Raw genomic sequence first — 57,671 nt, 5'->3', positions numbered from 1 at the left:
CCGGGTTCAGTCTTGGGACCACACCGACCGCGCCGGATGAGGCCGCCCCTGGCCGAAGGCTGAGGGAGGGCGGGAACGGGCCGCTCAGCAGGGCGCCCGGCGCCCGCTCACCCTTCCGCCGGCATCGGCCCAAGCGCCCCGATAGCCCCTCCGGTCCGATCCGCTCCGTGATCAGCTGGAAAGTGGCCTGATGGCCGTGGGCGTTCGGTAAGACGTGTGCGGCAACCCCGGACCGCCCTCTATCCCCCTCCGGCCGTCAGTCGCCCCGTCATGGGGAGGGGGCGGGGGAGGTGGGGGCACCCCCGGCCGAAGGCTGGGGGAGGGTGGATGTTCTGGACGCTGCGGGATATTTGTGTGCGGTATCCGGGGTTCCTACTTGGACCGCCCGTCATGCACGTAAATAACCCAGTCCAGGACGTGCAGCCCCGGAGGCCCCGCACCCGGCCCACCACGCACGCGCGAGGGCCGCACCAACCGCGCCGGGCAATCGGGCGGGAGGGCGGGGGATGCCCGCCGCAGGCGCAAACAACCCGCACACGAGAACCGGGCAGCCCGGGGCACCCGGACCGCAGGCGCAAACAACCCGCACGTGACAACCGGGCAGCCCGGGGCACCCGGCCCGCAGGCGCAAACAACCCGCACGTGACAACCGGGCAGCCCGGGGCACCCGGACCGCAGGCGCAAACAACCCGCACGTGACAACCGGGCAGCCCGGGGCACCCGGACCGCAGGCGCGAACGACCCGCACAAAACGACCGGGCCGCACACAACGCACCCCGGTCGAACTAAAGCCAGCTCGCGAACTCCAGGTGCAGTTCACCCGATTCGCGGTCGCCGACCGCCAACGCCCACACGCCCGCCTCGACCGCACGGAACAGGGCCCACCCGCGGACCCGGTCCCGGTCGACGTCGAGGGAGTCGGAGAGCTTGGCGACCCTGCGACGGGCCGCGGACTGCGACCCGGGCGTGGCGACCAGCGTCTCTAGGCGGTCGCGGACGAGCCACGCCAGGTCGTACGCGGGCTCGCCCGCGACCGGCTTGGGGTCGATGGCCAGCCACGGCACGCGGTCCGCGGCGAGTACGTTGCCGTGGTGGTAGTCGCCGTGCAGCAGCACGGCCTCGCCAGGGGCGGCCGCGCACAGCTCGTCGCGGACCGCGAGGGCCTCGTCGACCAGGGCCCGGGCCTCGTCCGGGACGTACGGCTGCCCGCGCCGTTCCCGCAGCGCCGCCGCCAGGCGCGCCGTGTGCTCGGCGACCGGCACGAACGGGTGCCCCTCGCCCGGGGGGACCCAGAGCCGCTGCAGGGTGGCGCACGCCTCGAGCATCGCCTTCTGCTCGGGCAGCGAGCGCAGCGACACGTCGCTGTGCAGGCGCTCCAACAGGAGCGCCCCCGCGTCGGGTTCGGCCCGCAGCAGGCGGACCGCGCCGCGGCCGTCCCAGTGGGCGAGCGCGGCGTGCTCGTGCCGGGTCTCGTCCGTGACGAGGCCGACCTTGAGGGTCGCGGGGGTGTCGTCGGCCTGCCGTACGAGGACGACCATGCTGATCTGCCCGCCGGGGGAGAGGACCCGCTCGGGCCGCAGCTCCCAGCGTGCGAGGAGGTCCGCGACGCGCTCGGGGAGACCGGCGAGCCAGGCGCGGCCCGCCTCGCCCTCCCAGGCGCTGACCGTGCGGACCAGCCGCTCGGGCGGTTCCAGGTGCTGGGGCTGTGGTGCCGAGGCCATGCGTGGGTACGTCCCTCCGAGTGCTAAACCTTCTCCGCGGCCGTCCGCGCGCGTTCGGCCAGCCCCGGGAAGGCTACGCTCCCCCCGCGCCAGCGCACGGCGCGGACCGCCGCCTCGCGCAGCGCGTCGGCCGCCTCGCGGCGCAGATCGGCGTCGGCGGCGCGCACGAGGTCCGCGTAGACCCCGGCGACCCGGTCCTCCAGTTCCGCGGCGAGCCGCACGGCCGCCGGACCGTCCGGCACCTCGAACGGCAGGGCGTACGCGGGCTCGGCAGCGACGGGTTCGTCGCCGAGGTCGCCGACGGTGCGGCGCAGCGCGTCGCGGCGGGCGCGGTGCGCGTCGTACGCCTGCTGGGCCTGGCCGCCCAGTTCGCCGCCGACGCGGGCGCCGACGATGCCGTAGCCGTACACCGCGGCGTGCTCGGCGGAGAGTGCGGCCTGGACGGCCTTGAGCAGCGCTTGCTGTGCCATGGGTCGGGTCAGTGCTCCTTGAGCAGCAGGACGTGGCCGGCGCCGCAGGCGGCCACCGAGGCGAGCAGGCGGGCGAGTTCGGGCGGCGCGTCCAGGAGCGCGGCGGCCCGGGCGTCGGCGAGCGTGCGCTCGGCCGCCGCCAGCGTGGACAGCGCGTCCCCGGCCCGCGCCGGGACGAACGGCGGGGCGGACGGCGACGGGGAGAGCGACGGCGAAGGCGCCGCGGACGGCGACGCGGCCCGGGCGGACGTGGCGAACGCCTCCGCGTGGTCTGCCACTTCGGCCCGCAGCGGCCTCAGCCGCGCACCCAGGTCCGGGTGCGCCGCGAGCGTGGCGTCGTACCGCGCGAGCAGTGCCGCGCTGTCCCGGGCGGCCCGCCTGCGCAGCGCCACCCTCGCGTCGGCGGACGGCGAGCCCTTCGCGGAAGTCCCCTCCGGCCGTGTCCCGTCGGAACATCCGCCGAGCAGTCCGGCCGCGGCCGGCAGGACGAGGGCGGCGCGGACCGCGCGCCGGCGGGGAATGTTGCTGAGCGGCACAGTGCCCCTTCCCGTGATCACCTGACGTGAGGGTACCCGCGCGGCGCCCGACGGCCGTGACGGCGCCCTCCGCAGCGCCGAATCGTCGTTCCGGTACCTGAACCGATAGGCTTTGGCCCGACACACGACCTTCCATCACAACAGCACACGCGGCCGAGGAGTCACCCGGATGAGCACCACCCAGAGCGAGAGGCTGCGCGCGCTGCTCGAGCCGCTCGTCGTGAAGACGGGGCTCGAACTGGAAGAGGTCAAGGTGACGGCCGCGGGCAGCCGCCGGCAGCTCCAGGTGATCGTGGACTCCGACGAGGGTGTTCCGCTGGACACGATCGCCGAGCTGAGCCGGGAGATCTCGCAGGTACTCGACGACGCCGACGCCATGGGCGGGGCGGCGTACCTGCTGGAGGTCTCCTCGCCGGGTCTGGACCGCCCGCTCACCGAGCCGCGCCACTTCCGGCGCAACGAGGGCCGGCTGGTCAAGCTGACGACGGCCGGCGGCGAGCAGTTGGTCGCGCGGATCCTCGCGGTCGACGAGGAAGGGCTCGACCTGGAGGTCCCGGGTGTCAAGGGACGCAAGCCCAAGCCCGCCCGTGTCGCGTTCGGCGAGATCGCCAAGGCACGGGTGGAGATCGAATTCAGTCGCAAGGACCCGGCCGGTGCCGATACTGACGGCGACGACAGCACTGAGGAGGCGTAGCCGTGGACATCGACATGAGTGCCCTGCGGGGTCTGGTCCGGGAGAAGGAGATCTCCTTCGACCTGCTGGTCGAGGCGATCGAGTCGGCGCTCCTCATCGCGTACCACCGCGAGCCGGGCAGCCGCCGCAACGCGCGTGTGCAGCTTGACCGTACGAACGGTCACGTCACCGTGTGGGCCAAGGAGGACCCGTCGGAGACCCCCGAGGGCTCCGAGCCCCGGGAGTTCGACGACACGCCCAGCGGCTTCGGGCGGATCGCCGCGACCACGGCCAAGCAGGTCATCCTGCAGCGGCTGCGGGACGCGGAGGAGGAGATCACCTTCGGCGAGTACGCCGGCCGCGAGGGCGACATCGTCACCGGTGTGGTCCAGCAGGGCAAGGACCCCAAGAACGTGCTGGTGGACATCGGCAAGCTCGAGGCGATCCTGCCCGTGCAGGAGCAGGTGCCGGGCGAGGACTACAAGCACGGCACGCGCCTGCGCTCGTACGTCGTCCGGGTGGCCAAGGGTGTGCGCGGTCCGTCCGTGACGCTCTCGCGCACCCACCCCAACCTGGTGAAGAAGCTCTTCGCGCTGGAGGTCCCGGAGATCGCCGACGGTTCCGTCGAGATCTCCGCGATCGCCCGCGAGGCCGGCCACCGCACGAAGATCGCCGTCCGTTCCGGCCGCTCGGGGCTGAACGCCAAGGGCGCCTGCATCGGCCCGATGGGCGCCCGGGTGCGCGCCGTGATGGCCGAGCTGAACGGCGAGAAGATCGACATCGTCGACTGGTCGGACGACCCGGCGGACATGGTCGCCAACGCCCTGTCACCCGCTCGGGTGAGCAAGGTGGAGATCGTCGACATGGCCGCCCGCTCCGCGCGGGTGACCGTGCCGGACTACCAGCTCTCGCTGGCGATCGGCAAGGAAGGGCAGAACGCCCGCCTGGCTGCACGGCTCACGGGCTGGCGGATCGACATCCGGCCCGACACCGAGCAGGTGGAGCAGTAGCACCCGCGGGTGGCCGAGGAACAACCGTGCGTCGAATAACCCGGAGGGGTGAGGTCGGCGCGGGGAGGTAGACTAAGGATGTCTGGCCGGACGCATGGCCCAGCACGCCCGGAGCGCACGTGCATCGGGTGCAGGGAGCGAGCGGCCAAGCGCGATCTGCTGCGTGTGGCGGTGGTCGGGGAGTCATGTGTTCCCGATCTTCGCGGTACGCTGCCCGGTCGGGGTGCCTATGTGCACCCCGACACCGTCTGTCTCGACCTGGCGGTCCGCCGCCGGGCGTTCCCGCGGGCCTTCCGGGCCCGGGAAACGCTGGACACCGCGGATCTTCGCGGTTACGTCGAGCAGGCACACCGTGAGTAGGCAGGAAGACCGTACGGGCGACCGTGCGGTCAGTACCCCGCGAGTTGGAAGTAGGTCGAGATTGCGATGAGCACTCGATGAGCACGCGATGAGTACGCCCATGAAGTAGCGACGGTCCGGCGGACGACCACCCCGGACCTCATGAAGGAGCGAAGTGGCTAAGGTCCGGGTATACGAACTCGCCAAGGAGTTCGGAGTTGAGAGCAAGGTCGTCATGGCCAAGCTCCAAGAACTTGGTGAATTCGTCCGTTCGGCGTCCTCGACGATCGAGGCGCCGGTTGTTCGCAAGCTGACTGACGCACTGCAGGGTTCCGGCGGCGGTTCCGCCTCGAAGCCCTCGGCTGCCAGGCCCGCGGCGCCGCGCAAGGCTGCGCCCGCAATGCCGGCCACCCCCACTCCGGGTGCGCCGGCCCGTCCCGCTGCCCCGGCCCCGAAGCCGGCCGCGGGACCTGCCCCCACTCCCAAGCCCGCCGGTGGCGCGCCCTCGCCGGGCCCGCGCCCGACCCCGGGTCCCAAGCCGGCCCCGGCCAAGCCCGCGCCGGTCACCCCGGTGCCGCAGGCGGAGTTCTCCGCCCCGCCGGCCGCCGCCCCGGCTCAGGAGCGTCCGGCCCAGGAGCGTCCGGCCCAGGCCGAGCGTCCCGCCGGCGGTCGTCCCGGTGCCCCGGGCCCGCGTCCCGGCGCGCGTCCGGCCGGTTCCGGCCAGCGCGACGGCGGCCGTGGCCAGGGCGGCCCCGGTGCCCCGCGCCCCGGCGGCGAGCGTGCGCCCCGTCCGGGTGGTGACCGCGCGGCCCGTCCGGCCGGTCCCCGTCCGGGCAACAACCCCTTCACCTCCGGTTCCACCGGCATGCCGCGCCCGCAGGCGCCGCGTCCCGCCGGCGGTCCCGGTCAGTCCGGCCCGCGCCCCGGTGGCGCTCCGGGTGCGGCCGGTCCGCGTCCCGGCGGCGCTCCCCGTCCCGGCGGCGGCGCTCCCGGTGGTCCGCGTCCGACCCCGGGCGGCATGCCCCGCCCGCAGGGCGGCGGCCCCCGTCCGAACCCCGGCATGATGCCGCAGCGTCCCGCTGCCGGCGGTGCCCCGGGTCGTCCGGGCGGTCCCGGTCGTCCCGGCGGCGGCCCCGGCGCGCGTCCCGGCGGCGGTGCAGGCCGTCCCGGCGGCGGCGGCGGCTTCGCCGGTCGTCCCGGCGGCGGTGGCGGTGCAGGCCGTCCCGGTGGTGGCGGCGGCTTCGGCGGCCCGCGTCCCGGTGGCGGTGCCGGTGGTGGCGGCGGCGGTGGCTTCGCCGGTCGTCCCGGTGGTGGCGGCTTCGGCGGCCGTCCCGGTGGTCCGGGTGGCCGCGGTGGCACACAGGGTGCCTTCGGCCGTGGCCCCGGTGGCCGTCCGGCCCGTGGCCGCAAGTCGAAGCGCGCGAAGCGCCAGGAGTACGAGGCCATGCAGGCCCCGTCCGTGGGCGGCGTGCTGCTGCCCCGCGGCAACGGCGACACCGTGCGCCTCTCCCGTGGTGCCTCGCTGACCGACTTCGCCGAGAAGATCGGCGCCAACCCGGCGTCGCTCGTCCAGGTGATGCTCAACCTCGGCGAGATGGTCACCGCGACCCAGTCCGTCTCCGACGACACGCTGCAGCTGCTCGCCGACGAGATGAACTACACCCTCCAGATCGTCAGCCCGGAGGAGGAGGACCGCGAGCTGCTCGAGTCCTTCGACATCGAGTTCGGCGAGAACGAGGGCGGCGAGGAAGCGCTCGTCGCGCGTCCGCCGGTCGTGACCGTCATGGGTCACGTCGACCACGGCAAGACCCGCCTCCTCGACGCGATCCGCAAGACCAACGTGGTCGCGGGCGAGGCCGGCGGCATCACCCAGCACATCGGTGCCTACCAGGTGGCCACCGAGGTCAACGGCGAGCACCGGGCCATCACCTTCATCGACACCCCCGGTCACGAGGCGTTCACCGCCATGCGTGCCCGTGGTGCCAAGTCCACCGACATCGCGATCCTCGTGGTGGCGGCGAACGACGGCGTCATGCCCCAGACGATCGAGGCGCTGAACCACGCCAAGGCGGCCGACGTGCCGATCGTGGTCGCGGTCAACAAGATCGACGTCGAGGGCGCCGACCCGACGAAGGTGCGCGGTCAGCTGACCGAGTTCGGCCTGGTGGCCGAGGAGTACGGCGGCGAGACGATGTTCGTCGACATCTCCGCCAAGCAGGGCCTGAACATCGACAGCCTCCTGGAGGCCGTGGTCCTGACCGCGGACGCCGCGCTCGACCTGCGCGCCAACCCGGAGCAGGACGCCCAGGGCATCGCGATCGAGGCCCACCTCGACCGCGGCCGCGGCGCCGTGGCGACCGTCCTGGTCCAGCGCGGCACCCTGCGGGTCGGCGACACCATGGTGGTCGGCGACGCGTACGGCCGTGTCCGGGCGATGCTCGACGACAGCGGCAACACCGTCGACGAGGCGGGCCCCTCGACCCCGGTCCTGGTGCTCGGTCTGACGAACGTGCCGGGTGCCGGCGACAACTTCCTGGTGGTCGACGAGGACCGTACGGCCCGGCAGATCGCCGAGAAGCGTGCCGCCCGCGAGCGGAACGCGGCCTTCGCCAAGTCCCGCCGCCGGGTCAGCCTGGAGGACCTGGACAAGGTGCTCAAGGCCGGCGAGGTCCAGCAGCTCAACCTCATCATCAAGGGCGACGCGTCCGGTTCGGTCGAGGCCCTGGAGTCCTCGCTGCTCCAGCTCGACGTCGGCGAGGACGTGGACCTGCGCATCCTCCACCGGGGTGTCGGTGCGGTCACCGAGACCGACGTCACCCTGGCGGCGGGCTCTGACGCGATCATCATCGGCTTCAACGTGCGGGCCGAGGGCCGCGCCACGTCGCTGGCCGAGCGTGAGGGCGTCGACGTCCGCTACTACTCGGTGATCTACCAGGTCATCGACGAGATCGAGGCCGCGCTCAAGGGCATGCTCAAGCCCGAGTACGAGGAGGTGGAGCTCGGCACCGCCGAGATCCGCGAGGTCTTCCGCTCCTCCAAGCTCGGCAACATCGCCGGTGTGCTCATCCGCTCCGGCGAGGTCAAGCGCAACACCAAGGCGCGCCTGCTGCGCGACGGCAAGGTCGTCGCGGAGAACCTCAACATCGAGGGTCTGCGGCGCTTCAAGGACGACGTCACCGAGATTCGTGAAGGTTTCGAGGGCGGTATCAACCTCGGCAACTACAACGACATCAAGATCGACGATGTCATCGCGACCTACGAGATGCGCGAGAAGCCTCGCGTCTGATCGAGGTACACGTGACCGGGGCCGGTTGGCGGAGCGTAAATTCCGTCGATCGGCCCCGGCCGTTGCCTTTACTGTGGTGATTGCTGTTCACGGTGTTCGCACCGTTCACGACGAGGCCCCACAGGTCGGCTTGACCTGATGCCCATGTATGTAGGGACGCTGTCCTTCGACCTGCTTCTCGGCGACGTCCGCTCGCTGAAGGAGAAGCGGTCCGTCATCCGGCCGATCGTGGCCGAGCTCCACCGCAAGTTCGCGGTGAGCGTCGCCGAGGTCGACCACCACGACCTCTACCGCAGAGCCGAGATCGGCGTGGCGGTCGTGTCCGGGGACCCCGGGCACATCAAGGACGTCCTCGGACGCTGCGAGCGCTGGATGGCCTCGCGTCCCGAGGTGGACCTGCTGTCGGCGCGGCAGCGGGTGCACGGGGACGACGACTGACACTCACGTACCGAAGCGTGATGAGAAGAGAGAAGAGCACGCATGACCGACACCGCGCGGGCGCGCAAGCTGGCGGACCGCATCCGGGTCGTGGTCGCGGAGACGCTCCAGAGGCGGATCAAGGACCCGCGGCTGGGCTATGTGACGATCACGGACACCCGGGTCACCGGTGACCTGCGGGAGGCGACCGTCTTCTACACGGTCTTCGGCGACGACGAGGAGCGGGCCGCCTCGGCGGCGGCGCTGGAGAGCGCCAAGGGCGTCCTCCGCTCGGAGGTCGGACGGCAGACCGGCGTGCGCTTCACGCCCACCCTGACGTTCGTCGCCGACGCGGTCCCGGAGAACGCGCGCACGATCGAGGACCTGCTCGCCAAGGCCCGCGCGGCCGACGAGGAGGTCCGCAAGACCGCCACGGACGCCTCCTACGCCGGCGAATCCGACCCCTACCGCAAGCCTGCGGAGGACGAGGACGAGGGCGACGACGAGGGCGACGACGAGGCGGAGGACGGCGCCCGATGAAGGACGGGCTTGTCATCGTCGACAAGCCGGGCGGTATGACCTCGCACGACGTCGTGGCCCGGCTGCGCAGGCTGGCCGGGACGCGGCGCGTGGGGCACGCCGGCACGCTCGACCCCATGGCCACCGGCGTCCTCGTCATCGGCGTCGAGAAGGCCACCCGGCTGCTCGGGCACCTCGCGCTCACGCGCAAGGAGTACGAGGCGACCATCCGGCTCGGCCAGAGCACGATCACCGACGACGCGGAGGGCGAGGTCACGGCCTCGGTCCCCGCGGACGGAGTCACCCGCGAGGCCATCGACGCGGGCATCGTGCCGCTGACCGGGGACATCATGCAGGTGCCGTCGAAGGTGAGCGCGATCAAGGTCAACGGCGTCCGGTCGTACGCCCGCGTGCGCGGCGGCGAGGACTTCGAGCTTCCGGCGCGGCCGGTGACGGTGTCGGCGTTCGCGGTGCGGGACGTCCGGCACGTGCGGCACGACGGCGGTGACGTGGTCGACGTCGACGTCACCGTCGAGTGCTCGTCCGGCACGTACATCCGGGCTCTCGCCCGCGACCTGGGCGCCGGCCTCGGCGTCGGCGGCCACCTCACCGCGCTGCGGCGCACCCGTGTCGGGCCCTACGGGGCCGATCTCGCCCGCACGCTGGAGCAGCTCACGGAGGCGTTCGCGGTGCTGCCGATCGCGGAGGCCGCGGCGGCGGCGTTCCCCCGGTGGGACGTGGACGACCGCCAGGCGCGGCTGCTCGGCAACGGGGTGCGGCTGGACGCGCCCCCGTCCCTGGGGGCGGTGCCCACGGCGGTGTTCGGGCCGGAGGGGGAGTTTCTGGCGCTTGTCGAAGAGCGGGAGGGGCAGGCGAGGATTCTCGCCAATCTCCGCTGAGCCTGCGGCGCCGTTGCGGTGGGGGGCGTTCTGTGGGGCCCGGTTGCTGTGTGCGGGTCCGTTGTGGTTGCGGTTGCGGTTTCTCCCCCGCCCTCCCGCCCGATTGCCCGGCGCGGTCAGTGACCGCCTCGCGGCGTGCGTGGTGGGCCGGGGGCGGGGCCTCCGGGGCTGCACGTCCTGGACTGGGTTATTTACGTGCATGGCGGGCGGTCCATGTCCGAGCCCCGGATGCTGCACACAAATATCCCGCAGCGTCCAGAACATCCACCCTCCCCCAGCCTTCGGCCGGGGGTGCCCCCACCTCCCCCGCCCCCTCCGTATCGTGGGGCGACCAACGGCCGGTGGGGGGTGATGGGGGGCGCCCCTCCCCGCACGGTTGGGAACTGCCCCAGCAGGGGATCCTCTGGCCGCAGGCCGAGCAGGGGTGCGCGCACCCGTGGCTGGGGGCTCCTCCCGCGGGACGGCTGGCGCACCTCGCCCACGGGTGCTCGCAGGGCTTTGCCGTCACGGCGACGCCGAAGGTCGCCAGGCGGCAGATCACGGCGAGCGCCGATGTGGGGACGCACCCTGCCCTCCGGCGGGCGGCCACAACCAGGTTCAGTCTTGGGACCACACCGATCGCACCGAATCAGCCCGCCCCTGGCCGAAGGTCGAAAAGGGGCAGGAACGCGTACAAGACAACAGGCCGCTCACCTTCCGGTCCCATCCACCCCATGATCATCGCGCGAAGCCGGCGCGGGCCTCAGCCACCACCCCCAGCTACCGCTGGAGAATGGCCCCCCATGGAGCACCAGCCGGCCGTGGGCGTTCAGTGAGACGCGTGCGGCAACCCCGGACCGCTCTCTGACCCCCCCTCCGGCCGTCAGTCGCCCCGTCATACGGAGGGGGCGGGGGAGGTGGGGGCACCCCCGGCCGAAGGCTGGGGGAGGGTGGATGTTCTGGACGCTGCGGGATATTTGTGTGCAGCATCCGGGGCTCGGACATGGACCGCCCGCCATGCACGTAAATAACCCAGTCCAGGACGTGCAGCCCCGGAGGCCCCGACCCCGGCCCACCATGCACGCGCGAGGCGGTCACTGACCGCGCCGGATGGGGGTCCTCCCGGCCGAAGGCTGGGGGAGGGAGGGAGGGCGGGGGACAGCCCGCCGCAGGCGCAAACAACCCGCACACGACAACCGGGCCGCCCCGGGGCACCCGGACCGCAACGCACCCGCACACAACAACCGGGCCCCACAGAACGCACCGCGTGCACGCGGCACCCCGGACGACTTCGCGGCACAACCGTGAAGCGCGGGCCCTCCCCCCTGGCGGCCCGCGCTGCACGATCCCCCTCCCCCCGTCCCTATCCACCCCGCAAGATCGATTCACTCCAACGGGCAGGCGCTCGGAGTGAAGAGAGGGAGCGCTTGGGGGCGCTTTCGACGTGGGATCTGTTCTGTCGATCAACGGACGTCTACGGTCGAAACGGGCACTGTGGCGGGGAGGTGCGCAGATGGCGGTGCTGCCCGCCGATGTTGACACGGCGCTGGTGCGCGTTCGTGACCTGGCCGGACGGCCGCGGGGGACGGGGTTCCTCGTCGAGGCGCGGGACGGGCGCGGGACGCTCGTGACGAGCCACGAGGCCGTGGACGGCCTGGTGCGGCTCGTGCTGCACGCGCACGGGGAACAGACGACCCTCGTCGAGGCGCACGCGATCACACCGCTGCCGGAGCTGGGGCTCGCGCTCGTGGCGACGGAGGGGCTGGACGTACCGCCGTTGCCCGTGGCCGGGTTCGCGCGGAGCGCGGGGCCGGGGCGGGCGGTGCGGCTGCGCGGCGCGGCCTGGGTGGAGGCCACGATCGTGGGGACGGCGCCGGTGACGTACACCGCGACGGACCGCTTCCACCTGCTCGACGCGGCGTACGAACTCGACGGCGCGCGCGGGGACGACGAGCCGCTGCGCGCGGTCGCCTCGGGGGAGCCGGTGATCGACGCGGAGACCGGTGCCGTGCACGGTGTCGTCGTGACCGCGCTGCACGCGGGGCGGCGCGCGGGCGGATTCGCGGTGCCGCTGCGGGCGCCCGCGGAGGGCGGGGCGCTCGGGGACGCGCTGGCGCGCAACGCGGCGACCGTGCCCGTGTACGGGCCGCACCTGAACATCGCCGGGGCGCTGCAGCTGACCGCGACCTCCGTCGCATCCGCGGCCCGGCCGCGGGCCTGGCGCGAGGCCGTCGTACGCCCCGAGACGGAGGCGGAGCTGGCGCGCTTCACGGGGGAGGGGTGCGCCCCCGTGCTCGGGCTGGTGGGCGCCCCCGGCAGTGGCCGTACGACCGAGCTGGAGGCGCTGACCGCCCGGCGTGCCGCGGGCCCGGACCCGGCGCCCACAGTGTGGCTGCGGGGGGCCGAACTCCGCTCGGGGGACGCGGGTTTGAGGGAGGCCGTGGAGCGGGCGCTGGCTGCCGCGGGGCGCATCGTGCACGCCGGGACGGCGCCGGAGCGCGCACCGGCCGACGCGTCGCCCGATGCCGTCGCCCGCCTGGCGCGCGCCGCGGGGCGACCGTTGCTCGTCGTGCTGGACGCTCCCGAGGAGATGCCCCCGCTGCTCGCCCACGCACTGCCCGAGTGGACCGCGGGGACGGCGCGTTGGCTGCGGTCGGCCGGGGCGCGGCTGATCGTGGCGTGCCGTCCCGAGTACTGGGAGGAGGCCGGCGCGCTCTTCCCGCCCGGTCTGCTCCACGACGCCGGCACCCCGCCGGGTGCGCGGGCGCTGCCCGCGTGCCTCCGCCTCGGCGACCTGCCGGAGGAGCCCGCGCGGCTCGTCCGGGAGCGCCACGGACTACCCGCCGGTGCCCTCGCCGAGCAGGACGCGGCGCACCCGCTGGCGCTGCGGCTGCTGGCGGAGGTCCGGGACGCCGGCGGCGGCCTCATGGGACGGCCGGGCCGTGCGGAGGTCTTCTCGGCCCATCTGGACCTGCTGTGCCTGCGGATCGCGGGCCGCATCGCGGCCGCCACGGCCCCCGCGCGGCCGACGGAGGTACGGCGGCTGGCCGCCCGGGTCGCCGGGCAGGCGCACGAGGCGGCCCGGCGCTGCCTGGGCCCCGGGCAGGGCGAACTGGACCGGGCGTCCTTCGAGGAGCTGTTCCCGTGGCGCGCCGGCTGGGCGGCCGCGGTGCTCACGGAGGGGCTCGTGGTGCCGGCCGGCGCCGGATACCGCTTCGCTCACGAGGAGTTCGGCGACTGGCTGCAGGGCTGCCAACTCGACCTGGACGGGGCGCTGTACGCCCTCGTCCACCGCTGGTCGACCGGTGACCGGGACGGCTGTGCCGACGCCCCCGTACGGCTGCCCGCCCGGGCTGCGGCGCAGCCGCGGCACTGCGCCGTGCCGCCGGTGCCGCCCGCGCCGCCGCTCGCCCCGCCCTCCGCGCCGCGCTGCCTTCCCGTGCCGCGGCACCGCATCGGCCCGGTCGTGCAGGCGCTGCTGCTCACCGCGCGCCACTCGGGGCCGGAGACCCTCACGCGGCGGCTGCGGCAACTGGTCCTCGTGCTCGACCGCGACGCCGCCGCGACCGTCCTGCTGGACGGGGTGCCCCGGCCGCGCGGCGAGGGCGGCGACGTGGGGCGGGCCGGGGCCCGGCGCGCCGACGCGGTGTGGTGGGCCGCGCACCTGCTGGGCGAGACCCTGCTCGGGGTGCCGGACGCGACGCCCTACCGGGAGGTGCTGCGGCTGCTGGCGGAACGCGTCACCGCCCGCTCGATCGAGGCCGGGGGCTTCCACGAGGGTGCGGGGCTGGGGGAGTTCGGCCCGTGGTTCTGGCGGCGGCTGCGGCTCCCCCCGGAGGAGCGCCTGGCGCTGCTGCGGCTGCTGCTGCCCGCCGACGGCCCGCCGCGCGCAGCGGACGGCACGCGGGAGCGGTTCCTGACGGCGGCCGGCGACGTGCTGACCGGGGCGCCGCGGCCGTCGCTGCCCGCGCTGTGCGACTGGTTCACCGACGAACGGCTGCTGCAGTCCGGGCCCTGCGGCCCCCGGCCGACGGTCGCCACCGCGGCGCAGGCCCTGCTCCACACCCACCGGCGGCAGGCCGTGGACGACCTCGCCGAGGCGCTGGCCGCCACGGACCACGCCCGTGCCCGGGAACTGCTGGCGGCCCTCGCCGAGGATGAACCGTCCGCCGTGTGCCGGGCCGTCGACCGCTGGGCCCACGACGACCGGCCGGAACGGCACACCGACGCGGCCACCTACGGCCTGCTGGCCGCCCCGCACGCCGTGCTCGCCGCCGACCGCGAGCTGCTGCGCTACGCGGCCCTGGCGATCCTGGCCAGACCCGTCGACCGCGCCCTGCACGGAGCCGCGCTCGGCCTCCTGGTGCGGGATCCGGCGACCCGTTCGCTCCATCTGCGCGCCGCCCTGGACGGCTTCGCGGCGGGCGATCCACTGCTGCCGGCCGCGGCGCTCGCCGCGGCCCTGCCCACGCACCCGGAGCAGGTGCTCGCCGCCTTCCACTCCCGCCTGCGCGAACCCGGCCCCGGCGTCGCGGAGGTCCTGCGCGAGCTGGCCGAGGTGTGCACCCCGGCGCTGTCCCGCCGGGCCGCCGCCCTGGTGTGGGACCACCTCGGCCACCGCCCGGAGGACGCCCGGCACGCGGCGGCCTACCTCGACCGCCGCCTGGAGCACGGCCCGGCCGCCCGCGCGGTACTCCTTCCCCTCGTCACCGGCCTGCTGCGGGAGCATCCGCCGCAGGTGCGCAGGGTGCTGGCGTCCGTGCTGGCCGCTCCGGGCAGCCATGCCTCGCGCCCGCTGCGCCGGGAGCTGCTGGACGTCCTGCTGGACCAGGAGCGCGACCCGGACGTGCTGGACGCCCTCCTCACCGCGGCCGCCGACGGGTGCGCCCGGCGGCCGGCCCCGGCGACCCGCGACCTGGTGCACCGGGTCGGCCTCCTGCTCTGCCGTACGCCCGAGGGCGCGGCCCTCTTCGACCGGCGGCTGGTGCAGCTGGTGAGCGGGTCGCCCGGATTCGGCCGGCAGGTGCGCGGGTGGCTGGCCGCCGACGGCCTCGACGTCGCGGGCCCCGGGGCGTGGGACGCGGTCATCGGCCCCAGCGCCCGGCGCATGTGCGACCAGCTCGCCCCCGCGGAAGCGGTGGGCCTGTGACCGGCCGCGCCCGGGGCCCTGGGCGGGCCGCGGCCGGCTGCTGTGCGGGCGATGCGCCGCCGGAAGGGGCCGGGCGGGATCCGGAACGGCCCCGTCACCGGGGGCGCCGCGCCGGTGGGCTTCCCGGCATGGCAGGCTTGGACCTGCACATCGAAGAATCATCGGCGGTCGAGGAGCGGTCACTGTGCAGCGCTGGCGAGGCTTGGAGGACGTCCCCGAGGACTGGGGACGCAGCGTCGTCACCATCGGCTCGTACGACGGCGTCCACCGTGGGCACCAGCTGATCATCGGCAGGGCCGTGGAGCGCGCCCGCGAGCTGGGCGCCGCATCCGTCGTCGTCACCTTCGACCCGCACCCCAGCGAGGTCGTCCGCCCCGGCAGCCACCCGCCGCTGCTGGCGGCCCACCACCGCCGCGCCGAGCTGATGGCGGAGCTGGGCGTGGACGCGCTGCTGATCCTGCCGTTCACGACCGAGTTCTCGCAGCTCTCGCCGGGCGACTTCATCCGCACCGTGCTCGTCGACGCGCTCCACGCGCGGGCGGTCATCGAGGGCCCGAACTTCCGTTTCGGGCACAAGGCCGCCGGTGACGTGGAGTTCCTGTCCGCGATGGGGCTCAAGTACGACTACGAGGTGGACGTCGTCGACCTCTACCTGACGGGCGAGGCGGGCGGCGGCCAGCCGTTCTCCTCCACCATGACCCGCCGCCTGGTCGCCGAGGGCGACGTGGCGGGCGCGCGCGAGATCCTCGGCCGGCCGCACCGGGTCGAGGGCGTGGTCGTCCGCGGCGCCCAGCGCGGCCGCGACCTGGGCTACCCGACGGCGAACGTCGAGACGCTGCCGCACACCGCGATCCCCGCCGACGGGGTCTACGCCGGCTGGCTGCACGTGGAGGGCGAGGCCATGCCCGCGGCGATCTCCGTCGGCACCAACCCCACCTTCGACGGGACCGCCCGCACCGTCGAGGCGTACGCCATCGACCGCGTCGGGCTGGACCTGTACGGGCTGCACGTCGCCGTCGACTTCCTCGCCTACCTGCGCGGCATGGAGAAGTTCGACACGATCGACGCGCTCCTGGAGAGGATGGCCGACGACGTCAAGCGCGCCCGGGAGCTGGTCGACACCCACGACGCCACCGGGTGAGGCCGCGGCCGGAGTGCCGCCGACCGACGGGCGAGAGGGCCCGTCCCGCCACGATGGCGGGACGGGCCCTTTGCGTCACTGCTGCTGGGTCCAGCCGGGCGGGACCTGCCCCGGCGCCGGGGGCTGCTGCCCGGGCTGCGCCTCCTGCGGGGGCGGGGGCGGCTGCTGGGTCCAGCCCTGCGGCGGCGGAGGCGGCGGCGCCGGCTGCCCGTACGGCGGCTGCTGCGGCGGATAGCCGCCCTGCTGCGGGGGCATCGGCTGCTGGGGCGGGTAGGGCTGCTGCCCCTGCTGTTGCGGGTAGCCGCCCTGCTGCTGCGGCATCTGCTGCTGGGGCGGGTAGACGCCCTGCGCCTGCTGGGCGCGGACGAAGTCCTCGGCGACCAGCGACGCCAGGTGGAAGTACGCCTCCCGGGTCTTCGGCCGCATCATGTCGAGGTCGACCTCGGCGCCCGCGGCGAGGTGCTCGTCGAAGGGCACGACGAGCACGCCGCGGCAGCGGGTCTCGAAGTGCGCGACGATGTCGTCCACCTTGATCATCTTGCCGGTCTCGCGAACCCCCGAGATCACCGTGAGGCTGCGCTGCACGAGGTCGGCGTAGCCGTGCGCACCGAGCCAGTCGAGGGTCGTGCTGGCGCTGCTGGCACCGTCCACCGACGGAGTGGAGACGATGATCAGCTGGTCGGCCAGGTCGAGCACGCCGCGCATGGCGCTGTAGAGCAGACCGGTGCCGGAGTCGGTGAGGATGATCGGGTACTGCTGCCCGAGCAGGGCCACCGCACGGCGGTAGTCCTCGTCATTGAAGGTGGTGGAGACGGCCGGGTCCACGTCGTTGGCGATGATCTCCAGACCGGAGGGCGCCTGCGAGGTGAACCGCCGGATGTCCATGTAGCTGTTCAGCTGCGGGAGCGCCTGGACCAGGTCGCGGATCGTCGCGCCGGTCTCCCTGCGCACGCGGCGGCCGAGGGTGCCGGCGTCCGGGTTGGCGTCGATGGCCAGGATCTTGTCCTGGCGCTCGGACGCGAGCGTGGCCCCCAGGGCGGTGGTGGTCGTCGTCTTGCCGACGCCGCCCTTGAGGCTGATCACCGCGATCCGGTAGCAGGAGAGCACCGGGGTGCGGATCAGCTCCAGCTTGCGCTGGCGCTCCTGCTCCTCCTTCTTGGCGCCGATCTTGAAGCGCGACGGCTGGTTGTTGTTCTTGCGCGCCTTCGGCTGCTGGCGCAGCAGTCGGTCCGAGGACAGCTCCACGGCCGCGTTGTAGCCGAGCGGGGCGCCGTGCATGACGCGCTGCTGCTGCTCCGGGCCGGGGCCGCCCCAGCCGGCGGCCGTGCGCGGGTCCACGGGCGGGGTGGGCTGCTGCTGTTGGTGGGGCGGGACCGGCTGCTGGTTGTGGGGCTGGGGTTGGGGCTGCACCGGCGGCTGGGGCTGGGGCTGGGGCTGGGGTGGCTGGGGCTGGGCGTACGGGCCGGGCCCGGGCTGCGGGTAGCCGTAACCGTGCGGCGGCGCCGGGGGGTTCGCGCCGTCGGCGTAGGGCGGCATCGGCTGCTGCCCCTGCTGCGCGTACGGGCCGGGGCCGGGCGCGGGAGCCGGGGGCTGGTGCGGGCCCGGCTGCCCGTACGGCGGCATGGGCGGCTGGGGCTGCGGGGGTTGCGGCTCGGCGTGCGGGCCGGGTCCGGGCTGCGGGTAGCCGTATCCCTGCTGCGGGTACGGCGGTTGGGGCTGCGGCTGGGGAGGCTGCTGCGCGTTGGGGTCGCCCCAGGGCGCGCCCTGGTGCGGCGGCTGCGGGTAGCCGTAACCGTGCGGCGGCGGGGCCGTCTGGGGGTAGCCGTAACCGTACGGCTGCTGTGGTGCGGGCGTGCTGGGGTCGCCCCAGGGTGCGCCCTGGTGCGGCGGCTGCGGATAGCCGTACCCCTGCTGCGGCGCCTCCTGCGGGGTGGCCGGCTGGTACTCCGGCGGCAGCGGCGGCACCTGGGACTGCGGCGCCGGGGCGGGCGGCGCCGGGGTGACGGGCGGCTGGGGCTGGGCCTGCGGCTCGGACTGCTGCTCAGGGGCGGCCGCGGCCTCCGCCTCGGGCGTCCGCTCGGGTCGGGGCGGCGCGGGGTCCGGCTCCGCGGGAGTGGGCGTCGCCTCGGCCGCGACCGGTGCGGGCCCGGGATCGGCGAAGACCGCCGCCGCGGCGGCCTCGCGGGCGGTGTCGGGGGCCACCGGCGCCGGCGTTGGTGCGGGCGGCTGCTGGGGGCGCTGCGGTTCCTGCGGCGACGCCGCCTCGGCCGCGGCCGACACCGCAGGCGCCACCGGCGGACCGACCGGGGGACCGACGGGCGGGTTCACCGGAGCGGCGACCGGGGGAGCGACGGGCGGCGGCGGGCTCACCGCGGGGCCCGGGGCCGGGGGAGGCGGCGTGCCCCCTCCCGCTTGCTGCGTGTACCAGGACGGCGGCGCGTAGTCGATCTGGAACTCGCCCGTGAGGTCCGCGTCGGACTGATCCCCGTCCGGGACGGCCCCGCCCGTGCGGATGTCGTCCTGATCGCTGCTCACTGTGCCTCCTGGTCAACTGATGTACGCGCCCGGTCGTCGGAGCGGACGCGATTCCCCCGTCTCCGAGTTCCACGGCACGGCCGCGGGAACTCCGGAAGAGCCTAATCACCCGGCCCGCGGGTAGGGCAAGCGCCGCAGGCATCACGGCGGGCACGCCGTCGTCATGCCCCATTTGCCCCGCACGGGGGCAGAGCTGTCGGCGAGTTGACGCGACCGCTGCGGATCCAGGGACCCCTGTGCCCCATGCCCCGTGCCGCGGCCCGGAAACCGCCGCGGCACGAGAGCGTCCCGAACGCCCCGACGGGTCGCCCCGGGATCAGTCCACGCGCCGGGCCGGGCCGAGCAGGCCGGACTCCGCGTCGGTGGGCTGCGTCATGACGAACTGCCGGTGCTTGCGCGTGCACCACATCGTCACGTTGTCGCCGAGCGTCGGCAACGCGGTCACGTCGGCCTCCGAGAGCCCCATGATCTGGCCGATGACCTCGGCCTCCTGGGGCGAGACCCGCTGCAGCCCGACCACGTCGGCGCCGGCGAGCAACCGTGGGGCCGACGGCCCGAGGTACGGCAGCAGCGTCATGACCGACTGCCAGGACTGCGCCGCCACCCGGCTGCGCGGCGGACGGGCGCCGCAGTCACGGACGATGACCACGGGGCTGTGCACCGAGGGGCCCTGCGGGGCGATCCGCCCCACCTCGTGCACCGTCACGCACTGCTGGCCGCCGCCCGCCGCCTGCGCCATCGGCGCCCACGACTGGGGACGGGCGGTCTCCACCGCGACCCGTGCGCCCGTCGCGGCCGCGCGCAGCGCCAGCACCTGCGCCAGCCACATGCTGCCGACCAGCACCACGTCGAGCCGGGCCGGGCGGCTCAGCGCCAGCACGGCGGGCCCGCCGGCGGCGTCGATCCCGATGACGACACCGTCGTCACCGATCGGCAGGGACAGCCCGGCGAGTTGCCCGGCAGACAGGGTGTGCCGGTCGCGGCGCGGTCCGAGCAGCCCGAACGCGGCACGCAGCGTGCGCCGTCCGGCACCGGCGAGCGAGGAGCCGCGCGGGTCGGATCCCTGCGGCAGGTGCGAGGGGCGCGGTTCGGCGCCGGCGGGGAAGCCGGAGCCCGTACCGGGGCGCTGTCCGCCGAAGGCGGGAACGGTCGGAGCCGACATCAGCGGGTACCTCCCAGGGGCAGCGTGGCGAGGATGCCGGGTATCTGCTCGCGGTCCAGCCGCACCAGGCTCAGCCGGGACGCGTGCGCGTTGTCCTCCAACTGACGTCGCGCCTCGACCAGTTCGTTCTCACTGCGGCCGGTCAGCCGTACGTACCCCGACAACAGCGCGGCCCGGCCGCCACCTGGTGACAGGACCAGCGAGAAGGTGCTGGCCAGCGCGGGGGAGGAGGTCAGCAGGCCGACCAGGTCGGGCAGCGCGGTGGCGCCGGAGCCCAACTGCGGCCAGCGGCCGACCCAGTAGGTGGAGTGCCAGCGGTCGTCGCACCGCCACGCCCGCGCGCTCTCCGAGGTGCGGCGCGCCTGGCGGCTGCCGTCGAGGGCGGCGCCGCCCGTCGTGGCGAGCGGGTTCACACAACTCGACGTCGCCACGGCGGCGACGATCTCGGGCTCGGACAGCACACGGGCCTCGAGGCCGGTGCCCACCAGCCGGCTCACCAGGTGGTCGGCGGCCCGCAGCAGGGCGCGCCGCGCCCCGGCCATGCCGCCGCCCCGCGCCTGGACCGCCTCCGGGCACAGTTCGGGGTCGAGCTTGATCGCGATCCAGGTGAGCCGCAGCCCCGGCGTCCGGTTCTGCGCCTGCAGCGGCGCGTAGGAGCGCGCGGCCACCGCCTGCGGGGGCAGGTGCGGGGCGGGAGCGGGCTGGGTGTGCTGGACGACCTGCACCGACGCGAGCCGGATGTCGTCCACCGTCAGCAGGCCGTTCAGCAGGTCCAGGGGGAGCGAGCGGACGCCGCGGGCCGGACGCAGCGGCTCGTCGACCGCCTGCACCTGGACGACCGCGGTCAGGAAGGTGCCGTCGCCGACCATGCCGATCTCGCGCTGCTCGCGCTCGTCGGTGTACCCGTAGGTGCGCAGCGCCGGATCGCACTCCACGGCCGGCACAAAACCGGGGTCGGTCCCCTGCGGGACGCCGACGGCGTTGCGTCGCTGACGGGCCTTCAGCGCCCGGGCGGCGGACATCCACTCCGGCATCGGGCGGCCGCGCCGGCGCAGCAGGCCGAACAGCAGGAGCGGCACGGCGATGACCGCGGCCACGACCGGCCCGACCACCTCGTGGATCAGCCAGCCGCCCAGCAGCAGTGCGAGTGCCAGCTCGATCAGTACGAGCTGCTGCACCCGCACCGGGCCTATGCTCCCGGGCCTGCGGGTCATCACCGGCGCCGCGGCCCCCGCCCGCGCCGCGGGGGCGCCGCCCGGGGCGTCCGCGGGTGGTCCGGTGTGCTGCTGCGATGGCTCGTCGCCCGGACTGCGCCGGGAACTGGTCGCGGTGGTCATCCCCCGTACAACCCTTCTGCTACTGCCGGTACCTGTGCCGCGCGGGCGGCGTCCCGCGCCGGCCGGCGCTCGCTCGCGTCCGCTCGCCCGGCCGGCGCGGGACGCTCGGGGTGCCGCTGGCGGGCCGATCGCGCTACCCCGTACCGTACGGTGCGATCGTCACACGGCATAGTAGGGGTCCCCCTCGCCGCAGCCGTCACCGCAGCGGACGGACGGGTCCGGGGAGCGCCACGACAAGCAGCGACATACGGGGAGTTGACGCAGGGATGGCGACACGTCGGGATGAGCTGAACGCCTACTCGTTCGCGCGCAGGCGCACGGTGGCCGCGTTCCTCCAGCCCTCCCCGCACGGTTCGGAGGAGGCCGCGCCGCGTCCGCTGAAGACCGTCGCCCCGAGCCTCGTCGTGGGCCTGCTGGTCGTCGTGGGCTTCGGATTCTGGGGCATATTGAAGCCGGCCGCGCCCAAGGGCTGGGACACCCCCGCCCAGAAGGTCATCGTCGGCGACGAGTCCACCACGCGTTACGTCGTGCTGAAGACCAACGGCGAGGCCCAGCTGCATCCCGTCCTCAACCTCGCCTCGGCCCGACTGCTGCTCGACCCCGAGAAGTTCGAGGTCATCAAGGTCAAGGAGTCGGTGCTCGACAACAGCGGAATGACGCTGGGCACCACCATCGGCATCCCCTACGCCCCGGACCGGCTGCCCGGCCAGGCCGACGCGGGCAGGCCCAAGACGTGGGCGCTGTGCGAGACCCCGGGTGGCGGCACGGACCGTTCGGCGCAGCGGGCGGTCCTCGTCGTCAACCAGCAGAAGCCCAAGGAGGCGGCCCTCGTCGGGGGCGGGAACCGGCTCCGCGACGACGAGGCCATGTACATCGAGGTGCCGGGCGGCGCCCAGTACCTGGTGACGGACCGGGGCTTCACCTACCTGCTCGGCGGCCCCGGCTGGAAGCAGCAGCCGGACTTGGTCAACACCCTGCGCCAGGTCATCTTCGGTGCCTCCGCCCAGCCCCAGAAGGTCGATGCCGACTTCCTGTCGACCCTCAACAACGTGCCGGGCGCGGGCATCTCCTTCCCGACGGTCGACGGCATGGGTGAGGCGTCCACCGCCCCGGGCCTGAGCCCCGAGCACGCCAAGGTCGGCCTGGTGCTGAAGGCCAACAACGACCAGTACGTGGTGCAGCGGGACCGGGTCGTCCGCGTCACCGACTTCATGGCGAAGCTGCTGCTGAACAGCACTCAGGCGAGGTCCCTGTACGACGGGTCGCCGGAGGCGGTCTCCGTCAACGTGGGCGAAGTCACCTCGGCCCGGGCGAGCGAGACCTTCATGGACGAGCTCGGCTGGCCCGAGAAGGCGGTCACGCAGGCCAACACCCAGGACGAGAAGGACGGCCGCAGGGTCGCCTGCAGCGTGTACAGCGGTGTCGACGACAAGCTCACCAAGATGCCGGCGATGACCATGTGGGCAGGGAAGAAGTTCCCCCGGGACGTGGCGCAGAGCGGTACGAACACCTACGTCTCGCCAGGTAGCGGTACCTTCTACAAGGCGTACGACGGTACCGACAAGCGCATCGGGTCCATCTTCCTGGTCACCGACACCGGCCTGCGCTACTCGGTGCCGACGACCGGCGACAGCGACAGCGGCGGCGCCGCGAAGCAGGACGACGAGGTCGGCGTCGTGCAGACCAAGCTCGGCTACGCGAAGAACTCCCCGGTGCCGGTACCGCGGATCTGGTCGGACCTTCTCGCGAGCGGGCCGACGCTCGACGTGAACGCGGCGAAGCAGGCTCAGGGCTCCTGAACTGGCATTTCCGCGGACGTTCACGGGTATTGATTGAGTATTGGACAATCCATTGGCCAAGCCACCAACACCCGTGGCACCGTGAGGGTTTGGTGATGAAGGTCAGGATCCCGATACGGAACCGGGTATCTGTTCGCCTTGTCACTGCTATTGGCTAGAGTTGAAGAGCGGCGACATCTTCCGGTGTACGTCGAATCCGATCTTCTACGTCTCATGGGGGACGCGACACATGGCTGGACAGCAGTTCACCATGACCGAGGAGGAGATGGTTGCGTTCAGCAACCGCATCTCCACGGTCAACTCCTCGATCCAGGGCGAGATCCGCCGCCTCCAGACCGTGATCGACACGATCACCTCCGGGTGGAAGGGCTCCGCCGCCACGGCGTACAACAACCTGCAGTCGCAGGTGAACCAGGACGCCAACAAGATCAACCAGATCCTGGGCGACATCAAGGAAGCCGTGGACGCGAGCACCAAGAACTACTCCGCCTCGGAAGAGGAGCAGCGCGCGTCCATCCAGGGCATCTCGGCGCAGGGTGGCAACCCGTTCGGATGACCGTCCGCGCGCGGTGACCTGACGCCGCGCCGGCCGGATCACGCGTCCGAATCCAACATCTGAGGAGACATCACATGTCCGGGCAGATCCTGGTCAATTTCCAGACCATCTCCCAGGCCGCGACCGACGTGCGGACGACGGCCAACAACATCAAGCGCCAGCTGGACGACCTCGAGGCCGGCGTGAAGAAGATCGCGACGACGTGGGAGGGCTCCGCGCAGGAGGCCTACCGCGCCAAGCAGACCGAGTGGGACCAGCGCGCCGCGTCCATGCACCAGACGCTGGAGGCCATCGCCCGTGCCCTCGACACGGCCGCGCAGAACTACCAGGCCACCGAGAACAAGAACCGGCAGATCTGGGGCTGACTGCGCGCCTGGCCGCGTAGTACGTGATGAGGGCGGGCGTGTACGGAAGACGTACGTGCTCGCCCTCGTCGGCGGTTTGACCACGAACCGCACACAACGGGAGGACGGAACACCAGTGGGATCGCACGCCGTGAGGCGCTCCGCCGCAATCGCCGCAGCAGCGGCGCTCGCCGCCTTCGGCCTGCCGGCCACCGGTGTCGCCCATGCATCGGCCGTCGGTGACGTACGCACGGCCCTCGCCGACGACGGCGACACCGAGCGCTTCCAGATCGACGACACCCAGTGCTCGTTCCCGTCCGACGTGATCAAGGGCAGGCCCTGGTCCCTGCAGCGCATCGTCCTCGACCAGTTGTGGAAGGACACCCAGGGTCTCGGGGTGGTCGTCGCCGTCATCGACACGGGCGTCGACAAGAGCAACAGGCAGCTCGCCACCGCCATCAAGTTCGGCGGCGGCAAGGACCTGATCGACGGCAAGAAGGGCGACGGCACCAAGGACCCGGTCGGCCACGGCACCAAGGTCGCCGGCATCATCGCCGCCCGGCCCGCCAAGGACACCGGCTTCGTCGGCATCGCCCCGCGCGCGTCGATCCTCGCCATCCGCCAGAACGACAACCAGGGCGGCGGTACGGTCAGGACCATGGTCGAGGCGATCAAGCACGCTGCGGACGAGGGTGCCAAGGTCATCAACATCTCGCAGGACACCGCCACGGCGATGCCGCCCGACTCGGCGCTGGAGCAGGCCGTCGAGTACGCCAAGGACCGCGACGCCCTGATCGTCGCCTCCGCCGGCAACGACGGCGCGAGCGGCGAGGTCAAGCTGACCTACCCCGCCTCCTACGACGGCGTCCTCGCGGTCGGCGCCTCCGACCGCGACAACGCCCGCGCCAACTTCTCGCAGCCCGGCCCCTTCGTGGGCGTCGCCGCCCCCGGCGTGGACATGGTCTCCACCGTCCCCTTCGGCGGTCACTGCATCGACCAGGGCACCAGCTTCTCCGCGCCGTACGTCGCCGGCGTCGCCGCCCTCATCCGGGCCAAGCACCCCGACTGGACGTACCGCCAGGTCATCACCCAGATCGAGCAGACCGCGGACCGCGGCAAGCCGGGCCGCGACGACTTCGTCGGCTGGGGCGTCATCGACCCCGTGGCCGCCGTCAACGACGACGCCACCACCCCGAAGGACGCCCCGACGCCGGACCCCGTGGTCAACGCCGGGGCCCACGAGAAGATCGAGGCGGCGACCGTCATCCTTGGCGAGAGCCCCCAGGAACGCACCGAGCGCTACGCCGTCTACACGGTCGGCGGCGCCGCCGGCGGTGTCGCGCTGCTGGTGGGTGGCGGCGTGGTGCTGGGCGACTGGCGTCGCAAGCGAGGGATCACCACATGAGTAGGAACGGGGAAGCGACACGATGAGTGACCAGTACAAGGTCGATCTGAGTGAGCTTGAGGACACGATCACCAAGCTCAACGGCGTCATCAGCCAACTGGGCGTGGCCAACGTCTCTGCCAAGAACGACACTTACCTCCCTCCCGGTGCGCTCGGCGCCGGATTCGACGAGGCCGAGAAGCTGACGCGTGCGCACGAGGACATGAAGACGCACATCGAGGCGGTCGTCACCTACATCCACGATGTCATGAACGATTTCGGCGGCAAGACGAAGAAGGTCCACGGCCACTATTCGGACGCCGAATACGACGCGCAGGGCGGCATGTCCGGATCCGGTCAGTGAGCGGGACCACGGGCGTGGACGGGACCGCAGCAGTGAGGGCAGTGAGGAACGTCGTGCCGGTCGCCAAGGGGGTAACGCACCATGACTGACAACGAGGGGACGTACTACGAGTACAACGCCCCGACCCAGTGCTACGCCGGTGAGCACACCACCGACTTCGCCGGCAGTAAGAACATGGACCAGATGAAGGGCATGCTCGCCAACGCCGACCATGCCGAGGTCGAGTCCTGCGCCAAGGGCTGGATGCAGGTGCACGATCAGCTGGTCGTGGGTTCGGGCAGTGCCAAGTCGGTGTTCGACGCGGCGGTCGAGCACATCACCCAGCACTGGGACGGTGCGGCCGCCGAGGGCTTCAAGGCCCAGGCGAAGGTCATCACCAAGATGATCAGCGACTGCTCGACATACGCGCGGTACACGTCGCAGGCGATGACCAACGCGGCATCGGTACTGAAGACGATCAAGCCGCAGGTCGACGCGATGGAGAAGCCGGGCACCATGTCCAGCTTCGGAGATGCCCTCGGCGACGGGTTCGACCGCAGCGACGCGCAGCTTCACTCCGACCTCGGCAACGGGATGGGCACGCAGTCCGCGCTCGACAAGAACCGCGGCTCGCTGTCGGCGGGCAAGGAAGCACAGCTCGAGATGGCTGTGAAGATGGAGCAGCTCGGCGCGGGCTACAACGCGCAGTCCATGACGATGGGGTCGTGGACGAAGAAGCCGATGCCCAAGCGTTACGACGAGAGGGACGACTACCCGGGAGACCCGGGCGGCGTCGCGCCCGTACCCATGCCGATCCCCTCCGAGGTCGGCAGTCCCCGACCCGGCGACCCCAGCCGAGGCAGGACGGGGGGCACCACCGGCACCCTCACACCGTCGCGCGAGGTGAAGTCGCCCCGTGAATCCGGCATCACCGGCGGTGTACAGAAGCCGGTGGCCAGTACCAAGCCGCAGGTGGGTACGGCGATCGACGGCATCGCCGGAGGCGCGACCGGCGCCGGCGGGTACGCCGGCGGGACCGCGGGCGTCGGAGGCGGAGTCGGCGGAGCGGGTGGCGCGGGTGCCGGTGGCTCGGCCGGCGCAGGCGCGGGTGTTCCGGGCGCTCTGGGCGGTCTCGGTGGACGTGGCGGCACGGCGGGTGGTGCGGGTGCAGCTGGTGCCGGTCGCGGTGGCTCCGCGGGCCGCGGCGGTATGCCCGGCGCCGGTGGCGCGGGTGCGGGTGCGGGCGGCAGGGGTGGCGCGGCCGCCGGGCGAGGCGGCAGTCTCGCCCGACGTGGCGGCGGCGTCGTCGGTGCCGCCAAGGGCAGCGGTTCGGGCACCCGCGGTACGCCGGGCGGTTCGGGCCTGCACAGGAGCCGTGGCGCGGCGGGTGCCGGCAGCGGCGGCAACGCCGGCAGGGGCGCGAACCGCATGATGGGGCGCGGCCAGACCGACCGTACGGAAGAGGAAGAGCGGCGCGAGGGCGAGCGTCCCGACTACCTGGTCGAGGACGAGGAGACCTGGACGCCCGAGCGCAACAACGCTCCTCGGGTCATCGAGTAGCGGCAACGCGGGAGCATGTAGAACAGTGTGGGGGCTCGGCCGGCGAAGCCGTGGCCCCCACAGTGCCTGAGAGAGGACAAAGGATGGCCTTCACACGGACGCTGCGCTCAGTGGGCGGCCTTGTGCTCGCGGGTGCGCTGGCCTTCGCCGCTGCACCGGCCGCTTCGGCGGACCAGACGAGAGAAGACCAGTGGCCGCTGGAGGCCTTCGACGCCGCATCCATCTGGAAGATCTCCAAGGGCAAGGGCGTCACCGTCGCCGTCATCGACTCCGGTGTCAACGCCGGTCACGTCGACCTCAAGGGCAACGTGGTCGAGGGGAAGGACTTCATCGACGGTGGCTCCACCGCTCCTGAGGCCGGCGACGATCACGGCACCGCGATGGCGTCGATCATCGCGGCCCATGGTCATGGGCCGGGAGGGGCCGACGGCGTCATGGGGCTCGCTCCGGATGCCAAGATCCTCGACATTCGCGACGACGGACACCACGACGACGGATTTGCCGAGTCGATCCGGTATGCCGTTGACCACGGGGCCTCCGTCATCAATGTCTCGTCCGGAGGAGCGGTCAAGGTCGACGCGGAGGCGGAAGCCGTCGCCTACGCGCTCAAGAAGAACGTCGTCGTGGTTGCGGCCTCGGGCAACGAGGGTTCCGAGGTGAGTTACCCGGCGGGACACCCCGGGGCCATCGCGGTGGGGGCGGTGAAGAACAACACCGAAATCTGGGAGGGGTCCAACCATGGTCCCCAGTTGTTGCTCTCGGGCCCTGGAACATTCATCGTGAGCGCTGGCGGCAAGGACAACGCGGCCTATCGCTCCGGCACCGGAACTTCGGACGCGAGCGCGTTCGTGGCCGCGGCGGCGGCCCTCCTCCGGGCCGAGTTCCCGAACCTGACCGCGGGGCAGATCGTCCACCGCCTGACCAAGTCCGCCGGTCTCCCCCCGTCGGAGAAAGGTGTCTCCCTTCCGGACGAGCACTATGGCTACGGCTTCATCCAGCCGCTTGCCGCCCTCACCCGGGACATCTCCGCCGGGCCCACCTACGGACCCCTCAAGGTCCCGGAGTCGCTGCAGGCCGGGCAGAGCGGTGACGGCCAGGGCACCACGGACAACCCCTCCGCCTCCGCCCCCAACACCACCGGCGGCGGCATGAGCGACGACGATCAGGCGGCGGCCGACCGCAAGCAGGTCATCGCGCTCAGCGTGATCGGCCTGGTGGGTCTGCTGGTGCTCGCGCTCGTCGTCTTGCTGATCGTGAAGCTGGCGCGCCGCAACAAGGGCAACAACGGTGGCGGCGGCCCCGGCGGGCCCGGGACGCCTGCGGGATGGGGCGGCAACGGGCAGCCGCAGTACGGGCAGCCGCCGTACCAGCAGCAGTATCCGGGCCAGGACGGCAATCCGTACCAGCAGCAGCCGCAGCGCCCGGGGCAGTGGTCGAACCAGTAGCCGGGGCCTGAAAGCCACCCTTCCAACGGCAGCTGCGGGGCGACGTCTTGCTGCCCTTAACGCTGGCTGTGGAGGGAACAAGCGGGGCGATCGACACGGCGGAAGGATTGGACGTCTGGGAGGTCGTCTGCGAGATGCCGGCGGCGCTGCGCGTCCGCAGAGGGGGCGAGAGCGAGGAACAGGCGTCCACCCTGCAGGCGGGGAAGGTCGCTCTGGGGCGGTGTGTGGTTCGCGGGCGACGACCTGCTCGGCGGCGCGGCCCGTCGTGCCGGGCTCGCGACCCCGGCACGTCGTGTAGCCCCGACCGGGACGGACCGGCAGCGGAGCGCCGGGAAGCCGGGGCGCAGCGGCCCCGACCCCCGACCGGCCCATTCCCCGGCCCTGTTCAACGCCTCCGACCGCTGAACCGCGGGCCGTGCGAACGGACCCCCGCGGCCGTCAGGAGAGCTTCGCCGGGCCGCCGCAGCCGTGACGGGCGGCCGACTGCTCGGCGAAGCGTTGCAGATCGGCCCGCTCGGGCCCGGTGAGCGGGTTCGACGTGAAGTGCCGGTCGCTCCCGTCGACCGGCGACGCGTGGAAGTAGCCGACGCCCAGGGCTCCCGGGCAGGTGGCCGAGGTCCACACCGACGTACCGTCGACTCCCGAAGGCTTGTCGTGCCCCCCGTACGCGCCGTTCATGACGGCTTGGGAGTTGTCGTTGAAGGGGCCGTACGCGGCGGTCAGTTGCAGGTGCCCGGCGAGCACGCACTCCTCCACCGGCGCGGCCTCCGCGGGTGTCTCGCGTACCTCGGTCGCGGAGGTCAGCCCCTTGCAGGTGCCCTTGGCCTCGGCGGCCGGCACGGTGGTGGCGGCGGCCTCCGGGGCGGTCAGCCTGTCCGCGTCCCCCGGCTTCGCCGCGCACCCGGTGCTCTCCGCGGCGCGCTGTGCCGTCGCCGTCACGGTGCGGGCGAGGGCGAGGCGCACGTCGTCGGTGACCTCGGTACCGGAGGGCGACGTGGCGGTCACCAGGATCCCGGCTCCCTTCTCGGGCGCCCAGTTCCTGCAGTCGAGGACTACGGACGCGGTGGCATCTCTGTTTCCGGTGACCATGAAGCCCTGCCATCCCCCGTCCAGGGGGACGGGCAGAACCTGCTCCTCACGATGGAACGTGTAGGCGCCGTAGGCGTTGTGCGCGCCCGACGTGGTCTCGATGGATATCTCGGCGCCGCCCACGTCGCAGCGCACGGCGAGACCCGCGGGCTCGTTCACGTCGTCGGACACGTCGAACTGCCGGCTGTCGACGTCGAAGCCCCCGCCGATCAGGCTCATCCGGGACTTCCCTGTGAGGTCCAGCACCGGGTCGACCGGCAGCATCCCGCCGCACGCCCGGCCCGCCTCCGCTGCCGGGTACTGCAGCTGGAATCCGTAGTACCCCGCGCCGAGTGCGGCGAGGACCACCGCGGAGACGATCAGCCGACGCCTGCCGTTCTTCCGGAGCCGCGTCCGGTCTTCCCACTTCATGTGCCGTCATCCCTGTGTCGCGATGTCCGAGGCCGATCCCGTGCGTATGCCAGGGGTCAGCCCTGCCCGGTGCCCCTCTTGTCCTGCCCGTAGCCGTCCAGGTTGCTGTCGGCGGAGTGGAAGCCCACCTCGACCTCGTTGGCCAGGATGTTCTGGTAGTCGGCGACGTGGCCTTGTCCCTGGGCCTCCGCGGAGTTCCGGTAGGCGTCCTGGAGGACCGCGGTGGTGGAGTACTTCGCGTCCTCCCAGTCGGTGCCGCTGGAGTACACCGCGTTGCCCATGGTGTCCTGTTCGGCTCCGCTGACGATCTGGTTGATCAGGTCCCCGGTGACGGTGGTCGCCACGCCGCCGACGCCCGCGCCGACGGCGGGTGTGGCGATGAAGGACGTGCCGACACCGATTCCGGTGCCCACGATCCCGGACGCGTAGCTGCCGGCCCTTCCCATGGCGTCGTTGTAGGCCTTGTCGGCCTCCACGGCGTCGCCGATGTCCGACTCGCGCCTGCCGATCGCGACGCTCCCCTGGACCTCGCCGGACGACCTGGCGATCTCCCGCAGCGCGGTGTCGGTGGACCCGTCGAACGCCTCGGGGTGCTGCAGGTGGTAGTCGATGAGGTTGGAGGTGTACGCGCTCTCGGCCAGGTTGATCGCCGCGTAGCCGTCCGGGTCCTTTCCGACGGTCATGAGGAAGCGGGCGGTGTCCTGCTCGCTCAGGTTCGCCGCGGTCCCCTCGATCGGATAGAACTGCTCCCTGTTCCCCGAGCGGTCGTTCGTCAGGGACTGGTGGATGTCCGGCATGTACTCGCCCGCCATCCGGCCCAGGCTGTCCTGCATCCCGTCGTGGGCGAGCTCCGAGTCCTGGGAGACGGAGTGGACGACCTCCTCCATGAGGCGGGCCTGCTTCTCGTTGTGCGCCGGGGTGTCCGCCGACGGGTTGGTGTCGTACGGGTGCCCCGTCGTCGCCGACTCCAGGGCGTGCCCCAGGTTGTTGTAGCCGCTGGGGTTCTTCGAGTCGCCGGTGAAGCCCGCGCCTTCCGGCCAGTGGCGGTCCTTCATCAGGTAGTCGAGGTGGTCGACCTTCTCGCCGTTGACCTCCGACTCGGAGGAGAGGAACTCGGTGGAGGCCGCCGGGTTGTGACCGAGGGCGTCCATGAAGCCCGTCATGGGGTCGAGCGCGCCGATGTTCGCCGGCCCCAGGGAACGGGTCATGTTGCCGGTCCAGTAGGCGTCCGGGTTCTGGCCGCCGTTGGTGCCGTTCGTCTCGGCGGTGATGAGGTCGTTGCCGTAGGCCTGGAGGAAGTCCTTGTCCCACTTCCCGTGGCTCATCAGGCTGCTGGTCAGCTGGTAGCCGCTGAGGCCGTAGGGGGTCTCGGTGGGGTTGGCGTTGAAATCGCGGCGGCCGGCCCCGAGCAGGTCGTCCTGGAACTTGGTGACGGCCGGGTCGCGGTGGCCGGCGCGGTCGTCGGAGGTGGTGGCCGTTCCGATGGTGGTGCCCAGGTTCCCCTGGATGTCCTTGAGCCGGGCGAGTTCGCTCTTGGACAGGTGCGTCCCCGCGGGCGGGGTGACGATCTCGTTGTACTTGGCGAGCATGTTCTCGCCGCCGGTCCTCACCGCGAACTGCCGGGAGAACTCGGGGTCGTTCTTGTTCGCCGAGAGGAGCAGGTCGAGTTTGGTGAGCTCGGCGTCGGACAGCCGCCCCTTCTTCGTCATCAGCGCGGCCGCCTGGTCGGCCTCGACGGCGTCGAGGCTGGTGTAGACGCTGGTGTTGAACGACCGGCTGTCGCCGTTGGCGTCGCGCTCCAGGGCGGCGCTCGCGGCCTCGTCGGCGGCGGTGGCCAGTTCGAGCACGCGCGTCAGGCGTGAGGAGAGCGAGTCCAGCTTGCCCTTGCGCTCGCTGGCGAAGCCCGGGGCGGCGGAGGCGGTCGGGCTGTCCCAGCGGGAGTCGACGTCCTTGATCGCGCCGTCCTCGGAGACGTGGAAGCTGTCGGCCCGGGCTTCGTCGAGCAGGGTGTGGAGCTGCTTCTGGTACGCGGCGAACTCGGTGTGGGCGTCCTTGAGCAGCTTGGCGACGCGGTCGGCCTCGGTGGCGGCGTTCTCGTACTCCGTGCGGGCGCTTTCCATGGTGGCGAAGGCCGCGGTCGCGGCGTCGCCCTCCCAGTGGCCCTTGAGGTGGTTGGTCACACGCTGCTCGAACTCGCGCTGCAGCGCCTCGTACTTGGCCGGCAGTGCGCCCCACGAGGCGGCGGCGTCGGCCAGCGGGCCGAGGTCGGCCTTGTCGAGGTAGGGGATGGACACCATGGGTACATCAGCTCCTGTCCGTCCGTCGGGGGACGGTCGTCCGGTCCGGGTGGGTCTTCCTGCCGGGGGCGATCCTCCGTGTCGTCCGGGGGCCCCGCGTTCCCGCTCAGCCGAAGGGGGTGTGGATCGAGGCCTGCCGGGCCTGTTCCTCCTGCTCGGCCCGGGTGTAGTGACCGGAGCTGGTGTGGAGCTTGTCGCTGATGTCCTGCAGCATGCGCTTGAGGTTGAGGACCTGGTCGCCCCAGCGGAGGTCCATCGTCATCAGGGAGCCCGCGGTGGCCCACGAGCCCCCCTCGGGCGGTCCCGGAGCGGTGTGCCTGTTGAGGCCCGTGACGGCGCCGAGGGTGTCCTCGTCGGCCTTGTTGTCGACGTTCTCGGTGTCACCGCGCAGTTCGACCAGCGCGTTGGCCGCGCCGTCCAGGCGCTGCGTGTCGACCTCGGCCGTTCCGGCGGACGTCCCGCCGCCGCCCGGGTCGGCGGGCACGGAGTTCAGCCTCATCCGTGCGGCCCCGCCGCCCTGTGAACCGTCGAAGGGAGTGCTCATCCCTTTGTCCCATCCCCGTTGACTGCGATCGCGGCACGCCCGACGTGACGCGGCCGGCGCAGCCTCCGGAGCCCGGTGCCGTGCGACCGCCCAAGCGAGGACATGTCAATGGCACACGAACATACCGGATCGCCTCCCGGGCGCACCCTGCCCCCTCGCCCGCCAGGGCGCCCGCGCACCGCGCCCGCGGCAGGGGACGTAGAGATCCTGAGGGAAGCCTCCGGGCGGGGGTGAAGCCTCACATGGGGAGCGGTAGCCTCGGTGGGTCGGCTGAAACCACCGCCCCTGGTGCTGAGGTACGGCGGGCGGTCCACGCGGGGGACACACATTGGGTGACCACTTCAAGGTCGAGGTCCAGGACCTCGACCGGCTGCTGAAGCAGTTGCACGACAGCCAGGACGACATGCGCAAGGCGCTGGGCGCGCTGAAGGACGTGGGTCCGAAGAGTACCGGCAGCGAGGCGCTGGACAACGCCTGCGACGAGTTCCACGACAGCTGGGACAACGCCATCGGGAAGATAGCCGACGGCACGGCGCAGATCGAGGAGAAGCTCAGGGCCACCAAGAGCAACTACGAGGCCACCGAGCAGGCGATCCGCGACGCCATGACGCAGGGCGCGGCGCCGAAGCCCACCCCGTCCCCCTCCCCGCAGGAGCGGCCCACGGCGGGTGCGCGGTGACGGCGGCGGAGTACCCCTCCATAGGCTTCGACCCGGCACCGGGGAAGCTGGGGAGCGTCGAGGACCTCAACTCCAAGCTGTCGCGGGCCGCGACGGGCCTGGACAACGCCTACACCACGCTCACCGGGATCACCAAGGGCGGCAAGACCTGGGAGGGCGAGGCGGCGAGCGCCTTCGCCGAGAAGGTCGGCGACCTGCCGCGCTACGTGGGCGACAGCCGGGACGCGCTGCGCGAGGCCTCGCTCCAGCTGTCGTCGTGGCGCTCGAAACTGGCGGACTACCAGCAGAAGGCCCGGGAGTACGAGGCGCAGGCCAAGACGGCCAAGGAGCGGGAGAAGACAGGGCAGGGCGCCTACGACCGCGCGGCGTCCGCCTACAACCAGGCGGCCGCGGACCCGGCGCTGCGCCTGGCCGGCCAGTACTACGCGACGCAGAGCGAACTCGCCGACGCCCAGGCGCGGATCGACGCGGCGTCGAACCGGCTGAACCAGGCGGGCAGGGACCTCGACTCCGCGGGCAAGCAGCTGGAGCGGGCGCAGCAGGAGCTCGAGGACATCATCAAGCGTGCCGAGGAGCTGCTGGAGCACCACCAGTCCGACGCCCGGGGCATCGCGGACCGGCTGCGCAAGGCGAACGACAAGGCGCCCGACGCCGGGTTCTTCGAGGGGCTGGCGGACGCGTTCACCAAGCTGGGGCACAGCATCCAGAACTGGTGCGTCAAGCACGCCGATCTGCTGAAGAAGATCGGGGACATCCTCAGCGCGGTCTCCGGCGTGCTGGCCGTGGCGTCGCTGCTGACGATGTGGTGCCCACCGCTGTCCGGTGCGCTCGCGCTGGCCGGCGGCGTCACGGCGCTCGGCGCGCTCGGTGCGCACGGTGCCGCCAAGCTCGGCGGCGCCGACGTGAGCTGGACGAGCCTGGGCATGGACGCGCTCGCGGCGGTCCCGGGCGGCAAGTTCCTCGCCATCGGGGCGACCGGCAAGGTCGGCAAGGCCTTCAACGCGGTGAAGGCGGACGCCGCCATCACCGGCGGCCTGAAGTTCACCCTCACCGGAAAGCTGCCGGTCCAGGGCGCGTCGAAGCTGGCGAACATCATGAAGGAGAGCAGCGCGCTCTCCTTCGCCAGGACGCCTCTGAGCAAGGTCGCGAGCACGCTCGACAACCTGCCCATGCGCCCGCAGGAGTGGTGGTACCGGGGTTCGTGGACGGGCATCACCGGCGGTGGTACGGCCCTGAAGATCCCTGGCCTGTTCAGTGACGAGCCCCCGGCGGCAGGAGCCTGATTTATGACGGAGACGATGACGGGGACCGGCGCCGAGGAGGGCGCACCGGCCTCCGTGCAGTGGCGGATCCCGCAGGAGTTCCACTCCCTCGGGCTGGAGTTGGCGCCCGCGGAACGCGATCGGTACCTCGACACGATGGCTGCCGACATCTGGGCCGCGGGCACCGGCTACCAGCGCGAGACCGTGGCGTACTGGTACAAGCGGATCGCCGAGGCGGCCGCCGACGACGGCACGCTCGAGGCGGCCTTCTGCCTGCTGCGCACGGCGGACGACCGGGTGACGACGGCGACGCTGTCGGTCATCGCGGAGCCGATCGAGCGCACCGCGGACGTGCGCACGGTGGTCGCCGGCCTCGTCGAGGCCCTGTCCGACGACCCGGCCAACGAGGTCCTGGAGGTCAACACCTCGGGCGGACCCGGGGTACTCGTCCTGTCCGGCCTGCAGATGACGGCGCGCGGCGGCGGGGACGGCACGGGCGGTTCCGTTACATTGGACCTCGCCCAGGCGAGCGCCTACCTTCCGTGCCTCCCGGTCTCCCAGCTGGTCGTGCTGACGCTCACCACACCGATGATCCAGGACTTCCCCGACTACGTCGGTGTCCTGGCCGCCGTGGCGGACAGCGTCGAGGTGAGCATGGGAACCCGACCGCCGGGCCTGCCCCGGCAGGAGCCCGCCGGCGGCCATCCGAGCACGCTCAGCGTGCGCGACGTGTTTGGGTGATGTGATGTCGACACCTCTGCTGCCACACGACCGTCCCGCCGTCCGGCGCAGGAACAGGCTCGGGCTGCTGCTGCAGTTCGTCCTGCAGTGGTTCTGGCTCCCGGTGTGGGCCGCCCTCGCGGCGGCGCTCGGGGTGCTGGCCGCCCTGGCGTCGGCCGGGCTCAACCCGCCGCTGAAGTGGCTCAACCCCTGGCTCGGCGCGCTCACCTGGCCCCGCCTGCGGATCGAGTGGGCCTGGGACGCCGCAGCCTGGGACGCGTACGCCACCGAGAAGATCCACGGCCGTATCGACCGGGCCGAGGGGAGTCCGGCGGCGTACAAGTCCGGGACCGCGGCGGACGGCGGCCTCGAACTCGCGGTCACCGTCCCCGCCCGGTTGTTCCGCGGTGCGGGCCAGGAGCGAGCCACGGCGATCGCCGCGGCGCGCGGCTGGTCGGCCGAGGCGAAGGGCACCGGGCGGGAGCAGTGGAGTCCCGGCGCCCTGCGGCTGACCAAGACCGTCCGTCCCGCCGCATGAGCGCGCTCTCCTTCTCGGTCCTGCCGCCTTCCGAGGGCGAGCGCCGTCAGGCGGCCTACCCGCTGCAGAAGGTCATCCGCGCGCGGCGGGGAGGCGACCCCGTCTACGTCGGACGGGGCGTGCCCCCCGGGGCCGGGACGCGGCGGCGGCCGGGGCAGGCGGCGGCGCGCGGCCGCGTTTCAGCCTCTACCGTGACCTGGCCGGGCGGGAGCCGCTGGGCCTCGTCGTGCGTCCGCCGTCGGGGCAGCCGTCCGGCGGGCGGCTGAGCGTGCTCGGTCCCGGAGGCGAGGAACTGGGCGAACTGTGTACGCCGGCGAAGCGGGCTCGGTGGCGCCCGCGCTGGGAGATCAGGCCGGCCGGTGGAGATGCGCTCACCGGGCGGGGCGGGACGGTGACCTCCTGGGCGGTGTTCGTGCTGCTGTCGCCCCTGTGGCTCGTGCTCAACCTGTTCTGGGCCGTCGGCGGCAGCGGCGACTCCGCGTGGTCGCTGCCCGTCCGGACGGCCTGGCGGCACGGGCCCGGGAGGCCCGCGTCGCTGAAGTACCACGGCTTGTCGGCGCGGTACGTGCTCCGCACCGGGAGCCTGGACGCGCGGCTGGCCTACGCGCAGGCGGTCGTCCACCAGGCGCGCGGGTCGTCGTGACGGGGCGGCCGCGGTGCAGGCTGCCGCGACCGCCCCGTGCGGAGGTTCAGCCGGGCAGATAGCCCACCAGCAGGTCCGCCAGCCCGTCCGGGTCGGCGAGCGCCACCAGGTGCCCGCCCGGCAGGACGTCGGCCTCGACGCCGAGCCGCTCCCGGGCCACGCGCCGCTGGAAGGCGGCGGGGAACAGCCGGTCGTCGCGGCCCACGACGACGCGGGTGGGCACGTCGGGCCAGGCCGGCAGCGGGAAGGGCAGGCCGAAGGGGGTGTCCGACTGCGGGTTCCCCTGGGCCAGGGCCTCTTCCGCCACGTGCCCCGGGAGGTCGTGGAAGAACGTCACGAGGGGGTCGAACTCCCCGTCCGCCGGCCGCCCCTCGGCGAGGTCGAGGGCGCGCCGGGCCTCGGGCTGGCCCGTGGCGGCCCACCATTCCCCGGCGGTCTCACCGGGGGCCGGGACCATCGCGTTGACCAGGACGAGCAGCACGAGCCGGTCCCCGAGCCGTTCGCAGGCGAGGGGCGCGCTGAAGCCGGCCATCGACTGGGCGACCAGCACCAGCGGCGCGCGGTCGCCCGCGGCGGCGACGACCGCGTCCGCGTACTCCCGCAGCCCCGCGCGGTCGTCCCCGGTGGGGAGGTCCACCGCGACCGCGGCGTGGCCGCGGCGGCGCAGCTCCGGTACGAGGAGGTGCCAGTACCAGGTGCCGCCGCCCGCCCCCGGGACCAGGACGAAGGTCGTCCGCGTCACGTTCGCCCACCTATCCCGTCAGGACTTCGCCAGGACGGAGGCGAAGCTGTCCAGGATGTGGTTGGCGCCGGCCTCGGCCGTGGCGCAGTGCTCCTCGGGGACACCGGGCTGGCGGTAGACGACCTCGGTCCGGTCACCGCGGTCGGTGAAGGCGGCGTCCATGACCACCTCGGGCGCGCCCGGGACGTCCATCGTCCACACCAGCCGCTTGTGCAGCTCCACCTCGCGGTACACCCCGCTCAGCGGCATCTCGCCCTGCGGCGTGGTGATGGTGGCGCGCCAGGCCCCGCCGGGGCGGACGTCGCTGGCGACGGTGGGCAGCGGGGCGCCGAACCACTGGGCGAAGTACTCCGGCTCGGTCCACACCTTCCACACCTTGGCGAGCGGCGCGTCGAAGACCCGGGTAATGGTGATGTCGTTCATGGTGCTGCCTTTCTGGTCGAGCCGGGCCACCGCGGAACGGCTCCGGTGATAGGACCGGGCGGCCCGGTGAAACTCATCGGTGGCGGTGTCCGACCCGTGTGGTGTGATCGGCAGGAGCGACGAGGGGAGCGGAAGATGGGCGCGCGGGTACGGATCGAGCCGTGGGCGGAGGGCGACCTCGAGCTGCTCCGGCGGGCGAACGCGCCCGCGATGATGCGCCACCTCGGCGGCCCCGAGACCGAGGAGCAGCTGCTCGTCCGCCACGAGCGGTATCTGACGAGCGGGAGCGAGGGCGGCGGGATGTTCAGCATCGTGCTGCTGCCCGAGGGGGTGCCCGCCGGGAGCATCGGCTACTGGGAGAAGTCCTGGCGGGGCGGCACGGTGTACGAGACCGGCTGGGGCGTCCTGCCCGAGTTCCAGGGGCGCGGTGTCGCCGCTGCCGCCGGGGAGGCCGTCATCGCCCGGGCGGCGGCCGAGAAGGGCCCGCGCTTCCTGCACGCCTTCCCCAAGGTCGACAACCACCCCTCGAACGTGATCTGCCGCAAGCTCGGCTTCACGCTGGTGGAGGAGTGCGACTTCGAGTACCCGCCGGGGCACCCCATCCGCTGCAACGACTGGCGCCTGGAGCTGTACGTGCCGTGACGCCGGTCCCGGACCCCGGCAGGCCCGTTCCCGCACGACGGCGGCTGCCAGAATCGACCCATGCTGACCCTCGGGACGATCGTGCTCGGAGTGACGGACGTGCGGCGCGCCGCGGCCTTCTGGGGCGCCGCCCTCGGATACGTGCCCCGCGACGGCGAGGTGGAGGCGCAGGACGACTGGGCGGTGCTGGTGCCCGCCGCGGGAGCGGCGGGCCCGGGCATCGCGCTCGGAACCAGCACGACCCCGGTGCAGGAACACCCCCGGGTCCACCTGGACCTGTACGCGGACGACGCCGCCGAACAGGCGGCGGAGGTGGAGCGGCTGGTCGCCCTGGGCGCCGGCCGGGTCGACTGGGACCGCTATCCGCCGGACCCGGACTTCGTCGTCCTGGCCGACACCGAGGGCAACCGCTTCTGCGTCATCGACAAGAGCTTCGGCTGACCGCCGGCGCGACCGTCACAGCGGTTCCGGCCCGACCTCCGGCGGCTCCACGAAGAAGATGTCGTGACGCAGCAGGAACTCCCGGAACTCCGCACCCCCGCGCTGCGCCAGCTCGCCGGCCCGCTCGAAGTACTCCTCCCGGGGCGCGCCGGGCGCGAAGAGCAGCAGCATCGACGCCGGCTCGTCGGAGTCGTTCTGGAAGGCGTGCAGCCCCCCGGCCGGTACGTGGAGGAAGTCCCCGGGGCGGGCGGTGATCCAGCGCTCCCCGTCGAAGAGCTGCACCGCCCCGGACAGGACGAAGAAGGACTCCGAGATCGACCGGTGGAAGTGGGTGCTGGGGCCGGGGGAGCCCGGGCCCATGTCGATCCGGTACAGGCCGAAGTCGCCGCCCGTCGACGCGTGCGTGGCCAGGTAGTGGGTGCGGTTGCCCGAGGGAGCGAGCACGTCCGCACCGGTGTCGGCGGCGCGGAACAGCGCGCTGACCTCGCCCTGTTCTCCGAGGTAGCGGGGCTCGGGGTAGGACATGATCGCTCGTCGTCTCCTTCGGCGTCGGTCAGACAGACCGTGCCACATCCGATCGGGGAACTCCGGCCAGCGCTCCGGGAAGTACGGCCGAAAGGTTGACGAAGCGTGTCCGCGCCGCCGGAGCCCCCGCCCCTGTCCGTGCCCGTGCCCGTGCCCGTGCCCGTGCCCCCGCCCCCGCCCCCGCCCGTGCCCGTGCCCGTGGTCGGGGCGTCCGGCTGATGGCACGATGGCATGCACACATTCGTCACGACACTCTCGACCGGGGGAACGCAGCCGATGAGCAAGGAGATCAGCGACAGGGACCTGATGGACGTCGCCGACGACCCCGCACAGGCCCGCCGACTGCACAAGGCGCTCAGGACACTCGCCGACAATCCCCAAGTCGACGGCACGCTCAAGGAGATGGCGCGGGAGGTGCTCTCCGGCCGCCTCGGCATGCGTGAGGCACTGGGCTCCGGCGCCTACCTCGGCGCGCTCGGCGACCGCATGGCCGAGCTGAAGCGCGCCGACGAGCGGCTGACGCCCGAGGAGCGGGCGGCGCAGGAGGAGCGCGCCCGGCGCTGGTTCGAGCAGCGGTCCGACGAGGAGGCGGAGGAGGCCCGGGAGGAAGGGACGGCCGGCGGCGACCGCCCGGCCGCCGTGCGGCGCGACCCCCGCGATGTTCCGCCCGCCTACCGGCCGCCGTCCCCGCGGGACTGAGGCCGGGGCCGCGAGCACGGCGGGGGCGGGCCGTCCGGCCCGCCCCCGCTCGCGTGTCCCGGCGCCGCGCGCCGTGACGGGATCAGCTCTCCGGCAGGAAGCCGGTCTGGACCAGCTGGTTGCCGCGGCGCCGCGTGATGAACTGCGCGCGGCCCGGAGGCAGCCTGGACGCCTTGACGTTGCCGAAGATCGGGCCCTCGGCCGGATCGCCGGACAGCAGCACGCCGGTCGCGCCCAGCTCCTTGACGCGGGTCAGGAACGGCTCGAAGGACGACCGCGAAGCGCCCGAGGTGCTGCGCGACAGCACGATGCGCAGGCCCAGGTCACGGGCGAACGGCAGGTACTCCATGAGCACCTGCATCGGGTTGCCCATCGAGGTGGCGACCAGGTCGTAGTCGTCCACGAAGACCCAGGCGTCGGGCTCGCTGTACCAGCTGCGGTTGCGCAACTGCTCGGGCGTGACGTCCGGGCCGGGCATCCGGCGGCTCATGGAACCGGCCAGCGACTCCATGACCTCCTGCAGCTGCGGACCGGAGGCGCAGTACTTGTACATGTGGCTCTCCGGGACCTGGCCGAGCAGCGCCCGGCGGAAGTCGGCGACCACGAACAGCGCCTTGCCGGACTCGTAGCGCTCGCTGACCTGCCTGGCGAGGAGCCGCAGCAGCGAGGACTTGCCGGACTCGCTCTCGCCGTAGATGACGAACAGCGGGTCCGTCTCGAAGTCCACGAACACCGGCGACAGAGTGAGCTCGTCCACACCGATCGCGATGCCGCGGTCGGAGAAGTCGCCGCCCCCGGGCAGCTCGGTCGACGGCAGCATCGTCGGCAGCATCCGCACCTTCGGCGCGGTGGGGCCCGGCCAGTTGGCGTTGACCGAGGCCACGAACTGCGCCATGCCGTCGGAGAGGTCCTCCACACCGGAGGAGGCGTCGACGCGGGGCAGCGCCGCCAGGTAGTCCAGCTTCTCGGGGGACAGCCCGCGGCCCGGCTTGCCGACCGGCACGTTCTCGGCGCGCCTGCGGTCGAACTCGGACTCCATCGGGTCGCCGAGCCGCAGCTCCAGCCGGCTGAGGACCTGGTCGCGCAGCGCGGGCCGGATCTCGGTGTAACGGGTGGCGGTGATCACCAGGTGGATGCCGAAGCCCAGACCGCGGGTGGCGATGTCGTTGACGACCGGGTCGAGCATCTCGTAGTCGGTCTTGAAGGTGCTCCAGCCGTCGATGACCAGGAACACGTCGCCCCACGGCTGGTCGGGGAAGTGCCCCGAGGCCCGGCGGGAGCGGAAGGTGTTCATCGAGTCGATGACGTTGGTGCGGAAGAACTCCTCACGGGCGTTCAGGATGCCGTGCACCTCGGCCACCGTGCGGCGGACCTTCTCCGCGTCCAGGCGCGAGGCGACCCCGCCGACGTGCGCCAGCCCGTCCAGGGCCAGCATGCCGCCGCCGCCGAAGTCCAGCGCGTAGAACTGCACTTCCTTCGGGGTGTGGGTGAGCGCGAAGGACGCGATCAGGGTGCGGACCAGCGTCGACTTGCCGGACTGCGGGCCGCCGACGATCAGCGCGTGACCGCCGGAGCTCGACAGGTCCGCGTACATGACGTCACGGCGCTGCTCGAAGGGCTTGTCGACCAGACCGACCGGCACCTGCAGCTTGCCGGTGGCGGTGTAGCCCTCCGCGTGCAGACCCCGCTCGGCGCTCACCGTCAGCGGCGGCAGCACCTGGTCGACGCTGAACGGCTCCTCCAGCGGCGGCAGCCACACCTGGTGGGCGGGCGGCCCCTGGCCCTCCAGCCGGCCGACGACGACGTCGAGCACGGTGTCGGCCAGCGCGTCGTCCACCTGCCCGCTCCGCTGCTGCGGCTCCGGCGCGGTGACGATGCGCACGGGCACGGGCGAGGCCGTGAACAGCACGGGGGAGCGGTCGATGCGCGCCCCGCTCGCCGTGCGGGTGCCCGGCGCCCGGTAGGTGCCGGACACGTACGCGGCCTTGAACTGCACCATGGTGTCGGTGCCGTACTTCAGGATGCCCGCGCCGGGGACGTTGGGCAGGTGGTAGGCGTCGGGCACGCCGATCGCGGTGCGGGACTCGGCGGCGGAGAAGGTCCGCAGACCGATGCGGTACGACAGGAAGGTGTCCAGCCCGCGCAGCTTGCCCTCCTCCAGGCGCTGCGAGGCCAGCAGCATGTGCACACCCAGCGACCGGCCGATGCGGCCGATCTGGATGAACATCTCGATGAAGTCCGGCTTGGCGGCGAGCAGTTCGGAGAACTCGTCGATGATCAGGACCAGCGAGGGCAGCGGGTCGAGCGCCGCACCCGCCGCGCGGGCCTTCTCGTAGTCGGTGATGTTGGCGTAGTTGCCGGCCTGCCGCAGCAGCTCCTGGCGGCGGGTCAGCTCACCGGTGATGGAGTCGCGCATGCGGTCCACCAGGGTGAGTTCGTCGGCCAGGTTGGTGATGACCGCCGACACGTGCGGCATCGTGCCCATGCCGGTGAAGGTCGCGCCGCCCTTGAAGTCGGCGAGCACGAAGTTGAGGGTCTCCGAGGAGTGCGTCACGGCCAGGCCCAGCACCAGCGTCCGCAGCAGCTCGGACTTGCCGGAACCGGTGGCGCCGACGCACAGGCCGTGCGGGCCCATGCCCTCCTGCGAGGCCTCCTTGACGTCCAGCATGACGGGCTCGCCGGTCTCGCCCAGGCCGATGGGCACCCGCAGCCGCTCGTGGAGGGTCCGCGGCCGCCAGGTCCGCGCCACGTCCACCGACGCCGCGTCCCCGATGCCCATCAGGTCGGTGAAGTCCAGGTTCGCCAGCAGCGGTTCGTCGGCGTCCGCGGCACCCAGCCGCAGGGGCGCGAGCTGCCGCGCCAGCGACTCCGCCTGCACCGGGGACAGCACGTCGGGTACGCCGGTGAAGGTGCCGGCCCCGGCCTCCAGGTACAGCTGGTCGCGCCACACCTGGATCGACAGCGAGCCGCGCGCCTCGTCCAGCTCGCCGGGGACGACCTCCAGGATCGTGACGCCCTGCAGACCCTCGGCGGACGCGATCACCGAGTCCGCCGGCACGCCGCCGCCGTCCAGCACGATCACCACGTGCGGCTGGTCCAGCACCGGCTGGCCCTCGCGGTTGAAGCGCGGCCGGCCCTCCAGCTCGTCCGCCAGCAGATCCTCGACCTCGCCCAGGTCACCGCATATCAGACGGCGCGAGCCCGCCCCGTCGTGCTCCTTGTGCTGTGCGTGGGGCAGCCACTTGACCCACTCCCACTCCGGCTGGGCGCCGGGCGCCGCCACGACGGCGACGACCAGGTCCTCCGGCGAGTGCAGGGAGCACAGCTGGCCCACGATGGAGCGGGTCTGCCCGTAGACGGTGTCCGGGTCCCCGGAGACGGTCACGTGGTAGAAGGAACGCAGTCCCACCGCCAGCGGCAGGTTGTCCAGCGAACCGTGCGCCGCGATGAACTGCTGCATCGAGTGCGCGGTCAGCGGCTCGAGTTCGTCCACCGGGGCGGTCTCCGGCGCCACCAGTGGCGTCGACAACTGCTGCGGGCCGAGGCCCACCCGCACCTGCGCGAAGTCCGGATCGGTGAACCGGCGTTCCCACACGCGCGAGGACTCGGCGACCAGCGCCCACAGCTGTTCGGGCGCGGGATGCAGGTAATACTGCGCGTCGCGCTGCTTGCGGGCGGTCTTGCGCACCCCGCGGCGCACCTGCGCCAGATACTTCAGGTAGTCCCGGCGGGCCTCCGCCATCTGCCCCGACGGCCCCTTGCGGGCGCGTACGATCTGGGCCACCACCATCGCCACGGTGGAGCCCAGCATGAGCACGCCCATGACCTTCATGAACCCGCCGGAGGTCCCCGACCCCGTGGGCAGGAAGAAGAACGCCGCCGAGGAACCCATGCCGAGCATCGGCAGCAGGTTCATCAGCAGGCCCTGGTCCTCCCCGCGCGGCAGTTCGGGCGGGGCTTCGAGCCGTACCTCCTCATTCGGCACCTCCGGCGGGTAAACCCGCGGCGGGCGCTTGATGACGACCACGCTCACCGATGCACCAGTCCTTCACGCGAATCGCAGTTTCGGGCCGCCCCCGTGGTGACGGTCCCCCGTATGACACGTCCCGGTCGCGCTGCGCCGCGCGCGGGGCGGGCATCGGACCACAGGCAGGTGGCGATCCTACTGGGCATGACAGTTCAAAGGCACTGGGACGGGTGAGGGACAAGGGACTTGGGGTACCCGGTAGGGTGACGGATCGCGAAGCGCGGACGGGGGTCCGACCCTGGACGGCCGCGCGGACCCCACCCCAACACACCCATCACCGGACGAGGGGGACCACTCCAGGTGAGCACGATCTCAGCGACGGGATTCTGCAGAGTCACGGTGGCGGCGCCGAACAGCCGGATCGATGTGGCACTCCCGGAGGACGTACCGCTCTCCGACATCCATCCGGAGATACTGCGCCTGTCGGGCCAGACGCCCGACGAAGCCGCCCCCACCGGCTACAACTTGGTCCGCCGAGACGGTCGCGTCCTCGACGGCACCCTGTCCCTGGCCGAACAGCGCGTCCACGACGGCGAGTTGCTGCTTCTGCGTCCGTTCGCGGACTCACTGCCGCCCGCCGTGTTCGACGACGTCGTCGACGCCGTCGCCGCGGCGGTCGAGACCGACCGGCGCAGCTGGAACGACGGCCTCATGCGCGGCGTGGGCCTGACCGCCGGCGTCATCCTGCTGGCCCTGATGGCCTTCGTGCTCTGGTTCTCCGAGCCGGTCAAGCACGACATGCACGGCCTGTCCGGCATCCTCGCCGGCGCCGCGGGCCTGGTGCTCGTGGCGCTCGCCTCGGTGCGCGCCCGCGTGTACGACGACCGCCACTCGGCCGTCGCCCTCGGCCTCGCCTCCCTGCCGCTGCTGCTCGTCGCCGGCTCCGGGATCATGGGCGTCGACGGGAACGAGGGACCGGGCCGGCTGCACTTCCTCATCGGCTGCGTCGTCGTGCTCATCGCCGCGGTGCTCCTCGTGCTGATGCTGCCGCAGGGGGACGCGCCGTTCGTCGCGGCCTCCTTCACCGCCGGCGTCGGCACCGTGGCCACCTTCGTGGCGATCCTCACCGACGCCGCGCCGCGCGAGGCCGCCGCCGTCACCGCCGTCGTCATGATCGCCGTCATCGGCTTCCTGCCCGGCTGGTCCGCCCGCTTCGCCCGCCTGCCCATCGGCTTCCGCTCGCCCGACCAGGTCCAGGCCCGGCACCGCGGCGACGGCGACCGGCAGGGCGAGGAGGAGCCGGTCGACTTCGACCGGATCACCAACCAGGCCCGTCGCGGCCACGAGCTGCTGCTCGGTCTGGTCGGCGGCTGCGCCGCCGCGATCGTCGGCTCCGCCGGCGTCGTGCTCGGCTTCTCCGACAGCTCATGGGCGCAGCTGCTCGCCCTCGCCATGGGCCTGGCGACCCTGATGCGCGCCCGGCTGTTCCGCTACACCTCGCAGGTCGTGACGCTGATGGTGGCCGGTGTGATCACCGTCGGGCTGCTGATCATCGGTCTCGCCCTCAACCTGCCGACCGACGTCCTCACCGACCTGCTGCGCGGCAACCACTCCTCGCTCGACATCCGCACCGTGTGGCTGTCCGCGGCGGTCGCCCTGGGTGCGGCGCTCCTGGTCGCGATCGCCCTCGTCGTCCCGAGCAAGGGCGTCACCCCCTTCTGGGGCCGGATGCTCGACCTCGCGGAGGCGACCGTGCTGCTCTCCCTCATCCCGCTCGCCCTCGCGGTCCTCGACCTCTACGCCGAGGCCCGCGGCATGACCAGCGGCTGAACGACGGCGGCCGGGCCGGAAGGCCCGCAGCCGCCGGCGGCCCCCGCCACCCCGGCCCCGGACATCGCACCGGGCCCGGGGTGGTACTCTGTGTAACCGATGCGTCCGCCCATGCGCGGCGCGTCATGCCTTCCGGGTCAACGAAGCTTCTCCTGTGACGCAGACCAGGGGCGCTCGGAGGCACCGACACCACAAGGAGACCGTATGTCGCTCGACGTCGCGACGAAGAAGCAGATCATCGCCGAGTTCGGCACCAAGGAGGGCGACACCGGCTCCCCCGAGGTCCAGGTCGCGCTGCTCTCGCGCCGCATCTCGGACCTGACCGAGCACCTCAAGACCCACAAGCACGACCACCACTCCCGTCGTGGTCTGCTGATCCTGGTCGGCCAGCGCCGCCGCCTGCTGCAGTACCTGGCCAAGAAGGACATCCAGCGCTTCCGTGCGCTGGTCGACCGCCTCGGCATCCGCCGCGGTGCGGCCGGCGCCCGCTGAGACGCCGTAGAGGGAGCGGTTCCCAGCCGGGGGCCGCTCCCTTTGCGTACGTACGGGGCCGCGCTGGGCGCGAGACCGGGGCCGAGACTTTGTAGTCTGGTCCCATACACAACGCCATAGAGCATGCGGAGGGAGCGTCCTCCTAGCGCCACCAGAGCCGGTCCTCGGTAGTGGCCCCCGGGCAGCACGTACGTCCCGGTGGCTTCGATCGAAGACCGGCCCGGCGGGACGCCCCTCCACCGACGGTTCCCGGGAAGACGCCCGGGGGCACGAAAGAGGAGAATTCCCATAGTGGAGAACGAGACCCACTACGCCGAGGCCGTGATCGACAACGGCAGCTTCGGCACCCGCACGATCCGCTTCGAGACGGGCCGCCTGGCCCGTCAGGCCGCCGGCTCGGCCGTGGCCTACCTGGACGACGACACCATGGTGCTGTCGGCCACCACCGCCTCGAAGCACCCGAAGGACCAGCTCGACTTCTTCCCGCTGACGGTGGACGTCGAGGAGCGCATGTACGCGGCCGGGCGGATCCCCGGTTCCTTCTTCCGCCGCGAGGGCCGCCCCTCCGAGGACGCGATCCTCACCTGCCGCCTGATCGACCGCCCGCTGCGCCCGTCCTTCAAGAAGGGCCTGCGCAACGAGATCCAGGTCGTGGCGACGGTCATGGCGCTCAACCCCGACCACCTCTACGACGTGGTCGCCATCAACGCCGCCTCCTGCTCCACGCAGCTCGCCGGCCTGCCCTTCTCCGGCCCGGTCGGCGGCGTGCGCGTCGCGCTGATCCGCGGCCAGTGGGTCGCCTTCCCGACCCACAGCGAGCTGGAGGAGGCCGTCTTCGACATGGTCGTGGCCGGCCGCACCCTCGAGGACGGCGACGTCGCGATCATGATGGTCGAGGCCGAGGCCACCGACAAGACGATCAAGCTCGTCGAGGGCGGCGCCGAGGCGCCGACCGAGGAGATCGTCGCGGCGGGCCTGGAGGCCTCCAAGCCCTTCATCAAGGTGCTGTGCAAGGCGCAGGCCGACCTCGCCGCGAAGGCCGCCAAGGAGACCGCCGAGTTCCCGATCTTCCTGGACTACCAGGACGACGTGTTCGAGGCGCTGGCGTCCTCGGTCGCCGACGAGCTGAAGCAGGCGCTGACCATCGCCGGCAAGCAGGCCCGCGAGGCCGAGCTGGACCGCGTCAAGGGTCTCGCCGCCGAGAAGCTGCTGCCGCAGTTCGAGGGCCGCGAGAAGGAGATCTCCGCGGCGTACCGGTCGCTGACCAAGAAGCTGGTCCGCGAGCGCGTCATCAAGGACAAGGTCCGCATCGACGGCCGCGGCGTCACCGACATCCGCACCCTGGCCGCCGAGGTCGAGGCGATCCCGCGCGTGCACGGCTCGGCGCTGTTCGAGCGCGGCGAGACCCAGATCCTGGGCGTCACCACGCTGAACATGCTGCGCATGGAGCAGCAGCTGGACACGCTGGCGCCCGAGACGCGCAAGCGCTACATGCACAACTACAACTTCCCGCCGTACTCCGTCGGCGAGACCGGCCGCGTGGGCTCCCCCAAGCGCCGTGAGATCGGCCACGGCGCGCTGGCCGAGCGGGCGATCCTCCCGGTCCTGCCGGCCCGCGAGGACTTCCCGTACGCCATCCGCCAGGTCTCCGAGGCGCTGGGCTCCAACGGCTCCACCTCCATGGGCTCGGTCTGCGCCTCCACCATGTCGCTGCTGAACGCCGGTGTGCCGCTGAAGGCCCCCGTCGCCGGCATCGCCATGGGCCTGATCTCCCAGGAGATCGACGGCGAGACCCACTACGTCACCCTCACCGACATCCTCGGTGCGGAGGACGCCTTCGGCGACATGGACTTCAAGGTCGCCGGCACCAAGCAGTTCGTCACCGCGCTGCAGCTGGACACCAAGCTCGACGGCATCCCGGCGTCGGTCCTGGCCGCGGCCCTCAAGCAGGCCCGCGACGCCCGTCTGCACATCCTCGACGTGATGATGGAGGCGATCGACACTCCGGACGAGATGTCGCCGAACGCCCCGCGCATCATCACGGTCAAGATCCCGGTGGACAAGATCGGTGAGGTCATCGGCCCCAAGGGCAAGATGATCAACCAGATCCAGGAGGACACCGGCGCCGAGATCACCATCGAGGACGACGGCACGATCTACATCGGTGCCGCCGACGGCCCCTCCGCCGAGGCCGCCCGCACCGTGATCAACGGCATCGCCAACCCGACGATGCCCGAGGTCGGCGAGCGGTACCTGGGCACGGTCGTGAAGACCACCACCTTCGGTGCCTTCGTCTCCCTGCTCCCGGGCAAGGACGGCCTGCTGCACATCTCGCAGATCCGCAAGCTGGCCGGCGGCAAGCGCGTCGAGAACGTCGAGGACGTGCTCGCCGTGGGCTCCAAGGTCCAGGTCGAGATCGCCGAGATCGACCAGCGCGGCAAGCTCTCGCTGATCCCGGTCATCGAGGGCGAAGAGACCGCGGCCGACGACAAGGCCGAGGACGAGTCCGAGAAGTGACCACCCGCTCCACTCGTGTGACGGCCCGCCCCACCACCAAGGGGCGGGCCGTCCGCACGCAGACCCTGCTTCCCGGCACCGACGGCATCGGCACGGTGCGGCGCAGCGTGCTCCCCGGCGGCCTGCGCGTGGTCACCGAGACCCTGCCGACGGTGCGCTCCGCGACCTTCGGCATCTGGGTCGGCGTCGGCTCACGCGACGAGACCCCGATCCTGAACGGCGCCACGCACTACCTGGAGCACCTGCTCTTCAAGGGCACCGCGCGGCGCAGCGCGCTGGAGATCTCCTCGGCCATCGACGCCGTCGGCGGCGAGATGAACGCCTTCACGGCCAAGGAGTACACGTGCTACTACGCGCGTGTCCTCGACACCGACCTGCCGCTCGCCATCGACGTGGTCAGCGACATGCTGACCGGCTCCCTGATCCGCCAGGAGGACATCGACGCCGAGCGCGGTGTCGTCCTGGAGGAGATCGCGATGACCGAGGACGACCCCGGTGACCAGGTCCACGACCTGTTCGCCACCGCCATGCTGGGCGACTCCCCGCTCGGCCGACCCGTCCTCGGCACCGTCGACACCATCAACGCCCTCACCCGCGACCAGGTCGCCCGCTTCTACCGGAAGCACTACGACCCGACGCGGCTGGTCGTCGCCGCCGCGGGCAACATCGACCACGCCACCGTCGTCCGCCAGGTCCGGAAGGCCTTCGAGGACGCCGGCGCCCTCCGCGACGCGGACGCCGTACCCCGCCCGCCACGCGGCGGCGCCCGCACGATACGCGGCCAGGGCCGGGTGGAACTCCTGGAGCGCCGCACCGAGCAGGCCCATGTCGTGCTCGGCATGCCGGGGTTGTCCCGGCACGACGACCGGCGCTGGGCGCTGGGCGTGCTCAACACCGCCCTCGGCGGAGGGATGAGTTCCCGGCTGTTCCAGGAGGTCCGCGAGAAGCGCGGACTCGCCTACAGCGTCTACTCGTACACCTCGTCCTTCGCGGACTCCGGGCTGTTCGGCGTGTACGCCGGCTGCCAGCCGCGCCGCGTCCACGAGGTTCTCAAGATCTGCCGCGAGGAACTGGACCAGGTCGCCGAGCACGGGCTGAGCGACGAGGAACTGCACCGTGCCATCGGCCAGTTCTCCGGCTCGACCGTGCTCAGCCTGGAGGACACCGGCGCGCTGATGAACCGGATCGGCAAGAGCGAGCTCTGCTGGGGCGAGCAGATGTCGGTGGACGCCACACTGGAGAGGATCGCCGCGGTCACGCCCGACGAGGTGCGCGCGGTCGCCCGCGACGTCCTGGGACAGCGTCCCTCGCTGGCCGTCATAGGCCCGCTGAAGGACCGGCAGGCCGCCCGGCTGCACGAGTCCGTCGCCTGAGCCCTGAGCCGTACCGACCGTCTCGAACGTCTGGACCGGAGGACTGGAACGATGAGCAAGATCCGCGTGGGTGTGATCGGGGCCCGTGGCCGCATGGGCGCCGAGGCGGTCAAGGCCGTCGAGGCCGCGGACGGCCTGGAGCTGGTGGCGGCGATCGGCCGCGAGGACAAGCTGGAGTCCCTCGCCGAGAACGGGGCCCAGGTCGCCGTCGAACTGACCACCCCGGGTTCGGTGATGGGCAACCTCGACTTCTGCCTGCGGCACGGCATCCACGCCGTCGTCGGTACCACCGGCTGGACCGACGAGCGCCTGGACACCCTGCGCGGCTGGCTCGGCCAGGCCTCGGGCACCGGTGTGCTCATCGCACCGAACTTCGGCATCGGGGCGGTCCTGGCCATGCGCTTCGCCCGCCAGGCGGCCCGCTTCTTCGAGTCCGCGGAGATCGTCGAACTCCACCACCCGGACAAGGTCGACGCGCCCAGTGGCACCGCCGTCCGCACCGCGCAGCTCATCGCCGACGCCCGCCGCGAGGCCGGGCTCGGCGAGCAGCCGGACGCCACGGCGACCGCCCTGGACGGGGCGCGCGGCGCCGACGTCGAGGGCGTGCCCGTGCACGCGGTGCGGCTGCGCGGTCTCGTCGCCCACCAGGAGGTGCTCTTCGGCGACGCCGGCGAGGTCCTCACCATCCGTCACGACTCCATGAACCGCGCCTCCTTCATGCCGGGCGTGCTGCTCGGCGTGCGCAGGGTCGTCTCCACACCGGGGCTCACCTTCGGCCTGGAGCACTTCATGGACCTCGACTGACCGACCGAGAGACGACAGACTGAGAGCCGGGTCCGCCCATCATGCGCGCAAAGATCACCTACTTCGTCCTCGCGGCCGTCCTGGTCGTCTACTTCGTGCTGGCCGGCGCCCGCGGCGTCTGGCTGATCCAGGACGGCCGCCCGGTCACGGTGGTGTTCGGCGCGGCCGTGCTGGTGCTGCCCCTGGTCGGCGTCTGGTTCCTGGTCCGTACAACGCAGTTCGCCCGCAACGCGGACCGGCTGGCCCGGGAACTGGAGGCCGAGGGCGGCCTCCCGGAGGACGAGCTCGTGCGCACCCCGAGCGGGCGGGTCGACCGGGCCTCCGCCGACGCGGTCTTCGCCCGGCGCAAGGCCGAGACGGAGGCCGCGCCGGAGGACTGGCGGGCCTGGTTCCGGCTCGCCGTCGCCTACCACGACGCCCGCGACACCCCGCGGGCGCGCAAGGCCATGCAGCGGGCGATCGCCCTGCGGGGGAAGGCGCCGCTGACCCCCTGAGCGGGGTCCGGTGCGGCCTCAGCCCGGCAGGACGGCCGTCCCGCCCCCGGCCTCGCCGGGGGCGCCGGTCAGCGCGCGCAGCAGGGCGTGCGGGGCGCGGCCGTCCAGTACCCGCGCGGAGCGGACCCCGGCGCGGACCGCGCGCAGGCAGCTCTCCATCTTCGGCACCATGCCGCCCCCGAGGGACGGCAGCACCAGTTCCAGCTCGGTGGCGGTGAGCCGGTCCAGCACCCGCTCCCGGCGCGGCCAGTCCGCGTACACCCCGGGCACGTCGGTCAGCACCACCAGGGCTTCCGCGCCCAGCGCGGCGGCCAGCGCGCCGGCGGCCGCGTCCGCGTTGACGTTGTAGACCTCGCCGTCCGTGCCGCGGCCGAGCGGCGAGACCACCGGGATGTGCCCGTGGTCCAGCAGCATGTCCACCGCGGCCGTGTTGACCTCCGTCACGTCCCCGACCAGGCCGATGTCCATCAGCTCCCCGCCGACCTCGGCGTACCGGCGCACCGCGGTGAGCGTGTGCGCGTCCTCGCCGGTGAGCCCGACGGCGTACGGGCCGTGCTCGTTGAGCAGCCGCACCAGCTCCCGCTGCACCTTACCGGCGAGCACCATCCGCACCACGTCCAGCGTCTCCGGCGTGGTGACGCGCTGACCGCCCAGGAACTGCGCGGGTACGCCCAGCCGGTCGAGCTGCGCGCTGATCTGCGGACCGCCTCCGTGCACCACCACGGCCCGCACCCCGGTCCGCCGCAGCCGCACGACGTCCTCGGCGAAGGAACGCAGCAACGTCCCGTCGGTCATGGCGTGCCCGCCGAACTTCACGACGACGGTGCGGCCCCGCAGCGGTTCCAGCGCGGGCAGCGGCCCGGGGCGGCTGAGGAGCGTGCTCGGTTGGGGCGGTGCGAACAACTGTCGCTCCAGGTCCTCGACGGGCCAAGTCGGCCGGACGCTAACAGCCGCAGGCGAACGCCCGATGACGCCCGTCTGTCGCCCGCGGGGCTCCTGCGGCGCGGCGCCGCGTATACCTCGAAGCGGACCGGCAGGGGCCGGGGAGCGGTCGGGCACGCGACGAGGGACCACCGGTGCGCCGCCGCACGTCGAAGTGGCCCGTTCCGGCGGCCGTCGCGTCGGCCGTCCGCGACCGGTCGGCCACCGTGCGGCGAAGGGGGCACCTCCGCCGGCCTGAAGCCGGCCGGTGTCGGGACCCGTCCCCCGGGGCCGCCGCAGGCGCCCTGAGGGCCCTGGCGGCCCTGGCGGGCCTACTGGCCCAGCTCGGCGGCCCAGCCCTCTATGGCGTCGGCCGCCTGGTCGAAGGCCTCCGTACGGCCCAGGAAGTCCGCGTTGTGGTCGGTGAGCAGCGGCCGCATCAGCTGGCCGTTCGACCGCGTGACGACCAGGGCCTGGCCCTGCACGGTCCGGGGCAGCCCCAGCCACTTCACCGGCTGCTGGGCCGTACGGACGGATCCGACCCGGTTCCAGGGCAGTGTCGTGGTGTACAGGAGCCCCACCTGCCGCAGGCCGCGCGTGCTCACCCAGAACCCCACGCGCAGCAGACGCAGCGCGCAGCCGATCGCCAGCACCGCGGCGCCGATCGTCGTGGCCACGCCGGGCCCGTTGCCCGAAAGCCCCATGATCACCGCTGCGAAGAGCAGGTACGAGGCGAGCATGAGCAGCATCGCCGCCGCGGCGACCCGCCAGGGTCCGGGGCGATAGGGACGGACCCACCCGTCCTCGACCCGGTGCGGAAGGGCGGCGTCCGCGGCGTACTCGTCGTGGCCGCTGTCGGCGGCGAGGAAGGGCAGAGACACATCGGTGAGGCTAGCGGGCCCCGCCGGGACCGGCCAGCAGTGGTCCGCCGGTCGTCTGCCTTGCTCCGCTTTGCGGGGAGTGGGGGCGGTGTCGACGGGTGTCGGGCGATGTCGGAGCGGGCGCATAGGCTGGGCGCCGCCCCAAGCTCCGTGAGGAAGGACGCCCGGTGACCGACACCTCCGCCGACGATTCCGTGCAGTTTCGCGACGACGTGACCGTCGAGCTCATCAAGCACAGCGCCGCCGATTCCGACGTGCTCTGGGCCGCCCGGGTCTCCACGGCCGGCGAGCAGTCGCTGGCGGAGCTGACCAAGGACCCGGAGCGCTCCAAGGGCCTGATCAACTTCCTCATGCGGGACCGCCACGGCAGCCCCTTCGAGCACAACTCGATGACCTTCTTCGTGAGCGCCCCGATCTTCGTCTTCCGCGAGTTCATGCGCCACCGCGTCGGATGGTCCTACAACGAGGAGTCCGGCAGGTACCGCGAGCTGCAGCCGGTCTTCTACGTGCCGTCCACCGAGCGCAAGCTGGTCCAGCAGGGCCGCCCCGGGAAGTACGAGTTCGTGCACGGGTCCCCGGAGCAGCACCAGTCCGTCGTGGACGCCATGGAGGCCTCCTACCGGCAGTCCTACGACGCGTACCAGAAGATGCTGGCGGCCGGCGTCGCCCGCGAGGTCGCCCGGGCCACGCTGCCCGTCGGCCTGTTCTCGTCGATGTACGCCACCTGCAACGCGCGCTCGCTGATGCACTTCCTCGGCCTGCGCACCCAGCACGAACTCGCCAAGGTGCCGTCGTTCCCGCAGCGGGAGATCGAGATGGTCGGGGAGCGGATGGAAGCCGAATGGGCGAAGCTCATGCCGCTCACCCACGCCGCCTTCAACGGCAACGGCCGGATCGCTCCGTAGCAGGTCACCACTCATCCGGAATCTTCCGATTGCCGGGTTTCATGCAATTCGTCTAGTCTTCAGAAACGGATTCCGGTGCTGCTTGAACCCCCGAGCAGGCAGCGCCGGAGTCCTCATCGCAGGTCCCGAGGGGGTATCCCGGCACCGGCACCGAGTAGCGTTGGACTCATGGCTCCGACCTCCACCCCGCAGACCCCCTTCGGGCGGGTCCTGACCGCAATGGTCACGCCGTTCACCGCGGACGGCGCCCTCGACCTCGACGGCGCGCAGCATCTCGCCGCCCACCTCGTCGAGGCAGGCAACGACGGCCTGGTCGTCAACGGCACCACCGGTGAGTCGCCGACCACCAGCGACGTGGAGAAAGAGCAGCTCGTCCGGGCCGTACTGGAGGCGGTCGGCGACCGCGCGTTCGTCGTCGCGGGCGTCGGCACCAACGACACCCACCACACCGTCGAGCTGGCCCGCCAGGCGGAGCGCGCCGGCGCCCACGGCCTGCTCGCGGTCACGCCGTACTACAACAAGCCCCCTCAGGAGGGCCTGTACCGGCACTTCACCGCCGTCGCGGACGCCACCGGCCTGCCGGTGATGCTCTACGACATCCCCGGCCGCAGCGGCGTCCCCATCGAGACCGAGACCCTCGTCCGGCTCGCCGAGCACCCCCGGATCGTCGCCAACAAGGACGCCAAGGGCGACCTCGGCGCCGCGAGCTGGGCCATGAGCCGCAGCGGCCTCGCCTGGTACTCCGGCGACGACATGCTCAACCTGCCGCTGCTCTCCGTCGGCGCCGCCGGCTTCGTCTCCGTCGTGGGACATCTGGTCAGCCCTGAACTGCGGGCCCTCCTCGAGGCGTATCTCTCGGGGGACACCCACAAGGCGACCGAGATCCACCAGAGGCTGCTCCCGGTCTTCACCGGCGTCTTCCGCACCCAGGGCGTCATCACCACCAAGGCCGCCCTGGCCCTGCAGGGGCTCCCCGCCGGCCCGCTCCGGCTCCCGCTCGTGGAGCTCGACGAGGCGGCGACGGCACAGCTGAAGCAGGATCTCGCCGCCGGCGGGGTACAGCTGTAACCAAAGACTTAAGAACTGAATATCGCTCCATGAGGACAACGAAAAAGAACGCACGCTGTCACGCGCGCACGGTGTCCCCGGGCTTCCGCCCGGGGCCTGTGGCGTGCGTGGTGAGGAGAGACTTTGAGCCATCCGCACCCTGAGCTCGGCCCACCCCCCGCGCTGCCCGAAGGCGGTCTGCGCATCACCCCGCTAGGCGGTCTCGGAGAGATCGGCCGCAACATGACGGTCTTCGAGTACGGAGGCCGACTGCTGATCGTCGACTGCGGGGTGCTCTTCCCGGAGGAGGAGCAGCCCGGAGTCGACCTGATCCTCCCGGACTTCACCTCGATCCGCGACCGCCTGGACGACGTCGTCGGCATCGTCCTCACGCACGGCCACGAGGACCACATCGGCGCCGTCCCCTTCCTCCTGCGGGAGAAGGACGACATCCCGCTGATCGGCTCGAAGCTGACCCTCGCCCTCATCGAGGCCAAGCTCGCCGAGCACCGCATCCGCCCCTACACGCTCGAGGTCGCCGAGGGGCAGCGCGAGCGCATCGGGCCCTTCGACTGCGAGTTCATCGCGGTCAACCACTCCATTCCCGACGCCCTCGCGGTCGCCATCCGCACCCCGGCCGGCATGGTCGTGCACACCGGCGACTTCAAGATGGACCAGCTGCCGCTCGACGGCCGGCTCACCGACCTGCACGCCTTCGCGCGGCTGTCGGAGGAGGGCATCGACCTGCTGCTCTCGGACTCCACCAACGCGGAGGTCCCCGGTTTCATCCCGCACGAGCGGGACATCTCGCCGGTGCTCCGCCAGGTCTTCGCCAAGGCCGACAAGCGGATCATCGTGGCCAGCTTCGCCAGCCACGTCCACCGCATCCAGCAAGTCCTGGACGCCGCCCACGAGCGGGGCCGCAAGGTCGCCCTCGTCGGCCGTTCCATGGTCCGCAACATGGGCATCGCCCGTGACCTGGGCTACCTGCGGGTCCCACCGGGCCTCATCGTGGACGTCAAGACGCTCGACGACCTCCCCGACGAGAAGATCGTCCTGGTGTGCACCGGCTCCCAGGGCGAACCCATGGCGGCGCTGTCCCGGATGGCCAACCGTGACCACCAGATCCGCATCGTCGAGGGCGACACCGTCGTCCTCGCCTCGTCGCTCATCCCGGGCAACGAGAACGCGGTCTACCGGGTGATCAACGGCCTCACCCGCTGGGGTGCCAACGTCGTGCACAAGGGCAACGCCAAGGTGCACGTCTCCGGCCACGCCTCCGCCGGCGAGCTGCTGTACTTCTACAACATCTGCAAGCCCCGCAACCTCATGCCGGTCCACGGCGAATGGCGCCACCTGCGCGCCAACGCCGAACTCGGCCGGGCCACCGGTATCCCGAAGGAGCGCTGCGTCCTCGCCGAGGACGGCCTGGTCGTAGACCTCGTCGACGGCGTCGCCAAGGTCACCGGCAAGGTGCAGGCGGGCTATGTGTACGTCGACGGCCTCTCGGTCGGCGACGTCACCGAGTCCTCCCTCAAGGACCGCCGCATCCTCGGCGAGGAGGGCATCGTCTCGGTGTTCATCGTCGTCGACAGCACCACCGGCAAGGTCGTGGGTGGCCCGTTCATCCAGGCCCGTGGCTCCGGCATCGACGACGAGGCCTTCAACGAGGTCCTCCCCAAGATCGAGGAGTCCCTCGCCCGCGCCGCCTCCGACGGCGTCGCCGAGGTCCGTCAGTTGCAGCAGCTCATCCGCCGCGCGATCGGCAAGTGGGTCTCCGACAACTACCGCCGGCGCCCGATGATCCTCCCCGTGGTCGTGGAGGTCTGACGCACCACCAGGAGCGGGGCACCCTCGATTTGCGTCGGGGTGCCCCGCTCCAGTACGTTGGCACAACCCCCGCGACGAGAACGCCACGGAAACGTGCGCCCTCGGAGCGGTTCGGTAAATCCGACGGTAAGCATCTGCTAAAGTCGGGGAGCGCGAAAGCCGAAAGGCGGAAACGCAAAAGCAGGAAATCCCCACCGGCGGGAATCGAGCCCGAAAGGGTCTGATAAAGTCGGGAACGTCGAAAGGTGAAGGCCTGAAGACAAACCCTCTCCAGAGGGTGGCGGAGAAGGAAATCGGATCTGCTAAGCTGGAGATAACGAAGGGAAAGCCCGGAGGGGCCGGTGAAACGGT

The 57,671-nt window shown here is 72.4% G+C and carries 48 protein-coding genes; 33 read left to right on the top strand and 15 right to left on the bottom strand.

Annotated elements, in window-relative coordinates:
• Window positions 1-785: 785 nt before the first annotated feature.
• Genes OIE69_RS13265 through OIE69_RS13255 form a run of 3 tightly spaced genes read right to left on the bottom strand, consistent with a single transcriptional unit; the run spans window position 786 to window position 2,748 of the window.
• Complete coding sequence (locus OIE69_RS13265; protein WP_326572188.1) at window positions 786-1,721, bottom strand: aminoglycoside phosphotransferase family protein; 936 nt, start codon at window positions 1,719-1,721, stop codon at window positions 786-788.
• 23 nt (window positions 1,722-1,744) lie between these two features.
• Window positions 1,745-2,191: a ferritin-like domain-containing protein gene (locus tag OIE69_RS13260; RefSeq protein ID WP_326572187.1), complete on the bottom strand. Its 447-nt coding sequence runs from the start codon at window positions 2,189-2,191 to the stop codon at window positions 1,745-1,747.
• A gap of 8 nt (window positions 2,192-2,199) precedes the next feature.
• Entirely contained in the window at window positions 2,200-2,748 is a 549-nt protein-coding gene (locus OIE69_RS13255; protein ID WP_326572186.1) for a hypothetical protein, read from the bottom strand.
• Window positions 2,749-2,896: 148 nt separating this feature from the next.
• On the opposite strand from OIE69_RS13255, the gene rimP reads away from it, so the two are divergent.
• From rimP to OIE69_RS13210, 9 genes are all read left to right on the top strand, one after another.
• Window positions 2,897-3,421: a ribosome maturation factor RimP gene (gene rimP, locus OIE69_RS13250; RefSeq protein ID WP_326572185.1), complete on the top strand. Its 525-nt coding sequence runs from the start codon at window positions 2,897-2,899 to the stop codon at window positions 3,419-3,421.
• 2 nt (window positions 3,422-3,423) lie between these two features.
• Window positions 3,424-4,410, top strand: a complete 987-nt coding sequence (gene nusA / locus OIE69_RS13245; protein WP_326572184.1) for a transcription termination factor NusA — start codon at window positions 3,424-3,426, stop codon at window positions 4,408-4,410.
• 78 nt (window positions 4,411-4,488) lie between these two features.
• Window positions 4,489-4,770 carry a YlxR family protein gene (locus OIE69_RS13240; protein ID WP_089228831.1) on the top strand — a complete coding sequence of 94 codons (282 nt, stop codon included), beginning with the start codon at window positions 4,489-4,491 and terminating at the stop codon, window positions 4,768-4,770.
• 154 nt (window positions 4,771-4,924) lie between these two features.
• Complete coding sequence (infB, locus tag OIE69_RS13235; protein ID WP_326572183.1) at window positions 4,925-8,035, top strand: translation initiation factor IF-2; 3,111 nt, start codon at window positions 4,925-4,927, stop codon at window positions 8,033-8,035.
• 144 nt (window positions 8,036-8,179) lie between these two features.
• Window positions 8,180-8,473 carry a DUF503 domain-containing protein gene (locus OIE69_RS13230; protein WP_018562639.1) on the top strand — a complete coding sequence of 98 codons (294 nt, stop codon included), beginning with the start codon at window positions 8,180-8,182 and terminating at the stop codon, window positions 8,471-8,473.
• A 42-nt stretch (window positions 8,474-8,515) separates the two neighbouring features.
• Window positions 8,516-8,992 (top strand): 30S ribosome-binding factor RbfA, encoded by a 477-nt coding sequence (gene rbfA, locus OIE69_RS13225; RefSeq protein ID WP_326572182.1) that lies wholly within the window; start codon window positions 8,516-8,518, stop codon window positions 8,990-8,992.
• Window positions 8,989-9,870: a tRNA pseudouridine(55) synthase TruB gene (gene truB, locus OIE69_RS13220; protein ID WP_326572181.1), complete on the top strand. Its 882-nt coding sequence runs from the start codon at window positions 8,989-8,991 to the stop codon at window positions 9,868-9,870. The genes rbfA and truB overlap by 4 nt, the downstream gene beginning before the upstream one ends.
• Before the next feature lie 1,492 nt (window positions 9,871-11,362).
• Complete coding sequence (locus tag OIE69_RS13215; RefSeq protein ID WP_326572180.1) at window positions 11,363-14,998, top strand: serine protease; 3,636 nt, start codon at window positions 11,363-11,365, stop codon at window positions 14,996-14,998.
• 184 nt (window positions 14,999-15,182) lie between these two features.
• On the top strand, window positions 15,183-16,139 hold the full coding sequence (locus OIE69_RS13210; protein ID WP_326572179.1) for a bifunctional riboflavin kinase/FAD synthetase: 957 nt from the start codon (window positions 15,183-15,185) through the stop codon (window positions 16,137-16,139).
• A 75-nt stretch (window positions 16,140-16,214) separates the two neighbouring features.
• Here OIE69_RS13210 and OIE69_RS13205 read toward each other — a convergent pair whose 3' ends face one another.
• The 3 genes from OIE69_RS13205 to eccE form a co-directional block, all read right to left on the bottom strand.
• Complete coding sequence (locus OIE69_RS13205; RefSeq protein ID WP_326572178.1) at window positions 16,215-18,674, bottom strand: SCO5717 family growth-regulating ATPase; 2,460 nt, start codon at window positions 18,672-18,674, stop codon at window positions 16,215-16,217.
• Window positions 18,675-18,990: 316 nt separating this feature from the next.
• The gene (locus OIE69_RS13200; protein WP_326572177.1) at window positions 18,991-19,836 is read right to left on the bottom strand and encodes a hypothetical protein; all 846 of its coding nucleotides are present in this window, start codon (window positions 19,834-19,836) and stop codon (window positions 18,991-18,993) included.
• Window positions 19,836-21,173 (bottom strand): type VII secretion protein EccE, encoded by a 1,338-nt coding sequence (gene eccE, locus OIE69_RS13195; protein ID WP_326572176.1) that lies wholly within the window; start codon window positions 21,171-21,173, stop codon window positions 19,836-19,838. The genes OIE69_RS13200 and eccE overlap by 1 nt, the downstream gene beginning before the upstream one ends.
• Before the next feature lie 266 nt (window positions 21,174-21,439).
• Here eccE and eccB point away from each other — a divergent pair, with 266 nt between their 5' ends.
• The 7 genes from eccB (at window position 21,440) to OIE69_RS13160 (ending at window position 28,604) form a co-directional block, all read left to right on the top strand.
• Window positions 21,440-22,972, top strand: coding sequence for a type VII secretion protein EccB (eccB, locus tag OIE69_RS13190; RefSeq protein ID WP_326572175.1), 1,533 nt, complete (start codon window positions 21,440-21,442; stop codon window positions 22,970-22,972).
• A 229-nt stretch (window positions 22,973-23,201) separates the two neighbouring features.
• Window positions 23,202-23,528, top strand: coding sequence for a WXG100 family type VII secretion target (locus OIE69_RS13185; RefSeq protein ID WP_026251651.1), 327 nt, complete (start codon window positions 23,202-23,204; stop codon window positions 23,526-23,528).
• 74 nt (window positions 23,529-23,602) lie between these two features.
• Complete coding sequence (locus OIE69_RS13180; protein WP_018562629.1) at window positions 23,603-23,893, top strand: WXG100 family type VII secretion target; 291 nt, start codon at window positions 23,603-23,605, stop codon at window positions 23,891-23,893.
• A gap of 130 nt (window positions 23,894-24,023) precedes the next feature.
• Entirely contained in the window at window positions 24,024-25,277 is a 1,254-nt protein-coding gene (gene mycP, locus OIE69_RS13175) for a type VII secretion-associated serine protease mycosin (RefSeq protein WP_326572174.1), read from the top strand.
• Between the two features lie 22 nt (window positions 25,278-25,299).
• Complete coding sequence (locus OIE69_RS13170) at window positions 25,300-25,620, top strand: hypothetical protein (protein WP_326572173.1); 321 nt, start codon at window positions 25,300-25,302, stop codon at window positions 25,618-25,620.
• Window positions 25,621-25,701: 81 nt separating this feature from the next.
• Window positions 25,702-27,159, top strand: coding sequence for a hypothetical protein (locus tag OIE69_RS13165; protein ID WP_326572172.1), 1,458 nt, complete (start codon window positions 25,702-25,704; stop codon window positions 27,157-27,159).
• Between the two features lie 83 nt (window positions 27,160-27,242).
• A complete protein-coding gene (locus tag OIE69_RS13160) occupies window positions 27,243-28,604 on the top strand; it encodes a S8 family serine peptidase (RefSeq protein ID WP_326572171.1) in 1,362 nt (453 codons plus the stop codon).
• Between the two features lie 438 nt (window positions 28,605-29,042).
• Here the strand turns inward: OIE69_RS13160 and OIE69_RS13155 are convergent, their stop codons facing one another.
• The 3 genes from OIE69_RS13155 to OIE69_RS13145 form a co-directional block, all read right to left on the bottom strand.
• Window positions 29,043-30,104 carry a hypothetical protein gene (locus OIE69_RS13155; protein WP_326572170.1) on the bottom strand — a complete coding sequence of 354 codons (1,062 nt, stop codon included), beginning with the start codon at window positions 30,102-30,104 and terminating at the stop codon, window positions 29,043-29,045.
• A 56-nt stretch (window positions 30,105-30,160) separates the two neighbouring features.
• On the bottom strand, window positions 30,161-32,401 hold the full coding sequence (locus OIE69_RS13150) for a WXG100 family type VII secretion target (protein ID WP_326572169.1): 2,241 nt from the start codon (window positions 32,399-32,401) through the stop codon (window positions 30,161-30,163).
• 106 nt (window positions 32,402-32,507) lie between these two features.
• Window positions 32,508-32,945, bottom strand: a complete 438-nt coding sequence (locus OIE69_RS13145; RefSeq protein ID WP_326572168.1) for a hypothetical protein — start codon at window positions 32,943-32,945, stop codon at window positions 32,508-32,510.
• 328 nt (window positions 32,946-33,273) lie between these two features.
• On the opposite strand from OIE69_RS13145, the gene OIE69_RS13140 reads away from it, so the two are divergent.
• The 5 genes from OIE69_RS13140 (at window position 33,274) to OIE69_RS13120 (ending at window position 36,787) form a co-directional block, all read left to right on the top strand.
• Window positions 33,274-33,624 (top strand): Sec-independent protein translocase family protein, encoded by a 351-nt coding sequence (locus OIE69_RS13140; RefSeq protein ID WP_326572167.1) that lies wholly within the window; start codon window positions 33,274-33,276, stop codon window positions 33,622-33,624.
• Window positions 33,621-34,907, top strand: coding sequence for a putative T7SS-secreted protein (locus OIE69_RS13135; protein ID WP_326572166.1), 1,287 nt, complete (start codon window positions 33,621-33,623; stop codon window positions 34,905-34,907). The genes OIE69_RS13140 and OIE69_RS13135 overlap by 4 nt, the downstream gene beginning before the upstream one ends.
• A 3-nt stretch (window positions 34,908-34,910) precedes the next feature.
• Window positions 34,911-35,627, top strand: coding sequence for a hypothetical protein (locus tag OIE69_RS13130; protein WP_326572165.1), 717 nt, complete (start codon window positions 34,911-34,913; stop codon window positions 35,625-35,627).
• Between the two features lie 4 nt (window positions 35,628-35,631).
• Complete coding sequence (locus OIE69_RS13125) at window positions 35,632-36,144, top strand: hypothetical protein (protein ID WP_326572164.1); 513 nt, start codon at window positions 35,632-35,634, stop codon at window positions 36,142-36,144.
• Between the two features lie 268 nt (window positions 36,145-36,412).
• Window positions 36,413-36,787, top strand: a complete 375-nt coding sequence (locus OIE69_RS13120) for a hypothetical protein (protein ID WP_326572163.1) — start codon at window positions 36,413-36,415, stop codon at window positions 36,785-36,787.
• A gap of 46 nt (window positions 36,788-36,833) precedes the next feature.
• On the opposite strand, the gene OIE69_RS13115 is transcribed toward OIE69_RS13120, so the two are convergent.
• Together OIE69_RS13115 and OIE69_RS13110 are read right to left on the bottom strand one after the other, a co-directional pair.
• Window positions 36,834-37,529: an alpha/beta fold hydrolase gene (locus OIE69_RS13115; RefSeq protein ID WP_326572162.1), complete on the bottom strand. Its 696-nt coding sequence runs from the start codon at window positions 37,527-37,529 to the stop codon at window positions 36,834-36,836.
• 18 nt (window positions 37,530-37,547) lie between these two features.
• Complete coding sequence (locus OIE69_RS13110; protein ID WP_326572161.1) at window positions 37,548-37,952, bottom strand: SRPBCC family protein; 405 nt, start codon at window positions 37,950-37,952, stop codon at window positions 37,548-37,550.
• A gap of 135 nt (window positions 37,953-38,087) precedes the next feature.
• Between OIE69_RS13110 and OIE69_RS13105 the strand changes: the two genes are divergently transcribed.
• The gene (locus tag OIE69_RS13105; protein ID WP_326572160.1) at window positions 38,088-38,594 is read left to right on the top strand and encodes a GNAT family N-acetyltransferase; all 507 of its coding nucleotides are present in this window, start codon (window positions 38,088-38,090) and stop codon (window positions 38,592-38,594) included.
• Between the two features lie 60 nt (window positions 38,595-38,654).
• On the top strand, window positions 38,655-39,035 hold the full coding sequence (locus tag OIE69_RS13100) for a VOC family protein (protein WP_326572159.1): 381 nt from the start codon (window positions 38,655-38,657) through the stop codon (window positions 39,033-39,035).
• A gap of 15 nt (window positions 39,036-39,050) precedes the next feature.
• On the opposite strand, the gene OIE69_RS13095 is transcribed toward OIE69_RS13100, so the two are convergent.
• Entirely contained in the window at window positions 39,051-39,560 is a 510-nt protein-coding gene (locus OIE69_RS13095) for a cupin domain-containing protein (RefSeq protein WP_326572158.1), read from the bottom strand.
• A gap of 276 nt (window positions 39,561-39,836) precedes the next feature.
• On the opposite strand from OIE69_RS13095, the gene OIE69_RS13090 reads away from it, so the two are divergent.
• Window positions 39,837-40,259: a hypothetical protein gene (locus OIE69_RS13090; protein ID WP_326572157.1), complete on the top strand. Its 423-nt coding sequence runs from the start codon at window positions 39,837-39,839 to the stop codon at window positions 40,257-40,259.
• Between the two features lie 82 nt (window positions 40,260-40,341).
• Here OIE69_RS13090 and eccCa read toward each other — a convergent pair whose 3' ends face one another.
• Window positions 40,342-44,292, bottom strand: coding sequence for a type VII secretion protein EccCa (eccCa, locus tag OIE69_RS13085; protein WP_326572156.1), 3,951 nt, complete (start codon window positions 44,290-44,292; stop codon window positions 40,342-40,344).
• 294 nt (window positions 44,293-44,586) lie between these two features.
• On the opposite strand from eccCa, the gene eccD reads away from it, so the two are divergent.
• From eccD to OIE69_RS13055, 6 genes are all read left to right on the top strand, one after another.
• On the top strand, window positions 44,587-46,056 hold the full coding sequence (gene eccD / locus OIE69_RS13080; protein ID WP_326572155.1) for a type VII secretion integral membrane protein EccD: 1,470 nt from the start codon (window positions 44,587-44,589) through the stop codon (window positions 46,054-46,056).
• Window positions 46,057-46,260: 204 nt separating this feature from the next.
• Window positions 46,261-46,548 (top strand): 30S ribosomal protein S15, encoded by a 288-nt coding sequence (rpsO, locus tag OIE69_RS13075; RefSeq protein ID WP_018562610.1) that lies wholly within the window; start codon window positions 46,261-46,263, stop codon window positions 46,546-46,548.
• A gap of 291 nt (window positions 46,549-46,839) precedes the next feature.
• The gene (locus OIE69_RS13070; RefSeq protein WP_326572154.1) at window positions 46,840-49,065 is read left to right on the top strand and encodes a polyribonucleotide nucleotidyltransferase; all 2,226 of its coding nucleotides are present in this window, start codon (window positions 46,840-46,842) and stop codon (window positions 49,063-49,065) included.
• Window positions 49,062-50,438 (top strand): M16 family metallopeptidase, encoded by a 1,377-nt coding sequence (locus OIE69_RS13065; RefSeq protein ID WP_326572153.1) that lies wholly within the window; start codon window positions 49,062-49,064, stop codon window positions 50,436-50,438. The genes OIE69_RS13070 and OIE69_RS13065 overlap by 4 nt, the downstream gene beginning before the upstream one ends.
• 51 nt (window positions 50,439-50,489) lie before the next feature.
• Window positions 50,490-51,242 carry a 4-hydroxy-tetrahydrodipicolinate reductase gene (gene dapB, locus OIE69_RS13060; RefSeq protein WP_326572152.1) on the top strand — a complete coding sequence of 251 codons (753 nt, stop codon included), beginning with the start codon at window positions 50,490-50,492 and terminating at the stop codon, window positions 51,240-51,242.
• A 41-nt stretch (window positions 51,243-51,283) separates the two neighbouring features.
• Complete coding sequence (locus OIE69_RS13055; protein WP_326572151.1) at window positions 51,284-51,736, top strand: tetratricopeptide repeat protein; 453 nt, start codon at window positions 51,284-51,286, stop codon at window positions 51,734-51,736.
• Window positions 51,737-51,754: 18 nt separating this feature from the next.
• Here the strand turns inward: OIE69_RS13055 and argB are convergent, their stop codons facing one another.
• Complete coding sequence (gene argB, locus OIE69_RS13050) at window positions 51,755-52,639, bottom strand: acetylglutamate kinase (RefSeq protein ID WP_392567497.1); 885 nt, start codon at window positions 52,637-52,639, stop codon at window positions 51,755-51,757.
• Window positions 52,640-52,989: 350 nt separating this feature from the next.
• Window positions 52,990-53,538, bottom strand: a complete 549-nt coding sequence (locus OIE69_RS13045; protein WP_326572150.1) for a hypothetical protein — start codon at window positions 53,536-53,538, stop codon at window positions 52,990-52,992.
• Window positions 53,539-53,705: 167 nt separating this feature from the next.
• Between OIE69_RS13045 and thyX the strand changes: the two genes are divergently transcribed.
• From thyX to OIE69_RS13030, 3 genes are all read left to right on the top strand, one after another.
• Window positions 53,706-54,443: an FAD-dependent thymidylate synthase gene (gene thyX / locus OIE69_RS13040; RefSeq protein WP_326572149.1), complete on the top strand. Its 738-nt coding sequence runs from the start codon at window positions 53,706-53,708 to the stop codon at window positions 54,441-54,443.
• Between the two features lie 168 nt (window positions 54,444-54,611).
• Entirely contained in the window at window positions 54,612-55,511 is a 900-nt protein-coding gene (dapA, locus tag OIE69_RS13035) for a 4-hydroxy-tetrahydrodipicolinate synthase (protein ID WP_326572148.1), read from the top strand.
• A gap of 123 nt (window positions 55,512-55,634) precedes the next feature.
• Window positions 55,635-57,320 carry a ribonuclease J gene (locus OIE69_RS13030; RefSeq protein ID WP_326572147.1) on the top strand — a complete coding sequence of 562 codons (1,686 nt, stop codon included), beginning with the start codon at window positions 55,635-55,637 and terminating at the stop codon, window positions 57,318-57,320.
• Window positions 57,321-57,671: the final 351 nt, after the last annotated feature.

Source organism: Actinacidiphila glaucinigra (genome assembly GCF_035918135.1).
Lineage (GTDB): Bacteria > Actinomycetota > Actinomycetes > Streptomycetales > Streptomycetaceae > Actinacidiphila > Actinacidiphila glaucinigra.
Note: the sequence above shows the minus strand (reverse complement) of the source record. Positions and strands in the feature narration are given on the sequence as shown.

Coding starts and splice junctions, on each gene's coding strand:
- OIE69_RS13155 (WP_326572170.1), bottom strand. CDS start 30,104: ATGAAGTGGGAAGACCGGACGCGGCTCCGGAAGAACGGCAGGCGTCGG.
- OIE69_RS13265 (WP_326572188.1), bottom strand. CDS start 1,721: ATGGCCTCGGCACCACAGCCCCAGCACCTGGAACCGCCCGAGCGGCTG.
- OIE69_RS13260 (WP_326572187.1), bottom strand. CDS start 2,191: ATGGCACAGCAAGCGCTGCTCAAGGCCGTCCAGGCCGCACTCTCCGCC.
- OIE69_RS13180 (WP_018562629.1), top strand. CDS start 23,603: ATGTCCGGGCAGATCCTGGTCAATTTCCAGACCATCTCCCAGGCCGCG.
- OIE69_RS13185 (WP_026251651.1), top strand. CDS start 23,202: ATGGCTGGACAGCAGTTCACCATGACCGAGGAGGAGATGGTTGCGTTC.
- OIE69_RS13125 (WP_326572164.1), top strand. CDS start 35,632: ATGTCGACACCTCTGCTGCCACACGACCGTCCCGCCGTCCGGCGCAGG.
- rimP (WP_326572185.1), top strand. CDS start 2,897: ATGAGCACCACCCAGAGCGAGAGGCTGCGCGCGCTGCTCGAGCCGCTC.
- OIE69_RS13145 (WP_326572168.1), bottom strand. CDS start 32,945: ATGAGCACTCCCTTCGACGGTTCACAGGGCGGCGGGGCCGCACGGATG.
- OIE69_RS13055 (WP_326572151.1), top strand. CDS start 51,284: ATGCGCGCAAAGATCACCTACTTCGTCCTCGCGGCCGTCCTGGTCGTC.
- OIE69_RS13170 (WP_326572173.1), top strand. CDS start 25,300: ATGAGTGACCAGTACAAGGTCGATCTGAGTGAGCTTGAGGACACGATC.
- OIE69_RS13100 (WP_326572159.1), top strand. CDS start 38,655: ATGCTGACCCTCGGGACGATCGTGCTCGGAGTGACGGACGTGCGGCGC.
- OIE69_RS13160 (WP_326572171.1), top strand. CDS start 27,243: ATGGCCTTCACACGGACGCTGCGCTCAGTGGGCGGCCTTGTGCTCGCG.
- OIE69_RS13110 (WP_326572161.1), bottom strand. CDS start 37,952: ATGAACGACATCACCATTACCCGGGTCTTCGACGCGCCGCTCGCCAAG.
- eccE (WP_326572176.1), bottom strand. CDS start 21,173: ATGACCACCGCGACCAGTTCCCGGCGCAGTCCGGGCGACGAGCCATCG.
- OIE69_RS13130 (WP_326572165.1), top strand. CDS start 34,911: ATGACGGAGACGATGACGGGGACCGGCGCCGAGGAGGGCGCACCGGCC.
- OIE69_RS13165 (WP_326572172.1), top strand. CDS start 25,702: ATGACTGACAACGAGGGGACGTACTACGAGTACAACGCCCCGACCCAG.
- OIE69_RS13215 (WP_326572180.1), top strand. CDS start 11,363: ATGGCGGTGCTGCCCGCCGATGTTGACACGGCGCTGGTGCGCGTTCGT.
- OIE69_RS13150 (WP_326572169.1), bottom strand. CDS start 32,401: ATGGTGTCCATCCCCTACCTCGACAAGGCCGACCTCGGCCCGCTGGCC.
- OIE69_RS13090 (WP_326572157.1), top strand. CDS start 39,837: ATGAGCAAGGAGATCAGCGACAGGGACCTGATGGACGTCGCCGACGAC.
- dapA (WP_326572148.1), top strand. CDS start 54,612: ATGGCTCCGACCTCCACCCCGCAGACCCCCTTCGGGCGGGTCCTGACC.
- rpsO (WP_018562610.1), top strand. CDS start 46,261: ATGTCGCTCGACGTCGCGACGAAGAAGCAGATCATCGCCGAGTTCGGC.
- dapB (WP_326572152.1), top strand. CDS start 50,490: ATGAGCAAGATCCGCGTGGGTGTGATCGGGGCCCGTGGCCGCATGGGC.
- eccB (WP_326572175.1), top strand. CDS start 21,440: ATGGCGACACGTCGGGATGAGCTGAACGCCTACTCGTTCGCGCGCAGG.
- OIE69_RS13240 (WP_089228831.1), top strand. CDS start 4,489: ATGTCTGGCCGGACGCATGGCCCAGCACGCCCGGAGCGCACGTGCATC.
- OIE69_RS13105 (WP_326572160.1), top strand. CDS start 38,088: ATGGGCGCGCGGGTACGGATCGAGCCGTGGGCGGAGGGCGACCTCGAG.
- truB (WP_326572181.1), top strand. CDS start 8,989: ATGAAGGACGGGCTTGTCATCGTCGACAAGCCGGGCGGTATGACCTCG.
- OIE69_RS13200 (WP_326572177.1), bottom strand. CDS start 19,836: ATGTCGGCTCCGACCGTTCCCGCCTTCGGCGGACAGCGCCCCGGTACG.
- OIE69_RS13230 (WP_018562639.1), top strand. CDS start 8,180: ATGTATGTAGGGACGCTGTCCTTCGACCTGCTTCTCGGCGACGTCCGC.
- rbfA (WP_326572182.1), top strand. CDS start 8,516: ATGACCGACACCGCGCGGGCGCGCAAGCTGGCGGACCGCATCCGGGTC.
- OIE69_RS13095 (WP_326572158.1), bottom strand. CDS start 39,560: ATGTCCTACCCCGAGCCCCGCTACCTCGGAGAACAGGGCGAGGTCAGC.